Annotated in this window: 46 protein-coding genes and 3 tRNA genes (2 of these 49 running past the window's edge); 19 read left to right on the top strand and 30 right to left on the bottom strand. The window is 74.0% G+C overall.

Translation table 11 applies throughout. The features are described from left to right. On the bottom strand, positions 1–763 hold the 5' portion of the coding sequence (locus B086_RS0132880; protein ID WP_018570688.1) for an arylamine N-acetyltransferase family protein. It extends 173 nt beyond the left edge of the window; only the first 763 of its 936 coding nucleotides appear in the window; its start codon is at positions 761–763; its stop codon lies off the left edge, out of view. Between the two features lie 111 nt (positions 764–874). Next, positions 875–1570 (bottom strand): SanA/YdcF family protein, encoded by a 696-nt coding sequence (locus tag B086_RS0132875; RefSeq protein ID WP_078531258.1) that lies wholly within the window; start codon positions 1568–1570, stop codon positions 875–877. Between the two features lie 324 nt (positions 1571–1894). On the opposite strand from B086_RS0132875, the gene B086_RS0132870 reads away from it, so the two are divergent. From B086_RS0132870 to B086_RS41405, 4 genes are all read left to right on the top strand, one after another. Beyond that, positions 1895–3241 (top strand): deoxyguanosinetriphosphate triphosphohydrolase, encoded by a 1347-nt coding sequence (locus B086_RS0132870; RefSeq protein WP_018570686.1) that lies wholly within the window; start codon positions 1895–1897, stop codon positions 3239–3241. Positions 3242–3464: 223 nt separating this feature from the next. Next, entirely contained in the window at positions 3465–4730 is a 1266-nt protein-coding gene (locus B086_RS0132865) for an NAD(P)/FAD-dependent oxidoreductase (protein ID WP_018570685.1), read from the top strand. Between the two features lie 46 nt (positions 4731–4776). Next, on the top strand, positions 4777–6690 hold the full coding sequence (gene dnaG, locus B086_RS0132860) for a DNA primase (protein WP_018570684.1): 1914 nt from the start codon (positions 4777–4779) through the stop codon (positions 6688–6690). 171 nt (positions 6691–6861) lie between these two features. Next, on the top strand, positions 6862–8115 hold the full coding sequence (locus B086_RS41405) for an RNA polymerase sigma factor (protein WP_018570683.1): 1254 nt from the start codon (positions 6862–6864) through the stop codon (positions 8113–8115). Between the two features lie 72 nt (positions 8116–8187). On the opposite strand, the gene B086_RS0132850 is transcribed toward B086_RS41405, so the two are convergent. The 4 genes from B086_RS0132850 to B086_RS0132835 all read right to left on the bottom strand — a co-directional run bounded on the left by B086_RS0132850 (position 8188) and on the right by B086_RS0132835 (position 13839). Continuing rightward, positions 8188–10116, bottom strand: a complete 1929-nt coding sequence (locus B086_RS0132850; protein WP_018570682.1) for an ABC transporter ATP-binding protein — start codon at positions 10114–10116, stop codon at positions 8188–8190. Then, positions 10116–11849, bottom strand: a complete 1734-nt coding sequence (locus B086_RS0132845; RefSeq protein WP_026253005.1) for an ABC transporter ATP-binding protein — start codon at positions 11847–11849, stop codon at positions 10116–10118. Before B086_RS0132845 ends, B086_RS0132850 begins: the two co-directional genes overlap by 1 nt. Before the next feature lie 171 nt (positions 11850–12020). After that, positions 12021–13475, bottom strand: coding sequence for a xylulokinase (locus tag B086_RS0132840; protein ID WP_026253004.1), 1455 nt, complete (start codon positions 13473–13475; stop codon positions 12021–12023). Positions 13476–13536: 61 nt separating this feature from the next. Beyond that, positions 13537–13839 carry a hypothetical protein gene (locus B086_RS0132835; RefSeq protein WP_018570679.1) on the bottom strand — a complete coding sequence of 101 codons (303 nt, stop codon included), beginning with the start codon at positions 13837–13839 and terminating at the stop codon, positions 13537–13539. 146 nt (positions 13840–13985) lie between these two features. Here B086_RS0132835 and B086_RS0132830 point away from each other — a divergent pair. The 3 genes from B086_RS0132830 (at position 13986) to B086_RS0132820 (ending at position 14420) form a co-directional block, all read left to right on the top strand. Then, a tRNA-Asn gene (locus tag B086_RS0132830) sits at positions 13986–14058 on the top strand. Positions 14059–14063: 5 nt separating this feature from the next. Continuing rightward, positions 14064–14136, top strand: a tRNA-Asn gene (locus B086_RS0132825). Between the two features lie 210 nt (positions 14137–14346). Beyond that, positions 14347–14420, top strand: a tRNA-Ile gene (locus B086_RS0132820). Positions 14421–14637: 217 nt separating this feature from the next. On the opposite strand, the gene B086_RS0132815 is transcribed toward B086_RS0132820, so the two are convergent. Next, positions 14638–14892: a Txe/YoeB family addiction module toxin gene (locus tag B086_RS0132815; protein ID WP_018570678.1), complete on the bottom strand. Its 255-nt coding sequence runs from the start codon at positions 14890–14892 to the stop codon at positions 14638–14640. Beyond that, the gene (locus B086_RS0132810; RefSeq protein WP_018570677.1) at positions 14889–15152 is read right to left on the bottom strand and encodes a type II toxin-antitoxin system Phd/YefM family antitoxin; all 264 of its coding nucleotides are present in this window, start codon (positions 15150–15152) and stop codon (positions 14889–14891) included. The genes B086_RS0132815 and B086_RS0132810 overlap by 4 nt, the downstream gene beginning before the upstream one ends. Before the next feature lie 119 nt (positions 15153–15271). Between B086_RS0132810 and B086_RS0132805 the strand changes: the two genes are divergently transcribed. Next, positions 15272–15913 carry a hypothetical protein gene (locus B086_RS0132805; RefSeq protein WP_018570676.1) on the top strand — a complete coding sequence of 214 codons (642 nt, stop codon included), beginning with the start codon at positions 15272–15274 and terminating at the stop codon, positions 15911–15913. A gap of 291 nt (positions 15914–16204) precedes the next feature. Here the strand turns inward: B086_RS0132805 and B086_RS44840 are convergent, their stop codons facing one another. From B086_RS44840 to B086_RS0132790, 3 genes are all read right to left on the bottom strand, one after another. Then, the gene (locus B086_RS44840) at positions 16205–16369 is read right to left on the bottom strand and encodes a hypothetical protein (RefSeq protein WP_018570675.1); all 165 of its coding nucleotides are present in this window, start codon (positions 16367–16369) and stop codon (positions 16205–16207) included. A gap of 47 nt (positions 16370–16416) precedes the next feature. Next, positions 16417–17166: an ANTAR domain-containing response regulator gene (locus B086_RS0132795; RefSeq protein ID WP_018570674.1), complete on the bottom strand. Its 750-nt coding sequence runs from the start codon at positions 17164–17166 to the stop codon at positions 16417–16419. A gap of 247 nt (positions 17167–17413) precedes the next feature. Continuing rightward, positions 17414–18451, bottom strand: coding sequence for a rod shape-determining protein (locus B086_RS0132790; protein ID WP_018570673.1), 1038 nt, complete (start codon positions 18449–18451; stop codon positions 17414–17416). 342 nt (positions 18452–18793) lie between these two features. Here B086_RS0132790 and B086_RS0132785 point away from each other — a divergent pair, with 342 nt between their 5' ends. Further along, positions 18794–22510, top strand: coding sequence for a S8 family serine peptidase (locus B086_RS0132785; protein ID WP_026253003.1), 3717 nt, complete (start codon positions 18794–18796; stop codon positions 22508–22510). Between the two features lie 358 nt (positions 22511–22868). Here the strand turns inward: B086_RS0132785 and B086_RS0132780 are convergent, their stop codons facing one another. The 3 genes from B086_RS0132780 to B086_RS0132770 all read right to left on the bottom strand — a co-directional run bounded on the left by B086_RS0132780 (position 22869) and on the right by B086_RS0132770 (position 27186). Continuing rightward, positions 22869–24296, bottom strand: a complete 1428-nt coding sequence (locus tag B086_RS0132780; protein WP_018570671.1) for a carboxyl transferase domain-containing protein — start codon at positions 24294–24296, stop codon at positions 22869–22871. A gap of 2 nt (positions 24297–24298) precedes the next feature. Further along, a complete protein-coding gene (locus tag B086_RS0132775) occupies positions 24299–25774 on the bottom strand; it encodes an acyl-CoA synthetase (protein ID WP_018570670.1) in 1476 nt (491 codons plus the stop codon). Between the two features lie 299 nt (positions 25775–26073). Further along, a complete protein-coding gene (locus B086_RS0132770; protein ID WP_018570669.1) occupies positions 26074–27186 on the bottom strand; it encodes a MerR family transcriptional regulator in 1113 nt (370 codons plus the stop codon). A gap of 160 nt (positions 27187–27346) precedes the next feature. Here B086_RS0132770 and B086_RS0132765 point away from each other — a divergent pair, with 160 nt between their 5' ends. Beyond that, a complete protein-coding gene (locus B086_RS0132765) occupies positions 27347–28240 on the top strand; it encodes an ATP-grasp domain-containing protein (RefSeq protein ID WP_018570668.1) in 894 nt (297 codons plus the stop codon). Positions 28241–28298: 58 nt separating this feature from the next. Here the strand turns inward: B086_RS0132765 and B086_RS0132760 are convergent, their stop codons facing one another. After that, positions 28299–28892, bottom strand: coding sequence for a hypothetical protein (locus B086_RS0132760; RefSeq protein WP_018570667.1), 594 nt, complete (start codon positions 28890–28892; stop codon positions 28299–28301). A 217-nt stretch (positions 28893–29109) separates the two neighbouring features. Here B086_RS0132760 and B086_RS0132755 point away from each other — a divergent pair, with 217 nt between their 5' ends. Further along, positions 29110–29883, top strand: coding sequence for an IclR family transcriptional regulator (locus B086_RS0132755; RefSeq protein WP_018570666.1), 774 nt, complete (start codon positions 29110–29112; stop codon positions 29881–29883). Then, positions 29880–30752: an SMP-30/gluconolactonase/LRE family protein gene (locus B086_RS0132750; RefSeq protein ID WP_018570665.1), complete on the top strand. Its 873-nt coding sequence runs from the start codon at positions 29880–29882 to the stop codon at positions 30750–30752. The genes B086_RS0132755 and B086_RS0132750 overlap by 4 nt, the downstream gene beginning before the upstream one ends. A 435-nt stretch (positions 30753–31187) precedes the next feature. On the opposite strand, the gene B086_RS41400 is transcribed toward B086_RS0132750, so the two are convergent. The 5 genes from B086_RS41400 to B086_RS0132725 all read right to left on the bottom strand — a co-directional run bounded on the left by B086_RS41400 (position 31188) and on the right by B086_RS0132725 (position 38909). Then, complete coding sequence (locus tag B086_RS41400; protein WP_086024333.1) at positions 31188–32663, bottom strand: FAD-dependent monooxygenase; 1476 nt, start codon at positions 32661–32663, stop codon at positions 31188–31190. Between the two features lie 27 nt (positions 32664–32690). Continuing rightward, on the bottom strand, positions 32691–33866 hold the full coding sequence (locus B086_RS0132740) for an MAB_1171c family putative transporter (protein ID WP_026253002.1): 1176 nt from the start codon (positions 33864–33866) through the stop codon (positions 32691–32693). A gap of 64 nt (positions 33867–33930) precedes the next feature. Beyond that, a complete protein-coding gene (locus B086_RS41395; protein ID WP_234029417.1) occupies positions 33931–35319 on the bottom strand; it encodes an MAB_1171c family putative transporter in 1389 nt (462 codons plus the stop codon). Continuing rightward, positions 35316–35840 (bottom strand): hypothetical protein, encoded by a 525-nt coding sequence (locus B086_RS0132730; protein WP_018570661.1) that lies wholly within the window; start codon positions 35838–35840, stop codon positions 35316–35318. Before B086_RS0132730 ends, B086_RS41395 begins: the two co-directional genes overlap by 4 nt. A gap of 273 nt (positions 35841–36113) precedes the next feature. Further along, the gene (locus tag B086_RS0132725; protein ID WP_018570660.1) at positions 36114–38909 is read right to left on the bottom strand and encodes a glycoside hydrolase family 35 protein; all 2796 of its coding nucleotides are present in this window, start codon (positions 38907–38909) and stop codon (positions 36114–36116) included. A 77-nt stretch (positions 38910–38986) separates the two neighbouring features. On the opposite strand from B086_RS0132725, the gene B086_RS0132720 reads away from it, so the two are divergent. Continuing rightward, complete coding sequence (locus tag B086_RS0132720) at positions 38987–39454, top strand: RrF2 family transcriptional regulator (RefSeq protein WP_018570659.1); 468 nt, start codon at positions 38987–38989, stop codon at positions 39452–39454. A gap of 45 nt (positions 39455–39499) precedes the next feature. On the opposite strand, the gene mmsB is transcribed toward B086_RS0132720, so the two are convergent. The 6 genes from mmsB to B086_RS0132690 all read right to left on the bottom strand — a co-directional run bounded on the left by mmsB (position 39500) and on the right by B086_RS0132690 (position 47219). Further along, positions 39500–40750: a multiple monosaccharide ABC transporter permease gene (gene mmsB / locus B086_RS0132715; protein WP_018570658.1), complete on the bottom strand. Its 1251-nt coding sequence runs from the start codon at positions 40748–40750 to the stop codon at positions 39500–39502. After that, complete coding sequence (gene mmsA / locus B086_RS0132710) at positions 40747–42342, bottom strand: multiple monosaccharide ABC transporter ATP-binding protein (protein WP_026253001.1); 1596 nt, start codon at positions 42340–42342, stop codon at positions 40747–40749. The genes mmsB and mmsA overlap by 4 nt, the downstream gene beginning before the upstream one ends. Positions 42343–42415: 73 nt before the next feature. Beyond that, entirely contained in the window at positions 42416–43525 is a 1110-nt protein-coding gene (chvE, locus tag B086_RS0132705) for a multiple monosaccharide ABC transporter substrate-binding protein (RefSeq protein WP_018570656.1), read from the bottom strand. A gap of 332 nt (positions 43526–43857) precedes the next feature. After that, a complete protein-coding gene (locus B086_RS0132700) occupies positions 43858–44826 on the bottom strand; it encodes a hypothetical protein (RefSeq protein WP_018570655.1) in 969 nt (322 codons plus the stop codon). Positions 44827–45015: 189 nt separating this feature from the next. Continuing rightward, positions 45016–46023, bottom strand: a complete 1008-nt coding sequence (locus tag B086_RS0132695) for a zinc-dependent alcohol dehydrogenase (RefSeq protein WP_018570654.1) — start codon at positions 46021–46023, stop codon at positions 45016–45018. Beyond that, entirely contained in the window at positions 46020–47219 is a 1200-nt protein-coding gene (locus tag B086_RS0132690) for a mandelate racemase/muconate lactonizing enzyme family protein (RefSeq protein ID WP_018570653.1), read from the bottom strand. Before B086_RS0132690 ends, B086_RS0132695 begins: the two co-directional genes overlap by 4 nt. Positions 47220–47476: 257 nt before the next feature. Between B086_RS0132690 and B086_RS44830 the strand changes: the two genes are divergently transcribed. After that, the gene (locus B086_RS44830; protein WP_018570652.1) at positions 47477–48337 is read left to right on the top strand and encodes an SCO2400 family protein; all 861 of its coding nucleotides are present in this window, start codon (positions 47477–47479) and stop codon (positions 48335–48337) included. A gap of 49 nt (positions 48338–48386) precedes the next feature. On the opposite strand, the gene B086_RS42155 is transcribed toward B086_RS44830, so the two are convergent. Further along, the gene (locus B086_RS42155; RefSeq protein ID WP_018570651.1) at positions 48387–51167 is read right to left on the bottom strand and encodes a phosphoenolpyruvate synthase; all 2781 of its coding nucleotides are present in this window, start codon (positions 51165–51167) and stop codon (positions 48387–48389) included. Between the two features lie 200 nt (positions 51168–51367). Then, positions 51368–51820 (bottom strand): MarR family winged helix-turn-helix transcriptional regulator, encoded by a 453-nt coding sequence (locus tag B086_RS0132675; RefSeq protein ID WP_018570650.1) that lies wholly within the window; start codon positions 51818–51820, stop codon positions 51368–51370. A gap of 128 nt (positions 51821–51948) precedes the next feature. On the opposite strand from B086_RS0132675, the gene B086_RS0132670 reads away from it, so the two are divergent. The 3 genes from B086_RS0132670 (at position 51949) to B086_RS41385 (ending at position 54486) form a co-directional block, all read left to right on the top strand. Further along, positions 51949–52971, top strand: coding sequence for an NADP-dependent oxidoreductase (locus B086_RS0132670; RefSeq protein WP_018570649.1), 1023 nt, complete (start codon positions 51949–51951; stop codon positions 52969–52971). A gap of 120 nt (positions 52972–53091) precedes the next feature. Next, positions 53092–53511: an organic hydroperoxide resistance protein gene (locus B086_RS0132665; RefSeq protein ID WP_018570648.1), complete on the top strand. Its 420-nt coding sequence runs from the start codon at positions 53092–53094 to the stop codon at positions 53509–53511. Between the two features lie 78 nt (positions 53512–53589). Next, positions 53590–54486: an EI24 domain-containing protein gene (locus tag B086_RS41385; protein WP_078531270.1), complete on the top strand. Its 897-nt coding sequence runs from the start codon at positions 53590–53592 to the stop codon at positions 54484–54486. A gap of 43 nt (positions 54487–54529) precedes the next feature. Here the strand turns inward: B086_RS41385 and B086_RS41380 are convergent, their stop codons facing one another. Beyond that, positions 54530–55540: a LysR family transcriptional regulator gene (locus B086_RS41380; RefSeq protein WP_420712602.1), complete on the bottom strand. Its 1011-nt coding sequence runs from the start codon at positions 55538–55540 to the stop codon at positions 54530–54532. A gap of 49 nt (positions 55541–55589) precedes the next feature. Between B086_RS41380 and B086_RS0132650 the strand changes: the two genes are divergently transcribed. Both B086_RS0132650 and B086_RS0132645 read left to right on the top strand, forming a co-directional pair. Continuing rightward, positions 55590–56420 (top strand): NAD(P)-dependent oxidoreductase, encoded by an 831-nt coding sequence (locus B086_RS0132650; RefSeq protein ID WP_018570645.1) that lies wholly within the window; start codon positions 55590–55592, stop codon positions 56418–56420. An 11-nt stretch (positions 56421–56431) separates the two neighbouring features. Beyond that, on the top strand, positions 56432–56821 hold the full coding sequence (locus B086_RS0132645; RefSeq protein WP_018570644.1) for a RidA family protein: 390 nt from the start codon (positions 56432–56434) through the stop codon (positions 56819–56821). A gap of 266 nt (positions 56822–57087) precedes the next feature. On the opposite strand, the gene B086_RS0132640 is transcribed toward B086_RS0132645, so the two are convergent. Next, positions 57088–57671, bottom strand: the 3' portion of a protein-coding gene (locus B086_RS0132640) for an aldose epimerase family protein (RefSeq protein WP_018570643.1). It continues 400 nt past the right edge of the window; the window shows 584 of its 984 coding nt (coding positions 401–984); its start codon lies beyond the right edge, outside the window; it ends in the stop codon at positions 57088–57090.

Raw genomic sequence — 57671 nt, 5'->3', positions numbered from 1 at the left:
GGTAGGCGCGGCGGGTGAAGGGCGAGCGCGGATGGGTGGCGACGTACCAGTTGGCCACCTCGAAGTCGCTGGCGACGAACCGCTCCTGCGTGAAGGCGTACTGGGCGGTCCAGTCCGCCGCCCCGGGGTCGTACGCCTGGAGCGCCCACAGCTCCAGCGGGCCGCCGTGCGGCAGCCGTACGAGCCGGTGGCGCCGCCCGGCCCCCGCGGACTCGGGCCCCACGGCCAGCGGCACCGGCTCCAGCAGCGCGCCGGTCGCCCCGAAGCCCACGTCCGCCAGATACGGCCGCGCCTCGCCCGGCACGACCACCCGCAGCATCATGTGCGTACGCGGCCGGCTCTCCGGGTCCTCCGCGCCCAGCACCACGCGCCCCGCCAGCCCGGACACCTCGAAGCCGAGTGCCCGCAGGGCCAGCGCGAGCAGCGTGTTCTGCTCGTAGCAGTAACCCCCGCGCCGACCGCGCACCATCTTGGCCACCAGATCGGCGGGCGCCAGCGAGGGCGCCCGGCCCGCCAGCGCGTCCAGATTCTCGAACGGGACCGACAGGGCGTGCGCCAGGTGCACCTCGCACAGCGTCGCGAGCCCGGCGCGCCGCTCGCCCCGCAGGCCGATGCGCGCGAGATACGCGCCGAGGTCGAACGGCTCGCCCGCGGCGGCCGCCGCAGCGGCGTCGGTCTCGCTCGTCTTGTCGGTCCCGCTGCTCTTGTCGGTCTCGCTGGGCTCGCTGGGCTCGGAGGTGTCGCTGGTCTCGGCGTGGGACATGCCCCGAACCTACGCCGAGGCGCCCCGCCCACGCCCGGACCCCCGGTCCCGACCGGTCTACTCCGGTGGACCTAGGCCGTCACCGGCGTCCCGGCCGGGGAGGGGGGACGCTCAGCGTGCGTCGGCCAGCGCCCGCGCCACCCCGGGCTCCTTCGGTCCCAGGAAGGTCGGGTCCGGCCGGAAGACCGCGTCCAGCGCCGCCTTCCCGGCCGCGAACACCTCCCGGGCGCCGCCGTAGTACCAGGTGGCGTCGTGCACGGCGTCCACCCCGACGCCGTAGGAGTCGATGCCCGCCGCCTCGCACAGCGCCACCGCCCGCCGGATGTGGAAGCCCTGGCTGACCAGCACCGCCCGGTCCACACCGAAGATCTTCTTCGCCCGCGCACAGGAGTCCCAGGTGTCGAAACCCGCGTAATCCGTGACGATCCGGTCGGCCGGTACGCCGTGCCCGGTCAGGTACGCGCGCATGGCGTCCGGTTCGTCGTAGTCCTCCCGGCTGTTGTCGCCGGTCACCAGGACGACCTTGATCCTGCCGTCCCGGTAGAGCCGCGCCGCCGCGTCCAGGCGGTGCGCCAGGTACGGCGACGGCTCGCCGTGCCACAGGCCCGCGCCGAACACCACGGCGACGTCGGTGCGCGGCGCGTCGGCCGTGGTACGCAGCCGGTCCCCGGTCGTGACGTACAGCCAGGTCGCCGGGAGCAGCGCCAGCACGCACACCGCCACCACGGCCCGCACCAGCCGCCGCCGCCCGGCCCGCGTGCGCGGCAGCCGCGGCCGCGTCCATCCCGGTCGCCGTGTCCGGCGCATCGCCCGGCCCCCCTCTCGTACGGCCGTACACGCGCGCGTGCGGTACGGGCCCCGATCAGCAAGGACGAGCCAGGACCCGCCCCGGTTCGCCCGCCCGCCCACCACCCGCGCGACACCCCTCCCGCACCCCGCCCGCCCCCGCCCGGCGGGGCCGCCCCGACACACCCGGCACGGCCCCGCCCCGCCCCGCACTCGACACCCGGCCCGGCCTGCCCAGCCCCGTGACCCCGCCGCGGTCGGCCCCCGCGGGGTTCCCGCCGAGCGGCCCCGCCGGGAGCGGACCGTGGCGTCCCGGTTGTCGGTGGGTGCCCGTACTGTCGAGGCATGGAAGGGATCGCATCCGAGACGGCGGCGCCGTACGAGAACCAGCTTCCGCCCGAGGGCTACGACCCGGCGGCCATCGACCGCTGGGCCGGTGAGCCGGACAAGCGGCCGGGGCGTACGGCGTTCCAGCGCGACCGCGCGCGGGTGCTGCACTCCGCGGCCCTCAGACGGCTGGCCGGCAAGACCCAGGTGGTCACGCCGGACAAGGCGCCGCAGGGCGTCGGCGCGTGGGACGCCAGCCCCCGCACCCGGCTCACCCACTCGCTGGAGTGCGCGCAGGTGGGCCGCGAGCTGGGTGCCGCCCTGGGCTGCGACCCGGACCTGGTGGAGGCCGCCTGCCTCTCGCACGACCTGGGCCACCCGCCCTTCGGGCACAACGGCGAACAGGCGCTGAACGAGTTCGCGCACGACTGCGGCGGCTTCGAGGGCAACGCCCAGTCGCTGCGCCTGCTCACCCGGATCGAGCCCAAGCGGTTCGTCACCGGCCCCGGAGCGGAGGCACCCGTCAGCGTCGGGCTGAATCTCACCCGGGCCGCCCTGGACGCCGCCACCAAGTACCCCTGGCCGCGTGGCGCCCACCCCACCGACCCGGCCTCGCCCAAGTTCGGGGTCTACGAGGACGACCGGCCGGTCTTCGACTGGGTGCGCCACGGCGCCCCCGGCACCCGCACCTGCTTCGAGGCCCAGGTCATGGACTGGTCCGACGACGTGGCGTACTCGGTGCACGACGTGGAGGACGGCCTGCACGCCGGTCACCTCGACCCCGCCTGCCTGCGCTCCGCGCCCGAGCGGCAGGCCGTCTTCGCGGTCGCCGTCGGCCGCTACGTCCCGGCGGGCACCGAGCACGAGGAGCTGGCCGAGGCCCTGGACCGCCTCCTCGACCAGGAGTGGTGGCCGCACGGCTACGACGGCTCCGCCATGGCCCAGGCCCGCCTGAAGGACGCCACCAGCCAGCTCATCGGCCGCTTCTGCCTGGCCGCCGAGGGCGCCACCCGGCAGGCGTACGGCGGCGGCCGGCTGACCCGGTACGGCGCGGAGCTGGTCGTCCCCAGGAGCACCCGAATGGAGTGCGCCGTCCTCAAGGCCGTCGCCGACCGCTTCGTCATGCAGCGCGACGAGCAGGAGCGGCTCCGCGCCGACCAGCGGATCGTCGTCGCCGAGCTGGCCGCAGCGCTCACCGAGCGCGCGCCCGAGGGCCTGGACCCGCAGTTCCGCGCCCTGTTCACCCGGGCCGCCGACGACCGCGCCCGCAAGCGCGTGATCGTCGACCAGATCGCCTCCCTCACCGATGTCTCGGCCCGCTCGCTCCACGCACGGCTGACGGGGGCAGGTACGGGGCAGGGATGACGTCATGGAACTGACAGCGCGCTTACGGACCGCCGTGATACCGCTGTTACGCATGGGGCCAGGGTGACCCCAGTGCCGGGGCCCGGCGCCCCGAGGTGACCCTGCGTGGCCTGATCGGGCCACTCCCTCTTCCCGCATCACGCTCCGCGCGGGACGCTCGCACGTGGCGGCACCCGCAGTTTCTCCGGGGGACACCCCCCGGCCCCCCGGCAGGAGGCAACAAGTGGTCGACGCGGATCAGACATTCGTCATCGTCGGAGGAGGTCTGGCCGGTGCGAAGGCGGCCGAGACGCTGCGCGCGGAGGGCTTCAGCGGCCGGGTGATCCTCATCTGCGACGAGCGCGACCACCCCTACGAGCGCCCGCCGCTGTCCAAGGGCTATCTGCTCGGCAAGGAGGACCGCGACAGCGTCTTCGTGCAGGAACCGGCCTGGTACGCGCGCCATGACATCGAGCTGCACCTCGGCCAGACCGTCGTCGCCGTCGACCGCGCCGCCAGGACCGTGCACTACGGCGACGACGGCACCCACGTCCGCTACGACAAGCTGCTGCTGGCCACCGGCGCCGAGCCGCGCCGCCTGGACATCCCCGGCACCGATCTGGCCGGTGTCCACCACCTGCGCCGCCTGGCCCACGCCGAGCGCCTGAAGAACGTCCTCACCCACCTCGGCCGGGACAACGGTCACCTGGTGATCGCGGGCGCCGGCTGGATCGGCCTGGAGGTCGCCGCCGCGGCCCGCACCTACGGCGCCGAGGTCACCGTCGTCGAGCCCTCCGCCACCCCGCTGCACGGCGTGCTCGGCCCCGAGCTGGGCCAGCTCTTCACCGAGCTGCACCGCGAGCACGGCGTCCGCTTCCACTTCGGCGCCCGGCTGACCGAGATCGTCGGCCAGGACGGCATGGTGCTCGCCGCCCGCACCGACGACGGCGAGGAGCACCCCTGCCACGATGTGCTCGCCGCGATCGGCGCCGCCCCGCGCGTCTCGCTCGCCGAGGCGGCCGGCCTGGAGCTGGCCGACCGGGCGCACGGCGGCGGTGTGATCGTCGACGAGCGGCTGCGCACCGCCGACCCGGACATCTTCGCCGCCGGTGACGTGGCCGCCTTCCCGCACGCCCTGTTCGGGACCCGGCTGCGGGTGGAGCACTGGGCCAACGCGCTCAACGGCGGCCCGGCCGCGGCCCGCGCGATGCTCGGCCGGGACGTCGTGTACGACCGGGTGCCGTACTTCTTCTCCGACCAGTACGACCTCGGCATGGAGTACAGCGGCTGGGCGCCGCCCGGCTCGTACGACCAGGTGGTGATCCGCGGCGACGCCGGGAAGCGCGAGTTCATCGCGTTCTGGGTGAAGGAGGGCCGCGTCCTCGCGGGGATGAACGTCAATGTGTGGGACGTCACGGACCCGATCCAGGCCCTGATCCGCGCGAGGACCCCGGTGGACACCGACGCGCTGGCCGACCCGCACGTCCCGCTGGACACCCTCGTCCCGTAGGACCTGGCCGGACGGGAGTGTCACCGCGGCCCCGTAGAATTCACCCGTGGCCGGACGGATCAACGACGAGGACGTGAAGGCGGTACGGGACGCGGTCCCGATCGACGCCGTGGTGTCCGAGTACCTCCAGCTGCGGGGCGCGGGCGGCGGCAACCTCAAGGGCCTGTGCCCCTTCCACGACGAGAAGTCGCCGTCCTTCCAGGTCAGCCCGAGCAAGGGACTCTTCCACTGCTTCGGCTGCCAGGAGGGCGGCGACACCATCACGTTCGTGATGAAGGTCGACCACCTCACCTTCTCCGAGGCGGTCGAGCGCCTCGCCGCCCAGGCCGGCATCACCCTGCGCTACGAGGAGGGCGGGTACAACCCCTCCCACCAGCGCGGCGAGCGCATCCGCCTGATCGAGGCGCACAAACTGGCCGCCGACTGGTACGCGCAACAGCTCGCGGGCAGCGCCGAGGCCGAGACCGGCCGGGTCTTCCTCGCCGAGCGCGGCTTCGACCAGGGCGCCGCCGTCCACTTCGGCGTCGGCTACAGCCCGCAGGGCTGGGACCACCTGGTCCGCTTCCTGCGCGGCAAGGGCTTCACCGACAAGGAACTGCTCCTGTCCGGCCTCGCCCAGGAGGGCCGCCGCGGCCCCATCGACCGCTTCCGCGGCCGGCTGATGTGGCCGATCCGCGACATCGGCGGCGAGGTCGTCGGCTTCGGCGCCCGCAAGCTCCACGAATCCGACAACGGCCCCAAGTACCTCAACACCCCGGACACCCCGGTCTACAAGAAGTCCCAGGTCCTGTACGGCATCGACCTGGCCAAGAAGGAGATCGCCAAGGCGTCCCGCGCGGTCGTCGTCGAGGGCTACACCGACGTCATGGCCTGCCACCTGGCCGGGGTCACCACCGCCATCGCCACCTGCGGCACGGCCTTCGGCGGCGACCACATCAAGATCCTGCGCCGGCTGCTCATGGACAACGGCTCGGCCCGGGTGATCTTCACCTTCGACGGCGACGCGGCCGGCCAGAAGGCCGCGCTGCGCGCCTTCGAGGACGACCAGAAGTTCGCCGCCGAGACATACATCGCTGTCGCCCCCGACGGCATGGACCCCTGCGAGCTGCGTCTGGCCAAGGGCGACGACGCGGTCACCGACCTGGTGGAGCCGCGCACCCCGCTCTTCGAGTTCGCGCTGCGCCAGATCGTCGCCCGCTACGACCTGGACACCCCGGCGGGCCGCGCCGCCGCCCTGGACGAGGCCGCGCCGGTCGTCGCCCGGATCAAGAACAGCGGCGCCCAGCACGAGGTCGCCGTCCAGCTCGCCGGGCTGCTCGGCATCCTGGACACCCAGTTCGTGGTCAAGCGGGTCGCCCAGCTCGCCCGCTGGGCCCGCGAACGCGGCGGCCGTGGCGGGGGCCCCGAGCGCCGGCAGGGCCCCCCGCAGCAGCAGTACGCCGCTCCCGCGCAGCCCGCCGCGCCCGGCGGCCCCGCCCTGAACCTGCGCAACCCGGTGCACGCCACCGAGCGCGAACTGCTGAAACTGGCGCTGCAACGCCCCGAGCTGGTCTCCCCGGCCTTCGACGCGTACGGCACGGACGAGTTCACCGCCCCGCCCTACGCGGCCGTGCGCCAGGCGGTCCTGGACGCGGGCGGCGCCGAGTACGGCACGGCCGACCCGCAGGAGTACCTGGTCCGGGTCCGCGAGGCCGCCCCCGATGACACGGTCCGCGCCATGGTCACCGAGCTGGCCGTGGAGGCGATCATGCGCCGCGTGGTCGACGAGATGTACGCGGGCGAGGTCCTGGTCCGCGTCCGCCGCCGCGCCGTCGAACGCCGCATCCGCGACCTCAACAGCACCGTGGCCCGCCTCGGCACCGGCGGTGACCCCGCCGGTCTCGCCGCCGCGCAGAACGAGCTGTGGGTCCTCCAGCAGTACGACCAGGCCCTGGCGGTCAAGGGCGCGGCCGCTCTCTAGGGTTCTCCGGGGCCCGAGCGGGCCGGAATATCCGCCTCGTGACGGACCGGACGCAAAAAGTCACCGCACGCCCCTCGTGGCGGCGATGTGTCGTACTCCACACTGGGGTCCGGTGCCTGATCCCCGGAGCGCGGCCGGTCCGTCCCCCCACGGGTCTCTCCTCCCGCGGCCGTGCTCATCGCGTACAGGACGGACAGCGGCGAGGCCGTCGACCCCGTCCCCCGAGTACCGCTGCCGCACAGGTCAGCAGCGATCATCCTGGAGGTCGCCCGCGTGCAGACCCAGACCCTCATCACCCCTGCCGACAGCGCCACCGATCTCGTCCTGGCGGCGGCCGTGCCCCCGCAGGACCGGGTCGCGCACCACCCGGACGCGGCGGAGCCCGGCGAACCGGAGGAGCCGCCCGCCGCCGAGCCGGAGCCCGGCGCGTCCGAGGCCGCCGGGCCCGCCGAAGCCGGTGAGCCCGCCGAGGCGTCCGAGCCCGCCGCCGTCCCGGCCCGCGCCGACAGCGGCGGGCCCACCGCGGACCTGTTCCGGCAGTACCTGCGGGAGATCGGCCGCATCCCGCTGCTCAGCGCGGCCGAGGAGGTGGACCTCGCCCGCCGGGTCGAAGCTGGCCTCTTCGCCGAGGAGAAGCTCGGCGGCGCCCACGACCTCGACAGCGCGCTCGCGGGCGATCTGGACCGGCTGGTCGTCATGGGCCGCCTCGCCAAGCGCCGCCTCATCGAGGCCAACCTGCGGCTGGTGGTGTCGGTCGCCAAGCGCTACGTCGGCCGCGGGCTGACCATGCTCGACCTGGTCCAGGAGGGCAACCTCGGGCTGATCCGGGCGGTGGAGAAGTTCGACTACGCCCGCGGCTACAAGTTCTCCACGTACGCGACCTGGTGGATCCGCCAGGCGATGAGCCGGGCACTGGCCGACCAGGCCCGCACCATCCGCGTGCCGGTGCACGTCGTCGAACTGATCAACCGGGTGGTGCGGGTGCAGCGCCGGATGCTCCAGGAGCGCGGCTACGAGCCCACCGCGGCCGAGGTCGCCGCCCACCTCGAACTGCCGCCCGAGCGGGTCAGCGAGGTGCTCCGGCTGGCGCAGGAGCCGGTCTCGCTGCACGCCCCCGTCGGCGAGGAGGACGACGTGGCCCTCGGCGACCTCATCGAGGACGGCGACGCCGCCTCGCCCGTGGAGTCGGCCGCGTTCCTGCTGCTGCGCCAGCACCTGGACGCGGTGCTCTCCACGCTGGGGGAGCGCGAACGCAAGGTCGTCCAGCTCCGCTACGGCCTGGTGGACGGGCGCCCGCGCACCCTGGAGGAGATAGGGCGCCTGTTCGGCGTGACCCGGGAGCGGATCCGCCAGATAGAGTCCAAGACCCTCAACAAGCTGCGCGACCACACCTTCGCCGACCAACTGCGCGGCTACCTGGACTGAAGGGGGGCCGCCCCGCCGGGCGACCCCCTCGCGCGTACCCCCCTCGCGCGTACCGGCCGGGCCGGTCTCCGCTCAGTCGACCTCCACGACCGCCTGCGCGAACTGCGCCTTGTACAGGCGGGCGTAGGCGCCGTCGGCGGTCAGCAGCTCCTCGTGCGCGCCCTGTTCGACGATGGAGCCGTTCTCCATCACCAGGATGGTGTCCGCGTCCCGGATGGTGGAGAGCCGGTGCGCGATGACGAACGACGTCCTGCCGTGCTGGAGTTTGGCCATCGCCTTCTGGATCAGCACCTCGGTACGGGTGTCGACCGAGCTGGTCGCCTCGTCCAGCACGAGGATCACCGGGTCGGACAGGAACGCCCGCGCGATGGTGATGAGCTGCTTCTCACCGGCGCTGACCCCGCTGCCCTCGTCGTCGATCACGGTGTCGTAGCCGTCGGGCAGCGTCCGCACGAACCGGTCCGCGTGCGCGGCCCGCGCCGCCTCCTCGATCTCGCCGCGCGTCACCTCTCGCGAGGCGCCGTAGGCGATGTTCTCCGCGATGGTGCCGCCGAACAGCCAGGTGTCCTGGAGCACCATGCCGATGGCGGAGCGCAGTTCGTCGCGCGACATCCGGGCGATGTCCACCCCGTCCAGGGTGATCCGCCCGCCGGTGACGTCGTAGAACCGCATCAGCAGATTGACCAGGGTGGTCTTGCCCGCGCCGGTCGGGCCGACGATCGCGACCGTGTGGCCCGGCTCGACCGTCAGGGACAGGTCCTCGATCAGCGGCTTGTCCGGCGCGTAGCGGAAGGACACGTGCTCCAGCGCGACCCGCCCGCGCAGCTCCTCGGGCCGCACGCCCGGCACCGGGTCGGCCTCCTGCTCCTCGGCGTCCAGCAGTTCGAAGACCCGCTCGGCCGAGGCGACGCCCGACTGCACCAGGTTCGCCATCGACGCGACCTGGGTCAGCGGCATCGAGAACTGCCGCGAGTACTGGATGAACGCCTGCACATCACCGATGGACAGCGTGCCCGAGGCGACCCGCAGCCCGCCGACGACCGCGACCAGCACATAGTTCAGGTTGGACACGAACATCATCAGCGGCTGCATGACGCCGCTGTTGAACTGCGCCTTGAACCCGGCCTCGTACAGCGCCTCGTTCTGCTCGGCGAACTGCCGCGCCGACTCCTCCTGGCGGCCGAACACCTTCACCAGGGCGTGCCCGGTGTACATCTCCTCGATGTGCGCGTTCAGCTGGCCGGTGGAGCGCCACTGCTGCACGAAGTGCGGCTGGGAGCGCTTGCCCACGCGGGTGGCCACGACGAACGACAGCGGCACGGTCACCAGCGCGACCAGCGCCAGCAGCCAGGAGACCCAGAACATCACGATGAGCACGCCGACGATGGTCAGCAGCGAGTTGATGAGCTGGCCCATCGACTGGTTCAGGGTCTGCCCGATGTTGTCGATGTCGTTGGTGGCGCGGGAGAGCACCTCGCCGCGCTGGCGCTTGTCGAAGTAGGACAGCGGCAGCCGCGACAGCTTGGTCTGCACGTCCTCGCGCATCCGGAACATGGTCCGGTTGACCGACCGGTTCACCAGCCGGGTCGCCACCGCCATCAGCAGCCCGGCCACCAGGAACGTGCCCAGCGCGAACAGCAGCACCTCGCCGACGGCACCGAAGTCGATGCCCTGTCCGGGCGTGAAGTCCGTGCTCCGGAGCATGTCGGCGACCGAGCCCTGGCCGTGCGCGCGCAGCGAGGCCAGGGTCTCGTCCTTGGACATCCCGGCCGGGAACTGCCGGCCGATGATGCCCGCGAAGACCAGGTCGGTGGCCTTGCCGAGGATCTTCGGCCCGATCACGCTGAGGGTGACGCTCACCACCACGCACGCCAGCAGGAGGCAGATCGTGGCCCGTTCGGGCCGGAACTGGGCGATGAGCCGCTTGCCCGACCTCTTGAAGTCCATCGAGCGGCTGTCCGGGGAGCCCCCGGCCATCATCCGTCCCATCGGCCCCGCCATCAGGCAGCCTCCGCTTCCGTCAGCTGGGAGAGCACGATCTCCCGGTACGTCTCGTTGCCCGCCATCAGCTCGTGGTGGCGGCCGGTGCCGACGACCCGTCCCTCGTCCAGGACGATGATCCGGTCGGCGTCCCGGATGGTCGCCACCCGCTGGGCGACGATGACGACGGTCGCCTCGGCCGTCTCCCGGGTGAGCGCGGCGCGCAGGGCCGCGTCGGTGGCGTAGTCGAGGGCGGAGAAGGAGTCGTCGAAGAGGTAGATCTCCGGGCGCTGCACCAGGGTGCGGGCGATGGCCAGGCGCTGGCGCTGGCCGCCGGACACATTGGTGCCGCCCTGCGAGATCGGCGCGTCGAGGCCGCCCTCCAGCCTGCCGACGAACTCCTTGGCCTGCGCCACCTCCAGCGCGTGCCACAGCTCCTCGTCGGTGGCGTCCGGATTGCCGTAGCGAAGGTTGGTGGCGACCGTGCCCGCGAACAGGTACGGCTTCTGCGGCACCATGCCGACGGTCCGCGCCAGCAGCTTGGCGTCCAGGGTGCGCACATCGGCGCCGTCGACCAGGACCTCGCCGTCGGTCGCGTCGAACAGCCGCGCCACCAGACCCAGCAGGGTGGACTTGCCGCTGCCGGTCGAGCCGATCACGGCGGTCACCTCGCCGGGCCGGGCGGTCAGGTCGACGGCCTTCAGCACCGGCTCCTCGGCGCCCGGGTAGCGGAAGCCCGCCCCGCGCAGCTCCAGATGGCCGTGGCTGCGCAGCTCGCGCACGGGCGCCAGGGGCGCGACGACGCTGGACTCGGTGTCCATGACCTCCTGGATGCGCTCGGCGCAGACCTCCGCGCGCGGCACCATCATGAACATGAAGGTGGCCATCATCACGGACATCACGATCTGCATCAGATAGGCGAGGAACGCGGTGAGGTCGCCGATCATCATGCTGCCGCTGTCGATGCGGTGTGCGCCGAACCACACCACCGCGATGGACGACAGATTGACCACCGTCATCACGATCGGGAACATCAGCGAGAGCATCCGGCCGGTGGCCAGGGACATCTCGGTCAGCTCGCCGTTGGCCGCGCGGAAGCGGTCGTTCTCGTAGCCGTCGCGGACGAAGGCGCGGATGACGCGGTTGCCGCTGATCTGCTCGCGCAGCACCCGGTTCACCGTGTCCAGACGGGTCTGCATGGACCGGAACAGCGGGCGCAGCCGGCGCACGATCAGCGTCACGGAGAGGCCCAGCACCGGTACGACGGCGACCAGGACGCCCGACAGCGGCACGTCCAGGCCGAGGGCCAGCACGACACCGCCCACGCACATGATGGGCGCCGACACCATCAGGGTGAACGTCATCAGGGCCAGCATCTGTACCTGCTGGACGTCATTGGTCGTACGCGTGATGAGCGAGGGCGCGCCGAACTGGCCGACCTCGCGCGCCGAGAAGGACTGCACCCGGTCGAAGACGGCGGCCCGCACGTCTCGGCCGAGCGAGGAGGCGGTCTTGGCGCCGTAGTACACGGCACCGATGTTGCATCCCACCTGCACCAGCGAGATGGCGATCATCACGGCGCCGAACGTCAGGATGTAATCCGTGTCACCTTTCACCACGCCCTTGTCGATGATGTGGGCGTTCAGCGTGGGCAGGTAGAGGGTGGCGCAGGTCTGGAGGAACTGAAGCAGCACCAGAAGAGCGATGGGTTTCCTGTAGGGCCTGAGATAGGTCCGCAGAAGTCGTATGAGCACGCTGGGTCTCTCGGAGTCGGCGGTGGGGGCGGTCGATGTCCCCTGGCACCTATCGTCGGACACTCCGCCCGTGTTACCTCAACTGATTAACCCGATCGAAGCGCGGGCCGACCGGGCACCCCGGCCGGCCCGCGCCCGGACTCCGGTGTCCGGTACGCGGCGAACGGCGCACTACGCGCTGAACGCACCCGGATGGGTCTGTTCGCGTACCGCCGTGTACTGCTGGCGCACCGCCTGGCCCACCGCCAGGTCCTCGCCCGGCTCCAGCACCTGGGCCGCCGCGCCCTGCCAGGCCGGCGGGCTGTGCGGGTCGAGGGTGCCCCGCGAGACGCCGAGCGCCCACGCGGCCTGCCGGGCGGCGCCGATCGCCGCGTAGTCGGCGGGCTGCGGCACGACGACCTGCGCGCCGAACAGCGCGGGCGCGGCGGCCTGTACCGCGGGCAGTTCGGCGGCCGGCCCGAGCAGGAAGACGCGCCGCACCTCCACGCCCCGGCCGCGCAGCACGTCCAGCGCGTCCACGAGCCCGCACAGCATGCCCTCGAAGGCGGCCCGCGCCAGGTGCTCCGGCTTCATCGACTCCCGCCGCAGACCCGACAGCGTCCCGGCGGTGTGCGGCAGCGCGGGGGTCCGCTCGCCCTCCAGATAGGGCAGCAGCACCAGTCCGTGCGAGCCCGGCGTCGATGTCATCGCCAGCTCGGACAGGGCCTCCAGATCCGGCAGGCCCAGCAGCTCCGCGGTGCCGCGCAGCGTCCGTACGGCGTTCAGCGTGGTCACCACCGGCAGATGCATGCCGGTGGCGTCGGCGAGCGAGGTGATCATCCCGCTCTGGTCCACCAGCGCCTCGGGGTGCACGGCCATCACCGACCCGGAGGCGCCCAGCGACACCACCGCGTCCCCCAGCCCGATGCCCAGACCGAAGGCGGCGGCCATGGTCTCCCCGGTGCCGGCCGAGATCAGCAGCCCCTCCGGAGTCGTACCGGCCGCCTCGGCGGGGCCGATCACCTCGGGCAGCACCGCCTGGTGGCCGAGCGCCAGCTCGACCAGGTCGGGCCGGTAGGCGCCGGTGGCCGCCGACCAGTAGCCGGTGCCGGAGGCGCCGCCGCGGTCGGTGGTCCGCCGCGCCGGGCGGCCCAGCAACTGCCACACCAGCCAGTCGTGCGCCTGCATCAGCACGGCCGTGCGGCCGGCCGCCTCCGGCTCGTTCTTCGCGAGCCAGCGCAGCTTGGTGACCGGCTGGGCGGCCTGCGGCACGGAGCCGACCGCCTGCGCCCACGCCTCCCGGCCGCCGAAGGAGTCGACCAGGTCCGCGGCGGCGGCCTGGGCCCGCCGGTCGCCGCCGACCAGCGCCGGGCGCACGGTGGCACCCTGGCCGTCCAGTGGCACCAGCGCGTTCTGCTGGGCGGAGACGCCGATCGCCTGCACGCCCTCCAGCAGTCCGCCGCCCGCGGCCTCCCCGAGCGAGAGCAGCCAGGCCTGCGGATCCACGTCCGCCGGACGGCCGCCCCCCTCCGGGCTCTCCACCGGATGCGGTGCGTAGCCCTGCCGGAGCACGGCCCCCGTGTCCGTGTCGCAGACCACGATGCGAGTGAAATCAGGTGAGCTGTCCAACCCGGCGACTATCCCCATGCGGAAAATTCTGCCGCATCCCGGCACCCGCGTGGGGCCGGGGCCGGATGGTTCCCCCGGTTCAGGTGTTGCTGGTGCCCCAGTCGTCCGCGCCGTTGCCCCCGGCCCGCTCGCGCAGCGAGCGGACCCGCTGCGCCACCGAGTCCGGGACATGGTCGCCGACCCGGTCGCTCACCGCGTGGTACGCCTTGCCCGCGAACTGCCGCCCCTGCTGGGCCGCCGTCTCCGCGGTGTTGCGCACGGCGGGGTTCTGCGCCACCTGGCGGGCGGACTTGCGGAGCTGCTCGTAGCGCTCACGTCCCGCCTTGGTGCCCAGTACGTAACCCAGTGCCAGCCCTGCGATGAACACGAGCCGGTAGCGCATGGTGGCCACCCTTCCTTGCCTCGACGTCGGAGCCCGGGGGAACCGATTGGCGGAGCACCCCCCTGCTTGCGCTAATGTATGTGTCGCAGCGAGCGCGCGCTCACCGGGGGACTACCCCGGAAGACGCGTTCGATGCGACGAGGCATTCCTCCGTAGCTCAATTGGCAGAGCAGCCGGCTGTTAACCGGCAGGTTACTGGTTCGAGTCCAGTCGGGGGAGCTCGGTCCTCCGTAGCTCAATTGGCAGAGCAGCCGGCTGTTAACCGGCAGGTTACTGGTTCGAGTCCAGTCGGGGGAGCATGCTGAACGAGGACCCTCAGGGGTCCTTTTTCATGTCCGGCCCCACCCCGGGTACCTGTCGGACCCATGTTCGGGGGAACCGCCGTGACCTCGCAGGAGTCCTCAAGGTCAGGAAGACCGCGGCGAGCCGGCCATGGCGAAGCAGGAGATCGTATGAGCGGCTATGCTGCGGCAGACGGCGCGCACACGTGTACGCGACGCGCCGGACGGGGCGGTAGCTCAGCCGGTTAGAGCAGCGGACTCATAATCCGTCGGCCGTGGGTTCGAGTCCCACCCGCCCCACCGCAAGGTTCTCCCAGAGAACCGTTTCTATCTGCGGAAGCGTGAGAACGGGGGTCGCCACTCCAGGGTGGGGCCCCCGTTCATTCGTTCAGATCAAGATCCAGGGGACACCCGGGGGACACGGTCGGGCGACAGCGGCCGGCGTGTTCGCACGGGAGCGCCCGCACTCCGCTGCCGGCTCGGCCCATCGGTTCTTCGCCGGCGAGGGCTTTCGGTGTCAGTAGTGGTACCGAGCCTGGACGATCATCAACTCGTCGCCGGACGGCTTGTACACGAGCCGGTGCGTGTCGTCGATCCTCCGAGACCAGTAGCCCGACAGATCGCCCTTCAGGGGCTCCGGCTTGCCGATGCCCTTGAAGGGATCGCGCATGGTGTCGTCGATCAGCTTGTTGATGCGCTTGACCATCTTGCGGTCGTTCTCGGCCCAGTAGGTGTAGTCCTCCCAGGCGTGAGACGTGAACGAGATCTTCACGCATGCTCCGCGTCGGGGTCGATCAGCTCGCGGTGCTGGGCCTTGCCGGTCTCCGCCTCGGCGATGGAGTCGAGCAGGCGACGGGCGTTCTTGGGGGAGCGCAGGAGGTGCACGGTCTCGGTCCAAGAGCTGAAGTCCTCTTCGGACATGAGGACGGCGTTCCCCTTGCGGGAGGTGATGTGAACCGGAGCGTGGTCCTCGTTGACCTGCTCGATCAGCGGGAACAGGTTCTGGCGCGCTTCGCTGGCGGTGATGGACATGCTTGCTGCCTCCTCTCTCGACTTGTACAAGATATGGTACGAGTCCTGATCGTGTCCACAGTTCCCGGCGCGCATGCTGGAGTGCTGTGTCGCCCTGGTGGCTGCCGAATGAAGGGCGGATGGGGGACGATCTGGACCGCGTGCCGTGGGCCCTCGCACTGTCCTCTGACCTCAGGGAGCTGTCGGAGGCGGCGCACCGGAGGGCAGCCGCGCTTCCGGCTCAGTTCTTCCTGATCTTCTTCCGTTCCCCTTTGGGGTACGCGACTTTGTGGTTTCCGGTGGCTGTGATCATCTTGTGCGGGGGGACCGCGCATGCCCAGGCCGTCGCAGGGGTCATGATCTGCATCCTGCCTTTCGTGAGCTGGTCCTTCCTCGGCTACCGCATTCTTTTCTTGCGCGCCATTTTCCCGCTGGTCACCGTACTGGCTCTCTGGATCGTGTGGCTTTCTCTGCTGCCGATTCCGATGTTCGAAGGCTTTGTGCCGCGCGTCGCCGACGCGGCTCTGTCGCTTCTGTTCCTCGGGAGCCTTCCGGCAGTCCTGATCATGTACGTGCGGTGGCGCCGTGAGATCGCGGAGAGGGTGCACGCCTACGACAAGGAAGCGCTGGTGATGCTTCGCCTCGTCAAGGCCATGCATGACGGCCGGGAGCTCTGGTGGCAGCGGAGGACGGTACGCCAGTGGAGCAATTCCCTTGAGGTTGCGGCCGTCGAGACGGCCAGGGCAGGCTGCAACAAGCGGACGATGTCGACGTCGTCGTGAGCGAGCTTTTCGAGAAGATCGACGCGCTCGTGCGCAGTGACCGGCAGACTTTTCTCTCCGGTGCGCCAGAGGTGGCATCTGCGGCGAACCGGATGTGGCGGCGTGTGCTTCGAATATGGCCGGGATGCCTTCTGACCAATATGCCGGTCCAGGTAGGTGGATGCTGATCGCGGTGGGGATCAGTTCTCTTCTTTCCGCGAATCCCGAAGTGGCCGGGAACGTGCGAGATGTGATGTCGCGGGTGCTTCCTTTCCGCTGAGTTCCCGTACTCGGGCGGCGGCGGAACCGCTCTCAGATGCCGTCCGCCGGGTCCGACGTCTCGGGAAGGTCGTCGCGTTCGCCCTCGGCCTGGGAAGGGGTCGGGTAGGGCGGTTCCGGGGTGTCGGCCGTGCGGCGGGCGGGGGTGTCGTCGCGTTCGCCCTCGGCCTGGGAGGGGGTGTGCTCTCGCATGTTCATGGTGACTCCTGCGGACCTGGGGTGGTCACTCCGGGTCCGGGTACCCGTCATTCCCCGTCGTCCCCCTCTCCGCACGCGATCGTCCGGGCCAGCGCGGCGCCCAGAGCCGTGCGGATCTCCTCCGGGGGCGGGGGGCCGTCCGGCAGGGCGCCCGCGGTCAGGGCGGCGGCCACGGTGCGCAGCTTGGTGTTGGAGCGCTGGGACGCCTCGCGGAGGACGTCCCATGCCTGCTGCGGGGTGCAGGCGTGGGCGGCCATCAGGATGCCGCGGGCCTGGTCGATGACCGGGCGGGAGGCGATGGCCCGGCGCAGCTGCTCGACCTCTTGCTGGAGTTCGAGCAGCCGCTCCCCGCGCTCCGCGGCCACCGCCGAGGCGGGAGCGGGGGCGGGGGCGGGGGTGCCCGGTGCGGCGGGCGCCGGGTCCTCCGGAGGCGGGTTCAGCGGGTCGGCGGTGTCCAGGCCGGCCAGTTCCAGGACGCGGCGCGGCTGCCCCGTCCAGCCGGTGGCCGTGACGGGGACGAGACGGCAGCGGCCGTACGCGTCGAGCGCCTCCAGGAACCCGAGACCCGCCGAGTCCATGAACGTCACCCCGGCCATGTCCAGGTCGATCCGGCAGGTCCCCGGCGGCAGTTCGGCGAGCGCCTCGGCCAGCGTGTCCGCGCAGCCGTGCACCAGTTCCCCGCTCGGGGCGAGCCGGGCCCGGCCGTCCGGGAAGACGTGCGCGGCGACGGCCAGCGGAGCGGCCGGTGCGTCCAGCCGCCGCGCGAGAGGCGGACGTGGTGGTGCCCCTGAGGTCATGTCCCGCTCTGTCCCGCCTGTCATCCCGCTTGTGCCGTCCGGCTCGTCCCGCCGCCCGACGCCCTCCCGGATCCGCGGTTCTCCGTGGCTTCTCGGGAGCCCGGGGCCCGGTGGCCCTTGATGCGCCTGCCCTGTGCTCCGCCGCGTACACCTGGCGGGCGGTGCGCGGGCCGTGCGCGGGCCGGGCAGCGGGGCGGCGGGCAGCGGGGCGGCGGTATTGCCTTCGCCGGGGCGCCGTCGTCGGCGGCTACGCCCCGATCGGGTCCAGTACCAGCGGTTCGATCCGGCCCTCCAGCATCTCGCCCAGGCCCTGCACCGCGCACACGTCGGGGCGGTCGGCGATGTGCACCGGCATGCCCGTGGCCCGGCGCAGCATCTGGTCGAGGCCCGGCAGCAGCGCGGAGCCGCCGACCATCATGATGCCCCGGTCCACGAGGTCGGCCACCAGGTCGGGCGGGCACTCCCGCAGTACCGAGTAGATGCCGTCGAGCACGGCGGTCAGGGGGGCCTGGATGGCCTCCCGCACGGCGGCGGTGTCGACCAGGACGGAGCGGGCGAGCCCGGTGGCCACGTCCCGGCCGTGGATCTCGGTGGCCGCCGGGCCGTGCGCCGTGAGGCCGTTGTCGTGCAGGGCCAGTTGCAGCGGGCGCACCGACTGGCTGGGCAGCACCAACGCGTGTTCCTGGCGCAGGTGCTGGACGATCGCGTGGTCGACTGCCTCGCCGCCCACCGGCATCCGTACGGCGGCGACGATCGAGCCGAGGGAGAGGACGGCCACCTGGGTCGCCGCGGCGCCGCACACCATGATCATGGTGGCCTCGGCGCGTTCCACGGGCAGTCCGCAGCCCACGGCGGCGGCGATGAGCGTGTCGACGAGCTCCACCCGGCGGGCGCCGAGTCCGACCAGGGTCTCGACGGTGGCGCGCTGGGCCAGCGGATCGGCGTCGTGCGGGGTGCAGGCCGCCGCCCGCAGCCGGGCCTTGCGGCGCAGCGACCGGCGCATCTTGTCGCCGAGCAGATGCCGCAGCATGCGCTGGGCCATCTCGATGTCGATGACGGTGCCGCCGGATACCGGGCGGACCACGCGGATGTAGTCGGGGGTGCGGCCGGTCATCTTCTCCGCGAACTCGCCGACCGCGATCAGCGCGCCGGTACGGGTGTTGACGGCGGCGACCGAGGGCTGGTCGACGACGAGTCCCGCGCCCTTGACGTACACACGGGTCCGGGCCGCTCCCAGGTCGACGGCGAGATGGCAGCGGCGCAACTGCTCCAGACTGGCGGACATGACGGATCCTCCCGAGAGCGCGGACCGTGGCGGTCGCCGGGCGGCGGCCTCCTGTGCATCGTGTGCGGGACGGGGGAGCGGGCGCCTGTTCAAGGGGGCCGGGCGGGGGGCCGCTGGACGAGTGCTTTTCCTGGCCGTCTGCCGGACAAGTACCGGGAATGCGCACAGTGGACCGCCTTGTCCTGGCGGGAACCTGCCACGGCAGCCATCCGCCACCGCTCGTCAACTCCCTTGCCACACAAGTCTCCTGACACTCTTCCCAGCACCGACGCAGCACTCGACGCAGCATTCGACGCAGCACTCGACCAAGCGGTCCGCCGCTTGCGAGGAAGAGAGGCACGGATGAGCAGAGGACCAGGCAGACGGAGAGCGACCCTCCTGTCGGCCGGGCTCGTGATCGCCCTGCTGCCCGCCGGGCAGGCCGCCGCCGGACAGGCGGCCGCCCACGACACCGGATCCACCACCCCCACCACCCCCACGACCAGCGCGACCGGCGCGTCCCGGGCCGCCGCGGCGGCCGGGAAACCGGCGGACGGCCCCCGCACCGTCACCCTCGTCACCGGCGACCGGGTCACCGTCACCCCGCTCGGCGGCGGGAAGAGCACCGTCACGGTGCGGCGGCCCGCGGACGCCACCGGCGCCGTCCGCACCACCGTGGCCGACGGCACCGTCACCGTCGTACCGGACGAGGCCCGGCCGTATCTGCGCGCGGGGCGGCTCGACCCGCGGCTGTTCGACGTGAGCGAGCTGCTGCGGCAGGGACTCGCCGACACCCGCACCGGGGAACTGCCGCTGATCGTGACCTACGGCAAGGACCGCGCGGTGCGCACCCCGCGCGGCGCCGCCCGGACCCGGGACCTCGCCAGCGTGCACGGCGCCGCCGTCGAGGCGGGCAAGGGGCGTGCGTTCTGGCGGGAGTTCACCCGGCCCGGCGGCGCGCGCACCCTCTCGCCGGACGGCGTCGACAAGGTCTGGCTCGACGGCCGGGTCCGCGCCGACATGGCCGAGTCCAACGCCCAGATCGGCACCCCCAAGGCGTGGGAGGCCGGGCTGACCGGCAAGGGCGTCACCGTCGCCGTCCTGGACACCGGCGTCGACACCACCCACCCCGACCTGGCCGGCCGCGTCACGCAGACCAAGAGCTTCATCCCGGGCGAGGAGGTCGCCGACCGCAACGGCCACGGCACCCACGTCACCTCCACCGTGGGCGGCAGCGGCGCTGCCTCCGACGGCAAGGAGAAGGGCGTCGCCCCCGACGCCGTGCTCGCCGTCGGCAAGGTGCTCGACGACCAGGGCACGGGCAGCGAGTCGCAGATCATCGCAGGGATGGAGTGGGCCGCGCGGGACGTGCACGCGCGGATCGTGTCCATGTCGCTGGGCTCCACCGAGGCCAGCGACGGCACCGACCCCATGGCGCAGGCCGTAGACACCCTCTCGGCCGAGACCGGCGCGCTCTTCGTGATCGCCGCCGGGAACACCGGCGCGCCCTCCTCCATCGGCTCGCCCGGCGCCGCCGACGCGGCCCTGACCGTCTCCGCGGTCGACTCCGCCGACCAGGCCGCCTACTTCACCAGCGCGGGACCGCGCCTGGGCGACAACGCCCTCAAGCCCGACCTCGCGGCCCCCGGCGTCGACATCCTCGCCGCCCGCTCCCGGCTCACCGAGGGCAGCGGCGACTACACGACCATGAGCGGTACGTCCATGGCGACGCCCCATGTCGCCGGGGTCGCCGCCCTGCTCGCCCAGGAGCACCCGGACTGGGACGCGGCCCGGCTCAAGGACGCGCTGATGTCGACGTCGAAGCAGCTCGACGCCTCCGCCTACGAGCTGGGCGCGGGCCGGGTGAGCGTGCCGGACGCGGTGGCCGCCGAGATCACCGCCACCGGCAGCGCCGACCTCGGCTTCTACGGCTGGCCCTACGACGGGAACAAGCCGGTCACCCGCACCCTCACCTACACCAACTCCGGTGACCGGCCCGTCGACCTGACCCTGGCCGTGCAGGGCGCCCCCGAGGGCGTGGCCGCCCTCGCCGACCAGCGGCTCACCGTGCCCGCGCACGGTACCGCCTCCACCACGGTCACCGGCGACGGCGCCAAGGCGCCGGTGGGCAACACGAGCGGGCAGATCGTGGCCTCGGCGGCCGGCACAGCCGTCGCGCACACCGCGTTCGGGCTGGTCAAGGAAGGCGAGCGGTACACGCTCACCGTGCACGTCAAGGACCGCTCCGGCGCCGCCACCGCCGCCGACCTCGCCGTGCAGCAACTCGTCGCGGACGTCGACCCGTTCAGCGCCCACGTGGACGACTCGGGCACCCTGAGGCTGCGGCTGGACCCGGGCACGTACAGCGTGTCCTCCTTCCTCGACGTGCGCGGCAGCCACGGCGCCGACTCCCTCGGGCTCGGCTTCCTCGCCGCCCCCGAGATCACCCTCGACCGGGACCGCGAGATCACCCTGGACGGGCGGCGGCTGCGCGAGGTCCGCGCCGATGTGGGCCGCCGCACCGAGCGGCGCCAGCTCCTCATGGAGTACGACCGCAAGGCGGGCGGCGCCGACCTGTTCGGGGCCGTGCAGGTGCCGCTGATGTACGACAGCGTGTTCGCCGCGCCGACCGAAAAGGTCCGGCAGGGCTCCTTCGAGTACCGGACCGTGTGGCGGCTCGGCGCACCCCTGCTGGCGGTCAAGGGCGTCGGTGACGCGCTCGTCCAGGCGGGCAGCACCCTCACCGCGGGCCGCAGCAGGCTGCCGCTGGTCGACATCGGCACCGGCGGCCCGACCGGCAGGAACGTACGCGGCAAGGCGGTCCTGGCCCGCGTCACCGACACCACCGATCCCGGCGCGCTCGCCCAGGCCGTGCAGGACGCGGGCGCCGCCGCGCTGTTCGTCACGGACGACGCGCCCGGCCGGCTCAGCCTGTGGTGGGGCACCGACGACAACGCCGACCGGCCGTTCCTGATCGCCTCGGTGAACGCCGCCGACGCCGCCCGGCTGCGCGCCGCCCGCCGCGTCGACATGACCGGCACCCCGCACACCCCGTACGTCTACGACCTGTCGGACGGCCACCCGGGCGCGGTCCCCGACCGCGATCTGACGTACGCCCCCGGCAAGCGCCAACTGGCGGAGCTGGGCGTGAAGTTCCACTCCGGGCAGGCCGCGAGCGGCGGGGAGTTCCGGTACTCGATCACCGACACCTTCCCCATCGGCCTGGGCTTCGCCGAGAGCGCCGACTACCCGGCCACCCGCACCGACTACGTCTCCACCGGGCCCGGCCAGCTCTGGCACGAGTCGGTGACACTCGGCGAGGGCACCCTGGAGGAGCGCAGCGGCCTGGTCCGCTACACCGGCGGCTCGCACCGGGAGCTGGACTGGTTCAAGCCCGTCTGGCACCCGTGGCTGGGCACCGGGCTCGGCTGGGGCCAGCAGCGCGCCGGGAACACCCTCCAGTTCAACGCGCCCGGCTGGGGCGACTCCGGGCCCGACCACACCGGCTTCGGTGACGTGTGGAGCGCGGAGAGCGGCATGACCCAGACGACGGTGGCCTATCTGGACGGCAAGGAGGTGGACCGCGGCACCAGTTCGAGCGCGTACGTCTGGGACGCGCCCGCCGACGCGCACACGTACAAGCTCGTCACCGACACCGCGCTGGACCCGGCCCGCTGGAAGCTCGCCGGGCGGGGCCACGCCGAGTGGACGTTCCGCTCGGCGGCCACCCCCGAGGACCACTGGAGCTTCCTGCCTCTGATCAACCTCGCCTTCGACGTCGGCACCGACCTCGCGGGCACGGTGCGGGCGGGCAGCCGGATCCCGGTGAGCCTGAGCGCCGCGTACGTGGCGGGCGCGACCGGCACCGGCACCCTCTCCGGGGGCCGGCTGGAGGTCTCCTACGACGAGGGCGCGACCTGGCAGCAGGTGCGGCTCTCCGGCGGGCACGCCTCCTGGAAGGGCACGCTGAGCGTGCCCCGGGGCGCGGCGTCCGTCTCGCTGCGCGCCTCGGCGGGCGACGACCGGGGCGGCTCCGTGCACCAGGAGCTGGTCCGGGCCGTGGGGGTGCGGCAGCGGTGAGCTGAGCGCCGCGCGCACACGCGGGCGGCGCCGCCTCCCTGGGACGGGGAGGCGGCGCCGCCGTGCTGCTTCGCTGCCGTCAGATCAGCCAGCCGACGATGTGGATCAGGCCGGCGAGGACGTCAGTGAGGAAATTCATGATCGTGCTTCTCCTTGTGTTGCCACGTGTGGGACCTGCGCCGACCACGGTCTGCAGCCCGTCGCTTGCGCACCGTCAGTATCGTCCGCCTCACGGGCCCGGTACCGATCACTTCTGCGACGATCACCTGTTCCAGGGAACAACTGATCCCTTGTTCGGATGTTCGGATGTTCGGAACGGGTGCTGGACTGCTTCCCGTTCCTGGTTCTTCCCGGCCCGCTACGGCTCCACCACGCCCCGCACCACGCCCAGTCCGGCCAGGTCCTGCGGGCGCAGCCGCAACTGCTCGGCCGTGGCCGGTGCCTGCTCGGGCGGGCGCTTGAGGATGGCGGCGGCCAGTTCCGGGGCGATCACCGAGAAGTAACTGTCGGGCACGGCCCAGGTGTTGCCCGGCGCCGCCAGCGCGAGCGCGCCGCCCGAACCGCCCTCCCCGATCACCAGCGTGGTCACCGGCGTCCGGGCGGCGGCCACCGCGCCGAACAGGTCGGCGATGGCCGCGCCCGCGCCCTGCCGCTCCGCCTCGGCGTCGTTGGCGGCGCCCGGGGTGTCCACCAGCGTCAGCACCGGGATCCCGAGCCGGTCCGCGAGCCGGACCAGCCGGGCGGCGGTACGGTACCCGGCCGGCCGCGTGGCGGTGCCGTTCTGGGCGGCGTAGGCGACGGTACGGCCCTGGTGCGTGCCGAACCCGCAGAGCATGCCGCCCACTTCGCCCCGGCCGACGGTGCCGGTGCCGGTCTCGGGGGAGGGGCCGCCGCCGCAGCGGTCGCCGCGCAGGGCGACGCGGTCGGTGAAATAGGCGTCCAGATACCGTTCGGCGCGCGGGCGTTCGGGGGCGCGGGCCCGCCGGACGGCCTCCCAGCCGGTGGCGGGCAGCCCGGTCGCGGACGCACCTTGCGCCGTGCTCGGCAGCGCGCGCGGCGGGGGAGCGGGGGCCGCCGAGGGCGCGGTCAGCAGCCGCAGCCACCGGCCCAGCGTCGCGCGCAGCTCCCCGGGCGGTACGACGGCGTCCGCGGAGCCCGCCGCCACCTGCGCCTCGGCCGTGTACGCCGCCGGGTCGGCGTCCGGCGGCCGGACCCGGGAACCGGCGAAGCCCACCTGGGCCCCGGGCAGCGCCAGCACCACGTCGGCGCCCGCGCCCAGCGTGGCCCAGCCGCCGCCGGTCGTCGGATCGCGCAGCACCGCGAGCTGCGCCAGACCGGCCGCCCGGGTCAGCGCGGACTGCCGTGCCACGCGCTGGAGTTGGGTCAGCGCGAGCATGCCCTCCTGCATCCGGCTGCCGCCGGTGGCCACCAGCGGCACGACGGGCAGCCGGTGCGCGCGGGCGTAGGTGTACGCGGCCTCCAGGCGGTCGCCGGTGCGGGTGCCCAGCGAGCCGCCGAGGAAGCCGAACTCGAAGGAGACCAGCACCGCGGGCGTGCCCTCGATCCGCGCGGTGCCGCACACGACGGACTCCTGTTCGCCGGTGCGCGCCGTCGCGCGGGCGCGGGAGGCGTCGTAGCCCTCCCAGCCGAGCGGCCCGTCGGGGCCGTCCGGCGCGACGGCGTCCGGGGCGCCCAGGGAGCCGGACGGCGCCGGGGCGTCGGGCAGTTCGGTGAAGTCGTCGGTGACCAGGGCTATCGCCTGGCGGGCGGAGAGACGGCCGGCCATGGTCAGCGCCCGCCTTCCGCGGCCGGGTCGCCCTGCGGCAGCGCCCGTTTCATGATCTTGCCCATCTCGTTGCGGGGCAGCGCGTCGAGCAGCCGGACCACCCGGGGCCGCTTGTGCGGGGCCAGCCGCCCGGCCACGTGCCCGGCCAGCTCCTCGGTGCCGGGCGGGGCGGCCGGGTCCGCGGGGACGATCCAGGCGACGATCCGTTCACCGAGGTCGGCGTCCGGCTCCCCGGTGACGGCGGCCTCGCGGACACCGGGATGCTCCAGGAGCGCGTTCTCGATCTCGCCCGCGCCGATCTTGTAACCGCCGCTCTTGATCAGGTCGGTGGCCTTGCGGCCGACGATCCGGACCGAGCCGTCCGGGTCGCGCACCGCCATGTCCCCGGTGCGGAACCAGCCGTCGCCGGTGAAGGCGGCGGCCGTCGCGTCGGGCCGGTTCAGGTACCGCGTGAACAGGTTCGGGCCGCGCACCTGGATCTCGCCGACGCTCTCGCCGTCGTACGCGGTCAGGGGCGTCCCGTCCTCCTCCACCAGCCGCAGACCGACGCCCGGCAGCGGCGGCCCGACCGTGCCCGCGCGGGCCTCGCCGTCCGCCCGCACACTCGTGTTCATCAGCGTCTCGGTCATCCCGTACCGCTCGATCACCCGCCGCCCGGTCGCCGCCGCGATCCGCTCGTGGTCGTGCACCGGCAGCGCGGCCGAACCGGAGACCAGCAGCCGGGCACCCGCCAGCGCCCCGGCCAGCTCGGGGGAGTCGGGCAGCGCCTCCGCGATCCGGTGGTACATGGTCGGCACCCCGAACAGCATCGTCGCCCCGTCCGACAGCTCCCGGGCCACGCCCTCCGTCGTGAACCGCCCCAGGTGCCGCACCGAGCCGCCACGCCGCAGCGGGCCGAGCGTGCCGAGCACCAGACCGTGCACATGGAACAGCGGCAGCCCGTGCACCAGCACGTCCCCGGCGGTCCACGCCCAGGCGTCCGCCAGCGCGTCCAGGGTGTGGGCGACGGCCCGGCGCGGGATGACGGCGCCCTTGGGCGGTCCTGTGGTGCCGGAGGTGTAGACGATCAGCGCGGGGTCCTCGTCGCCCGCCCGGCCGTCCTCGGCCGGGACCGGCCCCCGCTCCCGTACGTCCACGTCGGCGCGGCGCGGTCCGGCGAGCGCGTCGGGCAGTTCGTCGCCGGGGACGGCCAGCACCAGCGAGGGGGCGCTGTCGGCGAGGATGTGCCCCAGCTCCTTCCCGCCGGACCTCGGGTTCAGCGGTACGACGCTCACCCCGGCGAGCAGCGCGCCCACCACGGCCACGGCCGTCTCCAGCGCGGGCGTCGCCCAGACGGCGACCCGCTCCTGGTCCCGCACCCGTGCGCCGACGGCACCGGCCGCCGCCGCCAGTTCCGCATAGGTCAGCGCCCGGTCGCCGAACCGCAGGGCGGGCCGGGGCCCCGGGGCATCCGTCAGGGCCGGGAAGAGGGAGGACACGCGGCGGACTCCTTCGTCGTGTTCGTCTGGGTCATTCGTCTGGGTCATTCGTCTGGGTCACCGGACGGGCCGGCCGGTCACCTGGTCAGTGTCCCGGCCGCCGGACCCGGTCACCCCTCGGGTGCCGGGGCGGCCGGACCGGTCGTGGGACCGACAGCACCGTCCTACCCCGGACGCCGTCGTCCCACGACCGCGCTCAGGCCGGCCGCGAGCCGGACTTCGGCGGCGCGCGGCGCGGGATGCTCCGGCGCCGGAGCGACGGTGTGCCGCGCACGCCGCAAGGCGGCCCCGTCCTCGCCTCAGCGGGACTCCACCACGTCCGCGACCACACAGCTCACGTTGTCCGGGCCGCCCGCCGCGTTCGCCGCGCCGATCAGGGACCGTACGGCCGCGTCCGGGTCCCCGGCGGCGGCGAGCAGGGACCTGATCCGGTCGTCGGGCACGACCGCGGTCAGGCCGTCCGAGCAGAGCAGATACCGGTCGCCGGGCAGGGCGTCGTGCAGACGCAGGTCCGGGACGGGCGGGGTGGCGGTGCCGTCCAGGGCCCTGAGCAGCAGCGCGCGCTGCGGGTGGCTCACCGCCTCCTCGGGCGTCAGCCGCCCCTCGTCCAGCATCGCCTGGACCACGGTGTGGTCGTGGGTGACCCGGAACAGCCCGGCCTCGCGCAGCAGATACGCCCTGCTGTCCCCGATGTGCACCAGGGCGAGCCGGGAACCGGTCCACAGCAGCGCGGTGAGCGTCGTACCGGCCTCCGCGCCGCCCGCCGCGTCCGCCACCGCCCGGGTCGCGCCCTGGACCGCGTCCTCCAGCAGGTTCAGCACGCTCCCGGCGGGCGGTTCGGCCGTGTCCAGCGCCTTCAGCGCCGTCACGGCCGCGCCGCCCGCCCGCGCCCCGGCGGGTCCGTACCCGTCGGCGACGGCGAGCAGCCGGGTCCCGGCGTAGGCGGTGTCCTGGTTGGCGGGGCGCACCCTGCCGCGGTCCGAGCGGGCGGCGTAGCGCAGTTCCAGCATGGTGATGTCCTTCCTCGGCGGTGCCGAAGAGCGGTCGGACAGGTGGTCAGCCATGTCCGAGAGGTGGTCGAGATGGTCGGCGAGGAACGCGGCGAGGTCCCGCCGTACGGCCGTCTCCGCCTCCACCCGGCCCCAGTGGGCGCGGATCTCGCGGGCGGCGGCGTCCGGCGCGAGCGCGCACACCCGGCGGATCCCGGCCAGCGGCATCCCCAGCCGCCGCAGCCACGCCACCAGCCGCGCCTGCTCCAACTGGTCCGGCGCGTAGTAGCGGTACCCGGTGTCCGGGTCGACCCGCGCCGGGCGCAGCAGCCCCAGTTCGTCGTACAGGCGCAGCGCCTTCGGCGAGAGCCGGGACGCCTTCGCGAAGGCGCCGATCGTCAGCATGGCCGTGCCCGTGTGCATGTGGACCTCGATTCCGTTCCCGCCACCGATGCTGGGGCTTCCCCGAAGGTGAAGGTCAACAGGGGTGTTCCGGTTGCGGCGGGGGTTGTTAGCGTGCGGGCGGTCCGCCGTCCGTTCCCACCCCTGCCGTGCCGTGCCGCGCCCGCCGAAGGAGCCCGCCGTGTCCCGTGTCGCCCTCGCCACCTACGACCCCGGCACCGCCCCGAGCCGGGACCGCGACCTCGGGCCGCTGGTCGCGGCGCTGCGCGCGGCCGGAGCGGACGCCGAGGCCGTGCACTGGGACGATCCGGACGCCGACTGGGCCGGGTACGACCTGGTCGTCATACGGTCCACGTGGGACTACAGCGGGCGCGCGGCGGAGTTCACCGCCTGGGCGGAGCGCTGCGCGAAGGCGACGCGGCTCGCCAACCCGGCCGCCGTCGTGCGCTGGAACACCGACAAGCGCTACCTCGGGGACCTCGCCGCCGCCGGGGTGCCGGTGGTGCCCACCCGGTACGTGCCGCCCGGGGAGCCCTGCGGGCCGCGGGACCTGCCCGGCGGCCACGACTTCGTCGTCAAGCCGGTCTTCGGCGCGGGCGCCCGGCTCGCCGCCCGCTACACGCCCGCCGAACGCGGGACGGCCGCCGCGCAGGTGGCCCGGCTGCACGCCGGGGGGCTGACCGCGATGGTGCAGCCCTATCTGGAGCGGATCGACGTCAGCGGGGAGCGGGCGCTCCAGTACGCCGGGGGCCGGCTGCTGCACGCCAGCCGCAAGCGGGCCGTGCTCTCGCCCGGCACCGCCTACGACGCTCAGAAGACGGCCCACCCGGGCCTTGAGCAGTGGACCCCGACCGCCGCCGAACTCGCGGTCGCCGAGAGCGCGCTGGCCGCCGTGCCGGGCGCGCCCGAGCTGCAGTACGCCCGGGTGGACCTGGTGGACGGACCGGACGGCGCCCCGTGCGTGATGGAACTCGAACTGGTCGAGCCGAACCTGTTCCTGTGGCTGCACCCGGGCTCGCTGGAGCGGGTCGTCGCGGAGATCCTGGCCGCCGCCGCGGCGCCTGCGCGTCCTTGACGTGCGGCGCCTACGCGTCCTTGACGTGCGGTGCCTACGCGTTCATGACGTGCGGTGCCTACGCGTTCATGACGCGCGTGCGCTGGAGCAGCCCCCAGGTGAACTCCGCGGCCACCCAGTGCGCCGCGCCCCGCGCGTCGGGCGCGGTGAGGGCGAGCCCCCAGCGGGTGGGCGCCGTGCCCTCCAGGGGGCGGGCCGGGGCAAAGGCGCGGGCGGCCTCGTCGACCGTGCAGGACCAGGGGGTGAGGTCGTCGAGGGTGCGCAGGACGGGCGCCGGGGCGCCCGGCGCCCGGACCAGCCAGGCGTTGAAGACCCGGCCGCGCGGCCCGCTCAGCACCTCCAGGCGCAGCGTGGGCCACAGCGGCAGCGGCCACTGCCGCGCCTCGCACTCCATGTCGCCGACGCTGCGGGCCGCCGTGGACTCGGGCGCGCCGAGCGCGCCGCGGAAGACGGCGTCCGAGTGACCGCGCGGGGTGTGCGCCATCGCCTGCCACCGCTTGTTCGCCTCCCGCATCTCCGCCGCCGTGGCGCCCAGCTCGCGGCGCGCGTCGGCCACCAGGTCCGGCTGGTGGTCGGCCATGCGGCGCAGCAGCACCAACTGGACGTCGCGCGCGGTGAACGGCGGCCGGGAACCGGCGGCGGAGGCGGTCATACGCTCCATGATCGCCCACCCGGCGGCAGACGTGCCACGGTCGCCGTCCCGGCGGCGGACGCCCCCCGATCGCCCACCCGGCGGCATGTGCCCCGCGCGCCACCGCCGCCCCATTGCCGCGCCCCACCCCCGTGGCTAGCCTGTGAACGTTCGTCGTTCGCCATGTCGGTCGCCTGTTGAAATCTCGAACAGGCCGGATTCAGGGAGGGGGCCGGCCGTGGGACGTCTCGTACCCGCCGTGACCCGGGCTCTGGACATACTGGAGCTCTTCCTCGACGGGGACGGCACGCTCTCCGCCCCCGACATCGTGCGCCGCCTCCAGCTGCCGCGCACCACGGTGCACGAGCTGGTCACCACGCTCGCCGCCCGCCAGTACCTCGTCCCGGTCACCGGGCAGCCCGGCCGCTACCGGCTCGGCGTCCGCCCGTACCAGCTGGGCAGCCGCTACGCCGAGCAGCTCGACCTGGCCGCCGAGGGCCAGCAGGTGGCCCGCTCGGTGGCCGAGACCTGCGACGAGACGGTGCACGTCGCGATACTGGAGGGCACCGACGTCATCTACATCGCGAAGGTCGACTCCACCCACGCGGTGCGCATGGTCTCCGCGGCCGGCCGCCGCCTGCCCGCCCACTGCACCTCGGTCGGCAAGATGCTGCTCGCCTCGCTGCCCGAGTCCGAACTCGCCGCGCGCGTCCCGGACGACGCGGTGCTGGCCGCGATGACGCCCGACAGCATCACCGACCCGGCCGTGCTGCGCGCGGCGCTGGCCGGGATAAGGCAGCGCGGGCTCGCCGTGGAGAACCGCGAGTCGAACCCGGACGTCAGCTGCGTGGCCGCCCCGGTGCGCGACCGCACCGGCGAGGTCGTCGCCGCCCTGTCCATCTCGGTGCCGATGGTCCGCTGGAGCGAGGAGCGCACCGGCGAACTGGAGCGGCTCGCCGTACGGGGCGCCGCCGAGCTCTCCGAGCGCCTCGGCCACCGGAGCGCGGCATGAGGCGGCCGGAGTACGAGGCGGCGGCGCCGGAGCGGGCCGAACTGGGCGAGGGGCCCACCTGGGACCCGGCGGCCGGGCACCTGATCTGGATCGACATCCTCTCCTGCCGGGTGCACACCTGGGACCCGGCCACCGGGCGGCGCACGGTCCGCGCCACCGGACAGCACGTGGGCGCGGCCAAGCCGCGCATCGACGGCGGCCTGGTGCTGAACCTGCGCGACGGGGTGGGCCTGGTCGACCCGGGCCCGGACGGCGCGTTCCGCTGGCTGCACCGCGACCCGGTGCCCGGCCGCCGGGGCAACGACGCCGCCGTGGCCCCGGACGGCTCCCTGTGGGCGGGCACCATGCGCTACGACGAGGCACCGGGCGGCGGCACGCTGACCCGCGTCACCGGCGACGGCGCGGCCGAACCCTTCCTGACCGACGTGACGGTGAGCAACGGCATCGGCTGGAGCCCGGACGGCCGCCGGATGTACTACGCCGACACGCCCACCGGCCGGATCGACGTCTTCGACGTCCCGGACGGAGCCGACGGCGCCCGGCAGCCGGTGAACCGCCGTCCGCTGGCCCGGGTGGAGGAGGGCGCGGGCTTCCCGGACGGCCTGACCGTCGACGCGGACGGCTGCGTGTGGGTGGCCCTGTGGGAGGGCGGGGCGGTACGCCGCTACACCCCGGACGGCACGCTGGACCGGGTCGTGGAACTCCCCGTCGCCCGGACCACGGCGTGCGCGTTCGGCGGCGCCGGGCTGACCGACCTGTACATCACCTCGGCCCGCACGGGCCCTTCCGCACCGCACCCCCTCGCGGGCGCCCTCCTGGTCGTCCCGGACGCGGGCCACGGCCTCCCCCAGCCCGCCTTCGCGGGCTGACCACGGCGCAGCGGTCGGCCCGGGACCGGCCCTCCGGCCGGTCCGGCGGTCGGCCCGTCGACCGCCCTGCCGGGCCCCGGGGCGGGGCCGGGGGCGGCGGCCCCGGCCGACCGCTGCGCCGTGCCGTGTCGTGCCGGTGGCGAGGGCCTTTCGCTGGCAGTCCCGGTGGGCTGCTCCCGGCCCGCGGACCGGACGGCGACAGCGGCCCAGGGCCCCGGCCCGAGGGCCCTCGGGCCGGTCCGCCGGTTGCTGTCCTGGGCCCGGCCGCCCGGCCTCGGCAATGCTTGGGGCGCGGGCCCTTCGCCGACAGCCCTGATGGGCTGTTCCCGGCTCGCAGGCCGGAGGGCGGCAGCGGCCCTGGGCCTCGGGCCCCCGGCCCCGGGCTCGCTGGCCGGTCCGCCCTCCCGGGACCGGGCCGTCCGTCCGGCCCCCGCCTCAACCCCGCCGCACCGGAGGCGCGGACGGTGTCCTCGGGCCGGGGTGGTCCAGGGTGTCCAGGATCTTGCGTTCGGACGGGGTCAGCGGGGGGCCGGAGAGCGGGGGGAGAAGGGGGCCGCAGGCGACGTCCAGGAGGGTGGTGGGGCGGAAGAGGCGTTCGGGGCCCGTGCGCATGCTGGTCACGTCCCACAGGGCCGCCGCCGCCCGGTAGGAGCCGGTGGCCGAGCGGGTGAGACGGCGGCTGTAGGCGGTGGTGAGGCGGTCCACCGGGGTCGGCCGGGCGCCGCGTGTCCGCGGGTACCAGACGTCCTGGCCGACCGCCGCCGCCCAGGCCGCGTCGACCGACCGGGCGGCCCCGCGCTGCACCCGCCGGGACAGGCCGGGCGCGTCCGGGCCGCCGTGCCGCAGCTCCCGGGCGAGCAGCCGCGCCCCCAGCGCGGCCACCGACATGCCCTGGCCGTAGGCCGGGTTGAAGGTGGCCAGCGCGTCGCCCAGCACGACGAAGCCCTCGGGCCAGCGCGCGGTCCGCTCCAGATAGCGCCGCTCGTTGCTGGTGCTGCGGCTGAGGTGCACCCCGGTCAGCGGTTCGGCCCCGGCGGCGAGCCGGCCCACGATCGGGCTGGCGAGGGCGAACGCGTAGGCCAGGAAGCCGTCCGGGTCGGCCGGCGGCTCACCGCCGCCGCGCGTCCCGGCGAGACTGACCATCCAGCGGTCCCGCTCGATCGGCAGCAGCATGCCGCTGCGGCCGGGCGCGGACCGGTAGGGGTCCGCCTGCACGACCGTCAGCGGGAACTGCTCGGCGCCCGCCGGGGTGCGGTAGACGCGGGTGGCGTTCACCAGCCCGCAGTCGACGCTCCTGGTCCGCACGTCCGTGATGCCCGTCTCCGCCAGCCAGGTGACGACCCGTGAGCCGCGCCCGCTCGCGTCGACGACCAGATCCGCGGCCAGTTCCGTCTCCTCGCCGCCACCGGCCGTCCCGCCACCGGCCGGTGCGATCCGCACCCCGCGCACCCGCCGCGCGTCGCCCGTGAGGCCCACCGCCCGCGCCCTGCGGATCTCGGTGCCGGTGCGGGTGAGGACCAGGTCGCGCACGGTCCAGTCCAGCAGTGCGCGGGTGCAGCTGAGCACCCGCGGGCCGTCGTGCCGCCAGCGCCGGAACCAGCCCTCGGAGGTCAGGGCCAGCATGCCCGAGCCGAGCGGGATCTCCCGGGCGCCCGCCGCGAGCAGCCGCTCGCGCACCCCGCCGCCCGGCACCAGTTCCTCCATCGCGGCCAGGCCCCCGGCCATCAGCAGATGGGCGTGGCGCCCCTGGGGCAGCCCCTTGCGGTGCTCGGGGCCGTCGGGCAGGTCGTCCCGGTCGAGGACGACCACGTCGTCCACGGCGGAGGACAGCGCCGCGGCGGCCAGCATGCCGGCCAGACCGGCACCGACGACCACGGCTCTGCGCGGACGGTGACTGGGGGAGGGGGACATACGGGCTCCTCGGAATGGATCGCGGGCTCAGCCGGGGGAGGTCCGTACCGCCCCTCCCCGCACGGGGGTTCCGGCGGGCGGCCTGACCAGTGCCTGCGCCAGTTCCACCAGACCCCCCGTCCCGGACACCTCCGTGGCGTGCAGACGGTAACCGCTCGGCGTGGGCAGCGGTTCCTCGCGTGCTGCGGCGCGGCGCGCGGCGTCGGCGAGCATCGCCGCCTCCGCCGCGATCCGCGCCTCGTGCCCGGTGCGGCCCGCGCGCCGGGCGGCGGCCAGGGCGCGTTCGCGGACCTCGTCGTCGAAGTACGGGGCGAGGCCGAGCAGCGCGTCGTGGATGGACACCTCCCGCCAGTGCAGCCGGGCCCGCGGCAACTGCCACCAGCCGCTGGGCGGTTTGGGCGCGGTGGACACGAACCGCACCCGCGTCCACAGCGGAGCCAGGCTGCGGTAGTCGTCCAGGCTGCGCACCTGCGCGAGGACCGAGGGCAGCAGCCGGGGCAGCGCGAAACCCGCGGAGCACAGCAGCGCGGCCAGCGACGCCAGCGGCGGCGCCACCTGCGTGGACAGCACGTCCAGGTCGTGGCCCGACCAACGCGCCACCACCGCCGTGTACTTGGTGAGCTGGAACCCGGCCACGTCCAGCGCCGAACCGGCCAGGATCAGCCGCAGCCCGGCCCGCAGCAGCCCGGTCACCTCGCGGCTCCACTTCACGCACAGCGTGCACATCGCCAGGGTCGCCGCGCTGTGCCCGATCAGATAGAGCAGGATCATCTCGCACAGGTACGGCGTGTTGGCGTAGTACGTGTCGAGGTCGTTGAGCCGCTCGGTGCGCGCGTCGCCCAGCAGGAACAGCACGACGATCACGGCGATCAGCGCCACGTACGCGGCGACGCTGCGCAGCACCATCCGCCGCACCTGCCGCCGGGGCCCGCCGCGCCAGTGCACCAGCAGGATCAGCAGCGAGCAGCTGTACGCGCTGATCATGCCGTAGGTCAGCGGGGCGCCGAAGTTGGGGATGCCCGTGAGGCGGTTGACGGCCGCCAGCGTCAGCGGCGCCGAGCAGACGAACACCAGCGAGGCCAGCAGGATCGACACGCACGTCGACACGGTCAGCGGGTCCCACCCGGCGCGCGGCGGGCGGCGGCACAGCACGATCGCGGCCAGTCCCAGCAGCCCGGCCGCCAGGTACACGACGAGACTCACGGACACCACCCCCGCAGCGCCGGGGACACCGTGCGCGGGGGCGGCGGCGGTGCCGGGCGCCTGCTCACGCCGCCCCCGAGGGCCGGGTGCCGGGCGCCGGGGGCTCCGGGGCCCGCAGGGCGTCGGCGATCCGCAGGAGCAGCGCGGGGCCGGGGGTCCGCCCGCCCGGCCGGGCACCCTCGCCGGGCCCGGCGTCCAGCGGGGCCGGGGGGCGGCCGACACCGTCGAGCAGGACCGGCCACGGGCCGCCGATGCCCTCGGGGCCCGCCGTCGGGCCGATCCCGTCGAGCAGGACGAGATGCTGCCCGGCCGCGCTCCCGGCCTCCGCCGCCCGGCCGGTCTCGCCCGCCGGGGGCGAGGGCGCCGGACCGCGGACCGCCGCCTCCAGCGCCGTACCGCCGCCCTGCGGGTGCGGGGACCGCGGGCCGTCCCCGGACGGCTGCCGCAGGGCCGCGGTGATGACCGCCGCCCAGGCGGCGGCCTCCGCCCGCTCCTGGTCGCCGGTGGCCGCCAGGGTCCCGGCGCGGGTGCGCTCGTACAGGGCGCCGTCGAAGAACGCGTCCAGATAGCCGAGCGCGTTGTGGATGCTCGTCTGGCGCCACATCAGCCGGGTCGTCGGGGAGCACCAGCGCGGGCGGGGCAGCCGGAGGGCGTGGCGGGTGAGCAGGTCGTCCAGCAGCCGTTCCAGCGGCGCCAGCCGGGTGTACGTCCGCCAGGACCGCCGCCACCGCGTCAGCCGCGGCCCCGCCAGCGGTACGAGGATGCCGACCGTGGTCACCAGCGCGCCCAGGCCCGCGGCGGCCGGTGACACGTCGGTGCCGAGCGAGGACCAGTCGCGCCCGCACCAACGGGCCGCCACCGCGACGAACTTGGTCACCGCGTATCCGGCGCTGCACAGGGAGCCGAGACCCAGCATCACCAGCCCCGCGCGCAGCCAGCCGTGCACCGTGCGGGCCCAGCGCAGCGCCGAGACCGTGGTGACGCTCACCGCGACGAGGTGCCCGGCCAGGTACAGCACGATCATCTCGGCGATGAACGGCGTCGTCGCGTAGTACGTGTCCAGATCCGTACGCCGCTCCACCGGAGCCTCGCCCAGCGCGAACAGGGCGGCGATGCCGACGATCACGCAGGCGTAGGCCGCCACCCAGCGGCGGGCCACCCGGCGCACCCGCCCTCCGCCCCGCCAGTGGACGACGAGGACCTGGGAGGCGGCGCTGTAGGCGGTGATCGACGCGTAGGTGAGGGGTGCGGCGATGTTCGGCACGCCGCTGAGCCGGTTGACGGCGCCGACCGTCGGCGCGGCGCCCAGGACGAAGCAGGTGCCCGCCAGGGCCAGCACCACGCAGAGCGTGCGCAGATACGGGTCGTGCCGGCGGCTGACCAGATCGGGGGTCTTCACCGCCAGGCCCAGCCACAGCGCGCCGCAGCTGACGTAGTTGATCATCCCGCTCATGTCCTGGGCGTTCCCCGGTAGTTGAGTGCCGAGCCGATGCGTCCGGCGATGTCCTCGTCGGCGCCGGGGGCGGCGGCGGACGCGCCGCCCGCCGGGGCCTCCTCCAGCCAGCCGCGCAGTCTGCCGCCCATGAGCATGCCGAACCGGTCGGCCTCCTGCTCGTCGGCCAGGCTGAAGTCGGTGCGGGCGGCGACCGGCCGGGGCGGACCGCCCGCCGGGACCGGGCCCGCGGCGGTGTCCGCGGTGTCCGCGGCCCGTCTGCTCATGTGCCACACCTCGTGGCAGAAGATCACGATCTGGTGCCACGCGGCGGCCCGCCGGTCGATGACCACCACGTCCTGTGTCTCGCCCTCCAGCCACAGCCCGCTCGCGGTGTGCGGCGGGAAGATCTCCCGGCGGACGACGACCGGACGGCCGCGCCAGGCGGCGACCGAGTCGACGAGGGCGGCGAACAATGTCTCCTGGTCCGCGGGGACCGGTACCCGGAGCGGCCCGATGAGAGTCTCGGCGAGGCGCCGCATCTCCCGTTTCCTACGCACTCATCTCCCTTTGTCGCCCCCCTCGGTCTGCCGGGACCCCCCATCATCTCCGGGCCGACCGCACCGGGGAAAGGTTCTTTCGCGGCGCTCTCGCCCGGATCGCGCTGCCCGGATCGCGGTCCCCGGGGCCCGGATCGCGGTCCCCCGGACCCGGAGTGCGGAGCCCGGCCGGGCCGGCGGCCCCGCCCGCCGGGGCTGCCCGCCGGTCCCGCTCGCCGGTGCCGTCCGCCGGTGCCGCTCGCCGGTGCCGCCGGTTCAGCGGCCGGGGGAGGACACCGGCGCCACCGGCACCCCGCCGGACGCGGATCCCAGCAGCGTCAGCCGCACCCGGCCGGGCCCCGCCTCGGTGTCCGCCCCGGACAGGACGGCCAGGGCCAAGGTGTTGGTGTCCCGGGTGCGCAGGATGCCGTCCGGCAGGACGAGCGGGCGCCGCCCGGCCGCGCCGTTGACGTACTCGCCCAGGTTCCAGCCGTTCAGGAAGACCTGCGCCCGCCACTCGCGGTGCGGGTCGTCGTCGAGCACCAGCCCCACCGAGGCGTCCGTGCCCGCCGCGACCGACGGCTTGAACGTGGTCCGGTACCAGACGACTCCCTGGCGCCGCACGGCACGCGGGAAGGACACCCTGTCCCAGCCGCCGTCCGGGAAGCCGGGCAGGTGCCAGCCCTCCCGCTCCCCGTACAGGCCGCCGTTGTTCAGCGGCCCGCGCACCGGGTCGGCCGGGCCCGCGCCCTGGATCCGCCAGCGCACCCGCGGGGCGCCGCCGGTGAAGTCCACCGCCGCCAGTCCGCGCACCGTCCCGGCGGCCGTACCGGGCGCCGCGTCGTCCTGCGCCCGCGCCGCCGGACGCACCAGTACGGCCAGCACATGCCGCCCGCCGGTCCGCAGCCGCGGCGGCACGGCGAGAACGGCGGTGCCCGCGTCGGTGCCGCCCGCGTGCCCAGGGTCCGGCACTCGGTGCGTGCCCAGCGGCTCCCCGTCCAGCCACGCCATCAGCAGTCCCCCGGGGCCCGTGCCGTGCTCCAGCGAGACCGACCCGATGCCCGAGGCGTCCGTGAAGGCACCCCGGTACCAGACGTCGCCGTAGTGGAAGCCGTAGGCGTCGGCGGACAGCACCGGCCGCGTCCGCGCACCGGCCGTGCCGCCGTTCGCCGTGCCGCCGTCCGCCGGGGCCAGGCCGGCGGTCCGCCACGCCGAGTCGTCGAAGCCGGGCGCGGACTCGGGATTCTCCGCCCGCGCCCGCCAGCCGCCCGGCGCGGGCAGCTCCACCTCGGCCACCCCCGGCAGCGGCGCGATCGAGCGCAGGCTGCCCGAGCCGGTGCGGGCGGTGCGCACCGGGCGCCCGTTCCACGTCACCGTCGTGACGCCGCGCGGGGGCCAGACCTCCAGCCGTGTCGCCTCGACGGTGTCGCCGGTGAGGTGGAGCGTGGCCCCCTGGACGGCGGCGGTGCGCAGCAGGCGCGGCCCGCAGACCAGCAGCGAGCCCGACGGGGTCTCGTACGGCCACAGGCGCGACGACGTCCTGTCGTCGGCGAACAGCATCAGCACCGGCCGGTCGACGGTCTCGCCCGCCTCCACCCGGGCCCCGGCGAGGCCGGTGCCGAAGGGCACCGTGATCCGTACCAGGCGGCGCTCGTACACATAGGCGACCTGCTGGCTGAGCCGGGTGACCATCGGCTCTCCGGCCGCCTCCAGCGCCAGCCGGGCCGTGTCGCCGCGCCGCCCGCAGAACACGACGATGTCCAGCGGCCCGGCCGAGAGGTACAGCATCGGGTGCGCGGTGGAGTACCGCACCCTGAGCAGTCCCAGCCGCATCCGGGAGACCGCCAGCCGGGCGTCCCGGGCCGGGACCGTCACCGGCAGGTTCTCACCGGCGGCGGGCAGCAGCGAGGAGACGTCCTTGTCGCTGTCGTTGCGCAGGATGTGGACCCGGCCGCCGGTGTCCGGGTTGCGCAGGTGGTACGTGGTGAGTCCGCGCGCGCTCGCGCCCCCGGCCCGCTCCAGCTTGGCGAAGTCGGGCAGATGCCGCAGCATGTGCCCGATCTGGTGCGCGGGCACCATCTCCGCGGTCACCTGGCGTCCCTCGTCGATGGCGGCGCCGTGGTCGTAGGACGCGGGCATGCCCGGTCCGGGCAGCCAGCCCCAGGAGGTGCCGCCGAAGGCCGGGTACACGTTGTGCAGGGCGATGCCGCCGGCCAGGTCCGTGAGCTGGGCGTGCCGCACGGCGGCCGCGTCCCGCGCGCGCGGTGCCCCGGTGCCCGGCCGGTCGCCGGTGTCCGTCAGGAACCCGGCGGGGCGCGGGAAGGACGGCGGCATCCACCGGCCGCCGCCGTCGCCGCGGAAGAGGGGGACGTCGATGCCGTCGGCGCGGACCTTGTCGAGCAGCCGGGACACCAGGGCGCCGCCGGGGTCCGCCGCCGCCCCGCTGTCCACCTGGTAGAGCAGCACCGTGCCGTCGCCCCGGGTGTACAGGTGCCGGGCGGCGATCGCGTCGACCCGGCCCAGCCACTCCTCGGCGTGCCGCGCGTACCCGGGATCGGCGGCCGGCGAGGCGCCCGCGGAGGCGGGCAGCCAGCCGGGCAGGCCGCCGCCGTCCACGTCGGCGCCGATGTGCGGGCCCGGCCGCAGGACGACGTAGAGCCCGGTCTCGGCGGCGGTGCGCAGGAACAGCCCGAGGTCCCGCACCCCCGTGAAGTCGTACGCGCCCGGGGCGGCGGAGTGGTAGTTCCACGCCACCCGCGCGGTGACCGCGTTGTAGCCGTGCGCCCGCATCTTCTGGAGGACGTCCCGCCACAGGCCGGGGCTGGGCAGCCGGAACGGGTGCATCTCGCCGGACCACAGCACCAGCCGCCTGCCGTCCACCAGCAGCGAGTAGCGGTCGTAGGACACCGTGTGGCGCCGCCCGTCGGCGGCCGGGGGAGGCGGCGGCGGGCCCGTCGGCACCCCACGCGCGGCGAACGCCGCGGGCGCCCCCGGCCCGCCGCTGCCGCCCAGCGCGAGACCGAGCGCGGCGGAGCCCGCGAGGGCGCTGAATGTACGTCTGCTGAGCGCCAAGGTGAGTGCCTCCCGGGCGGATGGTACGGGGCGCGGGTCCCGCCATTCTCCACTGTCCCGGGCCCCACAATGGACCCATGAGGATCTCGGCACGGGCGGACTACGCGGTACGGGCGGTTCTGGAACTGGCCGTACGAGGGGGACAGGACCAGGCCGGCCCGGTGAAGGCCGAGACGGTCGCCGCCGAGCAGGGCATCCCGCACAAGTTCCTGGAGGGCATCCTCGGCGACCTGCGCCGCGCGGGTCTGGTCACCAGCCGGCGCGGCGGGGGCGGCGGCTACACCCTGGCCCGGGACGCGGCGCAGATCACGGTGGCCGATGTCATCCGTGCGGTGGACGGTCCCATCGTGTCCGTACGCGGCGAACGCCCCACCGGCCTGACCTACACGGGCTCGGCCGAGCCGCTGCTGCCCCTGTGGATCGCGCTGCGCGCCAATGTCCGCCGCATCCTGGAGGGCGTCACCGTCGCCGACATCGCCTCGGGCGCCCTGCCGGAGACGGTACGGACCCTGGCGGCGGAACCGGCGGCGTGGGAGAACCCGTGACCGCGCGGGCGGCCCGTGCGCGGGGCACGGGCCGCCCGCCCGGCCTCAGGAGCCGGACCGGCGCTTGTTCCACACGTCGAAGCCGACCGCCGCGAGCAGGGCGAGGCCCTTGATGACCTGCTGCCAGTCGGTGCCGACGCTGAGCAGGTTCATGCCGTTGTTGAGCACGCCGAGGACGAGACCGCCGATGATCGCGCCGAGCACGGTGCCGACACCGCCGCTCATGGAGGCGCCGCCGATGAAGGAGGACGCGATGGCCTCCAGCTCGTAGTTGACGCCCGCCTTCGGGGAGGCCGCGTTGAGCCGGGCGGCGACGACCAGGCCGGCCAGGGCGGCGAGCACGCCCATGTTCAGGAACACCTGGAAGGTGACCCGCCGGTCCTTGACGCCGGACAGCTTCGCGGCCGGCAGATTGCCGCCGATCGCGTAGATGTGGCGGCCGAAGACCGCGTTGCGCATCACATAGCCGTAGCAGACGACCAGCGCGCCCAGGACGATCAGCACGATCGGCGCGCCCTTGTAGCTGGCCAGCAGCAGCGTGACGACCAGCACCGCGGCGACCAGCGCGACGAGCTTGAGCGCGAACAGCCGCGCGGGCGGCACGTCCAGCGAGAACTCCCGCTGGCGGCGCCGGTCGCGCACCTCCTGCCAGACCACGGAGGCGACGAGGACGAGCCCCAGGAGCAGCGTCAGGTTGTGGTAGTTGGTGTGCGGGCCCACCTCGGGCAGGAAGCCGTTGCCGAACTTCTGCACGCCGTCCGGGAACGGGCCGAGGGTCTGCCCCTTGAGCAGGATCTCGGTCAGCCCGCGGAAGAGCAGCATCCCGGCGAGGGTGACGATGAACGACGGTATCCCCAGATACGCGATCAGGAACCCTTGCAGCGAGCCCGCCGCCGCGCCCACCAGCAGGCACAGCACCACCGCGACGGGCCACGCGAGATGGTGGCTGACGGTGAGCACGGCCGCCACGGCGCCCACGAACGCCGTCAGCGAGCCGACCGACAGGTCGATGTGCCCGGCGATGATCACCAGCATCATGCCGATGGCCAGGATCAGGATGTGGCTGTTCTGGAGGACCAGGTTGGAGACGTTGCGCGGCAGCAGCAGATCGCCGTCGGTCCAGATCTCGAAGAGGACGACGATCAGGCCGAGCGCGATCAGCATGCCGTACTGGCGCATGTTGCGGCGCAGGCCGCCCAGCATCAGCTGGAGCAGTCCGCCGCCGGACTCCGCCCCGGCCCGGCCCGGCGGCGCCGGGGCCGGGGCCGGGCTCTCGGCGCTCACATCCGTGCTCATCGCGACACCTCTTCGTCCTGGGAGTCCTGCGTGTCCTGCGTGCCCTGAGAGTCCTGCGTGTCCTTGGTCATACGGCGCATCAGCACCTCCTGGGTGGCCTCGGCGCGCGGCACCTCGCCGGTCAGGCGGCCGGCCGCCATCGTGTAGATCCGGTCGCACATGCCGAGCAGCTCCGGCAGTTCGGAGGAGATGAAGACGACCGCCTTGCCCTGCGCGGCCAGCCGGTCGATCACCGTGTAGATCTCGTACTTGGCGCCCACGTCGATGCCCCGGGTGGGCTCGTCCAGGATCAGCACGTCCGGCCCGGAGAAGATCCACTTGCTGAGGACGACCTTCTGCTGGTTGCCGCCGGACAGCTTGCCCACCGGCTCGAACACGGTCGGCGCCTTGATGTTCATGGAGGTGCGGAACCCCTCGGCGACCTGCCGCTCCTGGTGCTCGTCGACCACGCCCCGCCGGGTGACCTTCCGCAGCGCGGTCAGCGAGATGTTGCGGTTGATGGTGTCGATGAGGTTCAGGCCGTAGTGCTTGCGGTCCTCGGTGACGTACGCGATGCCGTGCCCGACCGCCTCCGCGACGGACTTCGTACGGATCTCGGTGCCGTCCTTGAGGACCGTGCCGGACGCGTAGCGCCCGTAGGAGCGGCCGAAGACGCTCATGGCCAGCTCGGTGCGGCCGGCGCCCATCAGGCCCGCGATGCCGACGATCTCCCCGCGCCGCACCTGGACCGACACGTCGTCGACGACCTTGCGCTGCTGGTCGATCGGGTGGAACACGGTCCAGCCGCGGATCTCCAGGGCGGGCGCCGCGCCCTCCTCGGGCCGGTGCGGGGTCCGTTCGGGGAAGCGGTGGTCGAGGTCGCGGCCGACCATCCCGGAGATGATGCGTTCCTCGGTGGTGGCGGCGGCCCGCACGTCGAGCGTCTCGATGGTGCGGCCGTCGCGCAGGATCGTCACCGAGTCGGCGACCTTGCGGATCTCGTTCAGCTTGTGGGAGATGATGATCGAGGTGATGCCCTGGTTCTTCAGCTCCAGGATGAGATCGAGGAGTTTGCCGCTGTCCTCGTCGTTGAGCGCGGCCGTCGGCTCGTCCAGGATGAGCAGCTTCACCGACTTCGACAGCGCCTTGGCGATCTCCACGAGCTGCTGTCTGCCGACCCCGATGTCGCAGACCCGGGTCTCCGGGTGGTCGTCGAGGCCGACGCGGCGCAGCAGTTCCGCGGCGTGCCTGAGCGTGTCGTTCCAGTCGATGAACCCGCGCCTGGCGTGTTCGTTGCCGAGGAAGATGTTCTCCGCGAGGGAGAGATAGGGCACCAGCGCCAGTTCCTGGTGGATGATGACGATGCCGCGCTGTTCGCTGGCCCGGATGTCCCGGAACCGGCAGGTCTCCCCCTCGAAGAGGATCTCGCCCTCGTAACTCCCGTGCGGATGCACGCCGGAGAGCACCTTCATCAGGGTGGACTTGCCGGCGCCGTTCTCCCCGCAGATGGCGTGGACCTCGCCCCGGCGGACGGTCAGGGTGACGTCCGACAGCGCTTTGACACCGGGAAAGGTCTTGACGATCGAGCGCATTTCCAGGACGGGTCCCGCCATGGTCGTGCCTTCCGGTCGGTGGTCGGTCGGTGGTCGGTTCGGTGGTCGTCGTTCCGGTGGGTGCGGGAGGGCGCTACTTGCCCAGTTGCGCGTCGGTGTAGTAGCCGCCCTTGACCAGGACGTCCTCGTAGTTCGACTTGTCGACACTGACCGGCTGGAGCAGGTAGGACGGCACCACCTTGGCGCCGTTGTCGTACGACTTCGTGTCGTTGACCTCGGGCTTCTTGCCGTTGAGGACGTCGTCGACCATCGTCGAGGCGACCTCGGCGAGCTTGCGGGTGTCCTTGTAGACGGTCTGCGTCTGCTGCCCGGCGATGATCGACTTCACCGAGGCCAGCTCGGCGTCCTGGCCGGTGATGACGGGCAGCGGCTTGCTTCCGGAGCCGTAGCCGTCCGACTTCAGCGCGGACAGCACACCGATGGAGATGCCGTCGTAGGGGGAGAGGACCGCGTCGACCCGGGCGCTCTTGTAGGCCGAGGTGAGGATGTCGTCCATGCGCCGCTGGGCGGTGGCGCCGTCCCAGCGCAGCGTGGTCACCTGGTTCAGCTTCGTCTGGCCGGACCTGACGACCAGCTTCTTGCTGTCGATGTACGGCTTGAGGACGCTCAGCGCGCCGTCGAAGAAGTACTTGGTGTTGTTGTCGTCGTTGGAACCGGCGAACAGCTCGATGTTGAAGGGGCCCTTGCCGCTCTTCAGGCCGAGCCGCTCGGCGATGTAACCGGCCTGGAGCTGCCCGACCTTCTCGTTGTCGAAGGACGCGTAGTAGTCGACGTTCTTGGTCCCGAGGATCAGCCGGTCGTAGGAGATCACCGGGATCTTGGCGTCGGCGGCCTGCTGGAGCACGTTGTTCAGGGACTTGTTGTCGATGGCGGCGACGATCAGGCCCTTGACGCCCTGGGTGATCAGGTTCTCGATCTGCGAGACCTGGGTGTCCGGGTCGTCCTCGCCGAAGACCAGCTTCGCCTTGTACCCCTTGGACTCCAGGTTCTTGACAACGTTATTGCCGTCGGCGATCCACCGCTCGGACGACTTGGTCGGCATCGCGACACCGATGGTGCCGCCCTTGGCGCTGCCCTTGTCCTCCTTGCTGCCGCCCTCGCTGTTCTGCCCGCAGGCGGACAGGGCCAGACAGAGGCAGGCGGCGGTGGCGGTGGCGGCGAGTGCGGCGCTGCGGTTGCGCATGGTCATCATCCTCGATGTGAGTGCGGGTGGTCCGGCGGTGCGGGCGGTGCACGGCGGTACATGGCGGTGCATGGCGGTGCGGCGACGCTGTGGGGGTGGTGCCGGTGGAGCCGGGAGTGCCGGTGGTGCCGGTCGTGCACGTCTGGTGCGGTGGTGCTGTGCCGGTCGTGCTGTGCCGTGGTGCCGTGGTGCTGCCGGGCGGTGCGCGGCGGGCGGTGCGACTGCGGGCGTGCGACTGCGGGGCACTGCGGGGGCCCGGATCGGCCCCAGAAACAGATGTGTGGGATTGTGCGCGGCTGTGTCGCCTTCTGTGAAGCTCAGTTTCCGGAACGTTATGCCGGTGTGTCGAAGCGGGTGAGCGGGCCCGGCAGCCGCGAGCCGAGCGGCGCCATGTCACCGGCCGCCCCGTGCCGCTCCAGCAGGTCCAGCGCCAGCCGGCCGCGCCGCACCCGCTCCCGCGCGCTCGCCAGGGCGACGTCGCGGACATGGTGCCCGTACGGGTAGATGCCGGGCGCCCTGGACAGGCCGAACTTCAGGTACAGCGGCGCCCCGCGCCGGATCAGCTCGGCGACCTCGTACATCCGCACATAGCCGCCGAGGTCGTCCGGTGCCTCGATGTACATGTCCATCGGTGCCGCCGACACCCGCCGTATCTCGGTGAGATGAGCGGGCGTCAGATCGCTCGGCACATTCACGGAGTCGGCGCCCAGCCGCTCGTGGACGGCGTACGCGGCCGGATTCACCGGACCGATCAGCGCGGACACCTTCAGGGTGGTGTCGGCCGGGAGGAGGCCCGCCGTCCGCGCCCGGTGCAGCGTCCACAGCACGCCCTCGTCGGCCACCAGCAGGCATCTCACCCCCAGTGCGGTGGCGCGCAGGGCGTCCTCGACGCACCCGGCGACCGCGTCGTGGCCGCGGGCGCGCGGCCCCGCGCCGCCCGAGTCGGTGCGCACCGAGCCGCCGGTGTCCCAGGTGCCGCGCGGACCGGTGAACAGGCAGAGTTCGACGCCCCGTTCGGCACTCGCCCCGGCCATCTCGGTGATCTCGGCGTCGGTCAGCATCCACACCCCGCTGCCCTGGCTGATCCGGTGCACCGGGACGTCGAGCCGCGCGGACTCCTCCAGGACCACCGCCAGCGCCTCCGGGCCCTCGCAGGAGGGGATCTCGGTGCGCCAGCGGCCGCCGCCGGGGAAGGAGTGCGGGGAGGAGTCGGCGGGGTCGGGGTCGGGGGCGGCCAGGTCGAGCGCGGTGAGCGCCGGTTCACCGGGCCTGCGGGCCGCCGTGGCGGAAGCGTCGGTCACGGGCTGTCCTCCGGGTTCGTGCGAACCGTGCGTCCGGTATGCCGGACGGCGTTCGCGGTTCGGGGCGTGCAGAGCGACGGAAAGGGAGAGCGAAGGAGCGGGGCGGTGCGCGCCCCGCGTACGGCCGGGGCGGAGGCCAGGGCCAGGCGGGGGCCGAGGTCAGAGGCAGGGCCAGGGCCAGGAGCGGGCTCAGGGGCGGAGCAGCACCTTGCCCACCCGGGGGTCGCCGGACCCGGCCAGGCCGACGGCGCGCGCGAACTCGGTGAGCGGGAGTTCATGGGTGACCAGCGGCAGCGGGTCGAGCAGGCGGGCGGTGAACATCCGCACGGCGTGCGCCCAGGCTCCCGGCGGTGCCCCGAAGACGGTGCGCACCTCCAGTTGCCGTACCACCAGGCCGGCCGGGTCGAGGCCGGCCGCGCCCGGTGCCGGGAGGCCGGTCAGCACCAGCCGGCCGCCGCGCCGCAGGAGCGAGGCGGAGAGCCGGGCCGCGTCCGCCGATCCGGCCGCCTCCACGACCACGTCGAAGCCGTCCGGGAGCGCCGGATCGTCCGCGGTACGGAAGCCGGTGGCGCCGAACGCCTCCGCCAGTTCGGCCCGTTCGGTGTGCAGGCCCACCGTCACCAGCTCGGCCGGGGAGACCGCCCGCAGGAACTGCACGGCGAGCAGGCCGAGCGTGCCGGTGCCCACCACGGCGACCCGTTCGCCCGGCCGCACGTCCGCCTTCAGCGCGGCGGCGGCCACGCACGCGGCGGGCTCCAGCAGGGCGGCGGCGGTGAGGTCGGCGCCGTCCGGCAGGACGTGCAGCAGCCGGGCCGGCAGGGTGAGCGTGGCCGCCATCGCGCCGGGCAGCGTGAAGCCGGTCTCCTCGTACCCGGCGGCGCACAGCGTGGTCTCGCCCGCGTGGCAGCGGTCGCAGACCTGGCAGTTGCGGAACCCCTCGCCGACCACCTTGCGCCCGGTCAGCGCCGCGGGCACTCCGGCGCCCACCGCGCGCACCGTGCCCGACCACTCGTGGCCGGGTGTCAGCGGGTAACGGACGTACGCGGCGGGGCGGTTGCCCCGGTACACCTCCAGGTCGCTGCCGCACAGGCCGACCGCGTGCACCGCGACCAGGGCCTCGCCGGGCCCCGGCGGGCGGGGCGTGTGCCGCACGACTCGGTGCTCGCCCGGCGCCTCGACGACGACGGCGCCGCTCACGCGCCGCCCCCGGAACCGGCCCGGCCGGTGTCCCCGCCCGTGCCCTTGGGCCTGCGCGTCTCCCAGCCCTCGGCCCACAGGTCGAACCGCGCCTGCTGCTGCGGGAATTCGGCCGCCGCCTCGATGTCGAGCTCCACGCCGAGGCCGGGCGCGTGGGAGAGGTGGAAGCAGCCGTCCTCCGGGTCCACCTGCGGGGCGCCCCTGACCACCTTCTTGATCTCCGCGTCCGCGAAGTCGTTGAAGTGTTCGAGGATCTTGAAGTTGGGTGTGGTGAAACCGACTTGGAGGGAGGCGGCGGTCAGCACGGAGCCGCCGACGTTGTGCGGGGCCACCAGCGTGTAGTGCGTCTCGGCGGTCGCCGCCAGCTTGCGGGTCTCCCAGATGCCGCCCAGATGGCCGACGTCCGGCTGGAGGATGTCGGCGGCCTGGCTCTCCAGCAGTTCGCGGAACTCGATCCGGTCGTGGATGCGTTCGCCGGTGGCGACCGGCACGTCCACCTTCGCGGCGACCTTCGCCAGCGCCTTCAGGTTCTCCGGCGGCACCGGTTCCTCCAGCCAGGCCGGCCGGAACGGCGCCATCTCCCGGGCCAGCCGGACGGCCGTGGCGGGCGAGAAGCGGCCGTGCATCTCCAGCATCAGCTCGGCGTCCGGGCCGATGGCGTCCCGTACGGCCTCGATCAGCGAGACGGCGTAACAGGTCTGCTCGTGGTCCAGTTCGAGGTGCCCGGTGCCGAACGGGTCGATCTTCAGCGCCCGGTACCCGCGCGCCATGACCCCCTGCGCGGCCTTGTGGTACGCCTCTGGGGTCCGCTCGGTCGTGTACCACCCGTTGGCGTACGCCTTGACCCGGTCCGTCACCCTGCCGCCGAGCAACTGCCACACCGGCACGCCCAGCGCCTTGCCCTTGATGTCCCAGCAGGCCATCTCCACGACGGCGATGCCGGACATGACGATCTCACCGGCGCGGCCGTAGTCGCCGTACTTCATCCGGCGGACGAGGTCCTCGGCCGCGAACGGGTCGGAGCCGAGGATGTGGTTGGCCTCGGCCTCGCGCAGATAGCCGGTCAGCGCGTCGGTGCGGCCCAGCATGCGGGTCTCGCCGACCCCCGTGATCCCCTCGTCGGTGTGCACCTGGACATAGGTCAGGTTGCGCCACGGCGTCCCGACCACGTGTGTGCTGATTCCGGTGATGCGCACGGCGGTTGCCCCTCAGCTGATCGCGACGGCTCGACCGTCTCCGGCGGTGGCGCGCGTGCCGGTGCGGTCCTGTTGTTCGATATTTCGACACACGTTCGAAATGCTGGCGTGACAGTAAGGACGCGGCGCGGGCAGTGTCAATGGGGCGGACGGGGATCGGTTCCGGCGTGCCGTCCGGGAGTTCTCTCGATCCCCCACGGAACCTTCACAGACGCCCCTAGGAACGCGCCCCGCCCGGAACTTAGTCTTCCCGCGTCATGAACTACTGCCACCCGTGCCGACGGCATCTCAACGGCGCCCTCGCCTGTCCGGGGTGCGGCACCCCGGCCGAAACCGCCCCGGTGTACGCACGGGAACCCGAACCCCCGGCCCGGCCGCACGAGTTCGCGTACGGGCACCGGTACGAGCCTGCGGCGGATGCCGGGAGCGCCGGAAGTGCCGGGAACGCCGGAAGCACGGAACGCGCGGGCGACGCCGCCCACGGCGATGACATCGTTGCCGCCGCCGACCGCAACGGCGCCCGCACCGGCGGGCGCGGCTCCTCCGCCGACCACGACCCCTCCGCCGGCCGGCGCGCCCGCAAGGCGGCGGCGCACCGCAGGCGCCGCCGGAGGGTCCTGCTGGTCACCGCGGGCTTCGTCCTGGCGGCCGGCGGGCTGAGCCTGGCCGAGCTGGGCTCGGACGCGCCCGGCCTGCCGGGGCTGTCCGGCTCGGGCCCGGAAGCGGCGGGCGACCCGGCGGCCGACAGCGCCCACACCGGTCCGGCCGACGACGGCACGGCCCGGCCGTCCGGCGCGGCGACCGCCGACGCGGCCGGTGCGCACACCACGACGGCCTCGGCGACGGCCTCGGCCTCCCACCGGGCCGACCCGTCCGCCTCCGCGCCGGACCGCTCCCCGGGAGCGGACCCGAGCGCGTCGCGCTCGGCGGGCGTGCCGACCTCCCCGGCGGGCGCGGTGACCGGCCCCGGCGGCTCCACCGGTGACGGATCGTCACCCCGGGCGACCCCGCAGGACCCGCAGTCCCCGCCCGCCCCGGCGTCCTCCGCCCCGGCCCCGCCGCCGCCCAGCCCGTCCCCGACCCACACCTGCAACCGCTTCCTGTGGTGGTGCACATAGGGGTGGTGCACATAGGGGACGGCGGCCCCGCGACCGGTGCGGCGGCCGGTCAGCCGAGGATCTCCACGTACCCCCCGCTCCCGTGCACCCGGATCCGCTGCCCGTCCCGGATCAGCCGGGTGGCGCCGTCCACCCCCACCACGGCGGGCAGACCGTACTCCCGGGCGATCACGGCGCCATGGGTCATCAGACCGCCCACCTCCGTCACCAGGCCCGCGACACCGACGAACAGCGGCGACCAGCTGGGGTCCGTGTACGCGGTGACCAGGATGTCGCCCGCCTCCAGTGCGGCCCCGGCGAGGTCCGTGACCACCCGGGCCCGCCCCTCCACGGTCCCGGCGGAGACCGGCAGACCGGTCAGCGCACCGTCCGGCACGTCCCCGCGCCGGTACTCCCCGGTGACGCACTCGCCGTCCGAGGTCAGCACCCGCGGCGGCGTCAGCGCGCCGTACGAGCGGAACTCCTCCTCGCGCCGCCGCACGAGCCCCGGCTCCACCCGGCGCGTGCGCACCGCGTCGGCGAACTCCTGGAACGTCAGGTGGTACACGTCCTCCCGCGCGGTGAGCACCCCGTCCCGGACCAGGCGCCCGGCCTCCTCCAGCAGGGCCTGCTTGTAGAGGAAGTAGCGGCTGATGATCCCGTACTTCGGGTACTCCCGGTACCCGATGAAGGTCCGGACCCGGTCGATCATCCGCTTGGTCTCGGCGGCCTTGCGCTCACCGTCCGGCAGCGCCCGCAGCCGCGCCAGCACGTCCTGCTCCTTCTCCCGCGCGGCCCGGCGCCCCTCCTCGAAACGCCGCGCGGCGGCCCCCGGCCCGAAGTTCCGTACGTGGTCCAGGAGTACGGGGACGAGCGCGGTGGGGCGCTCGCTCCAGCGCGGCCTGGTGAGGTCGATCTCGCCGACGCAGCGCATGCCGTACCGGTCGAGATAGCCCTCGACGGCCGCGCGCGCCTCGGCGCCGCCCGCGACCTCGTCCAGCCCGTCCGGGAAGTCCTCGTCCCGGGCGTCCCGCAGCCAGGCGACCACCTCCGGATACGGCCGGATCACGTCCGCGACGTCGAGCAGGGCCAGACCCATCTCCGAGGTGATGTTGCCGGGTGCGGACAGGGTGAGCGTGTCGGCGGCGTTCGTCTCACCGAGCCACTCCGCCAGCTTGTCGTTGAGCCACCAGGTGGCCTCCATCCCCGCCATGATCACCCGGATGCTCAGCGGATCGCTGAGGACCCGCTTGTGCTCCTCGAAGGCCGTGAGCAGGAAGTCGAACAGCTCCGGTCCGCTCTTCGTCCGGATCTCGCGCCGCAGGGCGGCGACGGACGCCTCGCTGCGCGCGATCAGCCCGGCGACGACGGCCGGATCGGTCTCCAGCGGCGGCGGGGCGGTCCCGGCGCGCGCCGGAGCGGTCCCGGCGGAGCCCGGCGCCGGGGACGGCGCGGCCAGGGCGACGCGCTCGCCCTCGCGTGCCAGGACGGTCTCCAGCGCGTCCCTGACCAGCGGATCGCCCCGGCCCATCAGGTCCAGGAGGGCGCCGCGGCTCGCGGGCGAGGCCAGCCGCGGCGTCACATCGACGAACAGCCTGCCGCCCGCGACCCGCATCGGCACCATGGCCGTCAGCCGCCACACGGAGAGCCCCAGCGCCTTCATGGGGTCGGTCATCATCTGCTGGTGGCCGACCGAGACGTAGACGCGGTAGTCCGTCCCGTCCGTCCCGTCCGTCCCGTCCGTCCCGTCCGTCCCGTCCGTCCCGTCCGTTCCGTCCGTCCCGTCCGTCCCGTCCGTTCCGTCCGTCCCGTCCGTCCGCTGTTCCTCGTGCCCCGTGTCCCCGGGTACGGGGAACAGCGTCGTGACCGGCCGGCTCTGCACGATCTGGAACTCCCCGTCGGCCAGGCACCATTCGATGTCCTGCGGGCAGCCGAAGCGCTCCTCGATCCGCCGCCCCAGCCGGACGAGCCGGACGGCCTCGGCCCGCGTCAGCGCGGGCCGCTCCCGCAGCTCCGCGGCGACCGCCTCCTCGCGCACACCGCCGCCCGGCAGGGCATGCACGGCACGCTCCTTGGCGCCGGTCGTCTCGCTGACGACCTCGTTGTCCCGTACGCGGAACACATCCGGGTTCACCGCCCCGGAGACCAGCGCCTCACCGAGGCCGAACGCCGCCTCCACGGTGGCGACCCGCCGGTCGCCCGTCACGGGGTCGGCGGTGAACAGGACGCCCGCCGCCCGCGGGAAGACCATCCGCTGCACCACCACGGCCATGCGCACCCCGCAGTGGTCGATGCCGTGCCGACGGCGGTAGACGACGGCCCGCTCGGTGAAGAGCGAGGCCCAGCACCGGCTGATGTGCGCGAGCACCGCCTCGGTCCCCACGACGTTCAGATACGTGTCCTGCTGGCCCGCGAAGGACGCCGTGGGCAGGTCCTCCGCCGTCGCGCTGGAGCGGACCGCGTAGGCGGTGCCCTCGCCGTCGCGGGCGAGCGCGCGGATGATCGGCTCCGCGATGTCGTCCGGGACGGCGGTCCCCTCGACGGTCCGGCGGATCTCCGCGCCGAGCGCGCGGACCGCCTCTCCGTCGTCCGGGCCGAGGCGCGCCAGCCGGTCGAGCAGGCCGCCGAGCGAGGGCGCCGCCGCCAGGACGCGCCGGAAGGCGTGCGTCGTCACACAGAATCCGCCCGGTACGCGGACGCCCTCGATCCCGGCCAGCCGGCCCAGGCCCGCGGCCTTGCCCCCGACGAGGGCGGCCGTCCTGTCGAACTCGGCGCCTCCCGCCCCTCCTGTCCGCTGCCCTGCCTCTCCTGCGTGGATCTCCTGGAGATCCAGGACGTACTGCTCGGTCATGGCGACACCTCCCGGGCGGCGTGGCCCGCCGCACGCACCGGCCCACATCGCCCTCGTTTCCGCAGGTCGTGGGCTCGGCCGTCGATTGTGCGGCATGACGGGGGCCTTGCCGCAAGCCCCCCGGTGCGCTATAAATTGAGCATGGCGAGGAGAATGTTCTCCTCGCCTTCGTGTTTCTCCCGGCCACCGGCCGGACCGGCTCAGTCCGTCGAGCCGCCGCCCAGCATCCTGCGCAGCAGATCCCGCAGCGCCCGGCGCTCCGCGTCGCTCAGGCCCTCCAGCGGCTCGCGCGCGAAGCGCAGCCCCTCCCGCAGGTCCCGGGCCACCCGGCGGCCCTGCTCGGTGGCCGCCGCCACCTTCACCCGCCGGTCGTCCGGGTCGGGCCGCCGCTCCACCAGCCCGCGCGCCTCCAGCCGGTCCACGATCCCCGTCACGTTCGACGGCTCGCACTTCAGCCGCTGCGCGAGCTTGCGCATCGGCAGCGGCTCCAGGGACAGCAGGCTCAGCAGCCGCGCCTGCGGGCCGGTCAGCGCGTGCTCGCCCGCGGCCTCCTCGTAGTCCTCGTAGAACCGCGCCACCACGTCACCGATCAGCTCGACGACCTCCATGGTCAGGGCGTCGGGGCGGCGGGCGGGCGGGGGAGTCGGTGCCATGGGGTCCAGGGTACCGCGTTACTTGACAACCTGAAATATTCAGGCGCATGGTTGTTTCAGAACCTGAAAGATCTCGCTTCCGCGCCCGGCCGCACCGGGCGGAGCCCCCCACCGAGGAGAGGCGCACCGTGACCGACACCCCCGCACTGCCCGCCGTCAACCGCGCATGGCACCTGCTCAGCCGCCCCGTCGGCTGGCCGGAGCCCGAGGACTTCGCCCTGGTGGAGTCCCCGATGCCGGAACCCCGCGAGGGCCAGGTCCTCGTACGGAACGAGTACCTCTCCGTGGACCCGTACATGCGCGGCCGGATGAGTGCCGCGAAGTCGTACGTGGCGCCGTACGAGCTGGACAAGCCGCTCCAGGGCGGCGCCGTCGGCGAGGTCGTCGTCTCGCGCGCCGAGGGGATCAGCCCCGGTGACCACGTCCTGCACTTCGCCGGGTGGCGGGAGTACGCGGCTGTGGACGCCGCCCAGGCCGTCAGGGTCGACCCGCAGGCCGCGCCGCTGTCGACGTACCTCGGTGTGCTCGGCATGACCGGTCTGACCGCCTACGCCGGACTGCTGCGCACCGCGTCCTTCAAGGAGGGCGACATCGTCTTCGTGTCCGGCGCGGCCGGTGCCGTGGGCAGCCAGGTCGGGCAGATCGCCCGGCTGAAGGGCGCCGCGCGGGTCATCGGCTCGGCCGGGTCGGACGAGAAGGTCGCGCTGCTCGTCGACGAGTACGGCTTCGACGCGGCCTTCAACTACAAGAACGGCCCCGTGGCCGAGCAGTTGCGCGCCGCCGCCCCCGACGGCATCGACGTCTACTTCGACAACGTCGGCGGCGACCACCTGGAGGCCGCCATCGGCTCCCTGAACCGGGACGGCCGTATCGCCGTCTGCGGGGCCATCTCGGTCTACAACAACACCGAGCCCGCCCCCGGCCCGCGGAACATGGCCCGGCTGATCCAGACCCGCGGCCGTATCGAGGGCTTCCTCGTGGGCGACCACTACGACCTCCAGCCGCGGTTCGTCGAGGAGGTCGGCCCGTGGGTGCGCTCGGGCGAGCTGAAGTACCGCGAGACGGTCGTCGAAGGGGTGGAGAACACCCTGGAGGCGTTCCTCGGCGTGCTGCGCGGCGACAACACCGGGAAGATGATCGTCAAGCTCTGAACCGCGCGGGCGGCCCGCGCCCGGCCGGCATTCCCTCGGTTTCCGACATGCGGTAACTTCTTTCCGAAACCGTGGGCGATCGTGGGCGCGAGTCGCCGCGGACCGAGGAGGAACGCAGCCATGGCCATCCAGCAGTCCGACGTCCTGTACACCGCCGTCGCCACCGCCGAGGGCGGACGCGACGGCCGGGTCGCCACCGACGACGGCAGGCTCGACATCGTCGTCAACCCGCCCAAGGAGATGGGCGGCAGCGGCGCCGGCACCAACCCCGAGCAGCTGTTCGCCGCCGGGTACAGCGCCTGCTTCCAGGGCGCTCTCGGTGTCGTCGCCCGCCAGGAGGGCGCCGACATCTCCGGTTCGACCGTCACCGCGAAGGTCGGCATCGGCAAGAACGACGACGGCTTCGGGATCATCGTCGAGATCTCGGCCGCCATCCCGAACGTCGACGCGGCCACCGCGAAGAGCCTGGTGGAGAAGGCGCACCAGGTGTGCCCGTACTCGAAGGCCACCCGCGGCGACGTGACCGTGACGCTGGCCTGAACCGGCTCGTTGCCCAGGGCGGCGGCGGTCGTACCTCTGGACGTGGGGTGCGGCCGCCGCCGTCGCTACAGTGTGCGCATGCGTGATCTTGGGGTGGGCTTCGGGTATCTCCTGAAGGGCCAGCGATGGGTGGCCCGGCACGGGCGGTCGTACGGCTTCGGCCTGCTCCCCGGCCTGATCACCCTCGTCCTGTACGCCGCCGCGCTCACCGCGCTCGCCCTGTGGGGCGCGGACGCGGTCGGCTGGGCCACCCCCTTCGCCGACGGCTGGCCCGGCCCCTGGCTCGGGCTCTTCCGCGGCTTCCTGACGGCCGTGCTGTTCGCTCTCGGCCTGCTGCTGGCCGTCGTCACCTTCACCGCCGTCACCCTGCTCATCGGCCAGCCCTTCTACGACAGCCTCTCCGAGCAGGTCGACCGGGACGTCTCCCCGGACGGCACGGCGCCCGAGTCCGGCCTGCCGCTCTGGCGCGAGCTGTGGATCTCGGCCCGCGACAGCCTGCGGGTCCTGATCCGGGCGGCGCTGTGGGCCGTGCTGCTCTTCGCCCTGGGCTTCCTGCCGTTCGTCGGGCAGACGGCGGTCCCGGTGATCGGCTTCTTCGTCACCGGCTTCTTCCTCACCGAGGAACTGGCCGCCGTCGCCCTCCAGCGCCGGGACGTCGGACTCCGCGCCCGGCTCGGGCTCCTGCGCTCCCGCAAGACCCTCGTCTGGGGCTTCGGCACCCCGCTCGGCCTCGCCTTCCTCGTCCCCTTCGTCGCCGTCCTCCTGATGCCGGGCGCGGTCGCCGGTGCGACCCTGCTCGCCCGCGACCTCCTGGGGGAGGAGACGGAGCCGGACGGGAGCACCGGCGACCCCGGCACCGGCGACGACGGCAACGCCGCTCCCGTGGACGGCCGCCCCGCCCCCGCCCACGGTCACACCACCGGCACCCCGGACACCGAACCGGCCCCGGGCGCCCGCAGCCACCCCCGCCCCTGACCCGGCCCCGGCGCCCGGCCCCCGTACCGGCCGGACAGCACACCTAGGCTCCCGCGGCCCCGGTCGCCCCCGGCGCCTCCAGCACCGTCGCGGCCGCCTCCCGCAGGGCCCCCAGGAAGGCGCGGGCGGCCGGGGACAGCGAGTGGCCGGGGGCGGTCGCGGCGTAGACCGCCCTGGCGGGGGTGTCCCGCGCGCACAGCGGGAGCAGGGCGACGTCCGGGCGTACGGAGGCGGCGGCGAGGGCCGGGACCAGGGCCACGCCCAGACCGGCGGCCACATACCCCTGCTTGGCGGTCCACTCGGCGACCACATGGGCCACCCGGGGGCGGAAGCCCGCGCGCAGCGCCGCGTCGAGCAGGGTGCCCTCCGGGCGGGGGCCGCCCGACACCCAGTCGGCGTCCGCGAAGCGGCGCAGCCGCACCGGTCCCGGGCGCCCCGCCAGCGGATGCCCGGCCGGTACGGCGACGTACAGCGGCTCGTCGAGCAGATGGTGCAGCGTGTACGCCTCCAGCGGGGCTTCACCGGTGGTCGAGACCACCGCGAGGTCCAGGTGCCCGGCGCCCAGCCGGTCCAGCAGGCCGGGGGTCAGGCCCTCCTCCCGGGAGATCCGCACACCGGGATGGCGGGCCCGGAAGGCGGCCAGCGCCCACGGCACCAGCGCCACGTCGGCCGAGGCGAACGCGCCGAACCGCAGCCGCCCGCCCGCCACTTCGCGCAGCGCCGTCAGTTCGCGCACGGCGCCGCGCAGCGACTCGGCGACGGCCCGCGCGTACGGCACGAGCACCTGTCCCGCCTCGGTGAGCCGCACCCCGCGCGGCAGCCGGTCGAACAGCGGCCCGCCGCCGAGGGCCGACTCCAGCGCGGAGATCTGCCGGGACACCGCCGACTGGGTCCAGCCCAGGTCCCGCGCCGCCACCGTGAACGAGCCGTGCCGGGCCACCTCCAGGAACACCCGCAGCCAGAGCGTGGACAGATCGGGGACGGCACCCTCGGGGCCAGGGCCGGGGCCCGGACCGGGCGCGGCAGAATCATGCGGGTTCGGCATGGCAGTCATGCTAGACATTCGCTTGTCGCATCCCCCGGGCCGCCCTAGCGTCGGCGTCATGGAGCAGAACGAGAAGATCGCCTTCCTGGGGCTCGGCAGCATGGGCACGCCCATGGCCCGCCGGCTCCTGGCGGCCGGGCACCCGTTGACCGTCTGGAACCGCACGGCGGCCAGGGCGGCCCCGCTGGCCGCCGAGGGCGCCCGCGCCGCCGAGGGCCCCGCCGACGCGGTCCGGGACGCCGATGTGGTGATCACGATGCTCACCGGTCCGGACGCGCTCGCCGAGGTCGCCGACGCGGTGCTGCCTGCGCTGCCCGCCGGTGCCCACTGGGTGGAGATGTCGACGGTCGGACCGGACGCGGTGCACGCGCTCGCCGCCCGTCTGGACGGCCGGGCCCGCCTCGTGGACGCCCCGGTCATGGGCAGCACCGACCGGGCGGCCGAGGGCCGTCTCGGCATCCTCGCGGGCGGCGACAGCACCGGAGTCGAACGCGTCCTGTCGCACCTCGGCACCGTCACCCGCACCGGCCCCTCCGGCACGGGCGCCGCCCTGAAACTCGTCCTCAACACCGCCGCGGTCGGCGGTGTCGCGCTGGTCGCCGAGGCGCTGCGGCTCGCCGACGCCCTCGGCCTCGACGAGGACACCGCCCGGCGCGCGCTGGCCGCAGGACCGCTCGCCGGAGCCGTCGCCCGCGCCTTCTCCGCCGACGCCCGCTTCACCACCGCCCTGGCCGTCAAGGACCTGGCGCTCGCCACCGCCCGCGCCGAACTCCCCGTCGTCCGGGCGGCGTCGGACGCCTACCGGCGGGCCGCCGAGGACGAACCCGCCCTCGCCGCCGCCGACCTCTCCCGGGCCGCCGCCCGGATCCGTACCCGCATCCCCGCTTGAGGAGCACCACCGTGCAGATCACCCTGGACAGCCCCGCCGGCGCCCCGCAGCCGCTGAGCCCCTACTACTCCCAGGTCGCCCGGGTCGAACAGGCCGGCGGCGGGGCCCTGTTGTTCGTCTCCGGCCAGATCGCCGAGGGCGCCACGCTCGCCGAGCAGAGCCAGGGGATCTTCGAGACCCTCGCCGCGCTGCTGGAGCCGCACGGCGCGGCTCTGGCGGACGTCATCAGCATCCGCACCTATCTGACCGACATCGGCGGCATCGCCGAGTACGCCGCCGTGCGCGGGCGCCACCTCACCGGGACCCCGCCCACCAGCATGACCGTCGAGGTGCCCCGGCTGTTCCGGCCCGAGGCGCTGATCGAGGTGGAGGTCGTGGCGGCGGTGCCCGGCCGCGCATGACCGGCGCGGAGGTGAAGACCGCGTAGATGTGAAGGGTTCGTACGAGGTTGCGGCCGGGCGCCGGGGTGCCGGACGGCGCGGGGGCCGGCGCGACTAGGGTCGGGGCCGGGACGGGTTCCCCCGCGTACCGCCCCGGCCCGGGACCTGACCCCTGGACCGGGGCCCGTGGCTCGTGGCCCGACGCCCGTGGCCCCGCGCCCGGACGCGCGGCGGCCCGCCCGGTCGGCGCACCAGGACCGGCGTACCGCGATTCAGCGCACCGGGACTCAGCGCACCGAGAAGCCGTACACCGTCTCCGAGCGGAACACCTCACCCGGGCGCAGCACGGTGCTGGGGAAGCCGGGGCGGTTGGGGGAGTCGGGGAAGTGCTGGGTCTCCAGGGCGATCCCGGCGCCGGACGCGAACGGCCCCGCGGCCAGGTGGTCGGCGGTGTAGACCTGGAGACCCGGCTCGGTGGTGGCCACCGTCAGCACCCGCCCGGACTCAGCGTCGTACAGCTCGGCGGCCTCCTCGGGGCCCGCGGTGACGCCCTTGTCCAGGACGAAGTTGTGGTCGTAGCCGGGGCCCGCCGTGCGCGGCGCGCGGAAGTCGAAGCGGGTGCCGGTGACGTCCGCCGCGTCGCCCGCCGGGATCAGCCGCGCGTCGACCGGGGTGTACCGGGAGGCGGCCAGGCGCAGTGTGTGCTTGGTCGCGGGCGTCCCGGAGGCGGCCCCGGACAGGTTCCAGTAGGAGTGATTGGTCGGGTTGAGCACGGTCGGCGCGTCCGTGACGGCCTCGTAGGCCAGGTGCAGGGCGCCCGACGCGTCCAGGGTGCAGGTGACCGAGGTCTCCAGCCGCCCCGGGAAGCCCT

This window comes from Streptomyces sp. PsTaAH-124 (assembly GCF_000373685.1).
In the GTDB taxonomy this organism is placed as follows: Bacteria; Actinomycetota; Actinomycetes; order Streptomycetales; family Streptomycetaceae; genus Streptomyces; species Streptomyces andamanensis.
The sequence above is the reverse complement of the archived record's forward strand: the minus strand, read 5'-3'. Positions and strand labels throughout refer to the sequence as shown.

Bases quoted from the DNA above. Each gene is read 5' to 3' on its own strand.
- B086_RS0132875 (WP_078531258.1), bottom strand. From the start codon at position 1,570: ATGCGCCGGACACGGCGACCGGGATGGACGCGGCCGCGGCTGCCGCGC.
- B086_RS0132870 (WP_018570686.1), top strand. From the start codon at position 1,895: ATGGAAGGGATCGCATCCGAGACGGCGGCGCCGTACGAGAACCAGCTT.
- B086_RS0132850 (WP_018570682.1), bottom strand. From the start codon at position 10,116: ATGGCGGGGCCGATGGGACGGATGATGGCCGGGGGCTCCCCGGACAGC.
- B086_RS0132840 (WP_026253004.1), bottom strand. From the start codon at position 13,475: ATGGGGATAGTCGCCGGGTTGGACAGCTCACCTGATTTCACTCGCATC.
- B086_RS0132835 (WP_018570679.1), bottom strand. From the start codon at position 13,839: ATGCGCTACCGGCTCGTGTTCATCGCAGGGCTGGCACTGGGTTACGTA.
- B086_RS0132810 (WP_018570677.1), bottom strand. From the start codon at position 15,152: ATGTCCATCACCGCCAGCGAAGCGCGCCAGAACCTGTTCCCGCTGATC.
- B086_RS0132805 (WP_018570676.1), top strand. From the start codon at position 15,272: ATGGGGGACGATCTGGACCGCGTGCCGTGGGCCCTCGCACTGTCCTCT.
- B086_RS44840 (WP_018570675.1), bottom strand. From the start codon at position 16,369: ATGAACATGCGAGAGCACACCCCCTCCCAGGCCGAGGGCGAACGCGAC.
- B086_RS0132795 (WP_018570674.1), bottom strand. From the start codon at position 17,166: ATGACCTCAGGGGCACCACCACGTCCGCCTCTCGCGCGGCGGCTGGAC.
- B086_RS0132790 (WP_018570673.1), bottom strand. From the start codon at position 18,451: ATGTCCGCCAGTCTGGAGCAGTTGCGCCGCTGCCATCTCGCCGTCGAC.
- B086_RS0132785 (WP_026253003.1), top strand. From the start codon at position 18,794: ATGAGCAGAGGACCAGGCAGACGGAGAGCGACCCTCCTGTCGGCCGGG.
- B086_RS0132780 (WP_018570671.1), bottom strand. From the start codon at position 24,296: ATGGCCGGCCGTCTCTCCGCCCGCCAGGCGATAGCCCTGGTCACCGAC.
- B086_RS0132770 (WP_018570669.1), bottom strand. From the start codon at position 27,186: ATGCACACGGGCACGGCCATGCTGACGATCGGCGCCTTCGCGAAGGCG.
- B086_RS0132760 (WP_018570667.1), bottom strand. From the start codon at position 28,892: ATGACCGCCTCCGCCGCCGGTTCCCGGCCGCCGTTCACCGCGCGCGAC.
- B086_RS0132750 (WP_018570665.1), top strand. From the start codon at position 29,880: ATGAGGCGGCCGGAGTACGAGGCGGCGGCGCCGGAGCGGGCCGAACTG.
- B086_RS41400 (WP_086024333.1), bottom strand. From the start codon at position 32,663: ATGTCCCCCTCCCCCAGTCACCGTCCGCGCAGAGCCGTGGTCGTCGGT.
- B086_RS41395 (WP_234029417.1), bottom strand. From the start codon at position 35,319: ATGAGCGGGATGATCAACTACGTCAGCTGCGGCGCGCTGTGGCTGGGC.
- B086_RS0132730 (WP_018570661.1), bottom strand. From the start codon at position 35,840: ATGCGGCGCCTCGCCGAGACTCTCATCGGGCCGCTCCGGGTACCGGTC.
- B086_RS0132720 (WP_018570659.1), top strand. From the start codon at position 38,987: ATGAGGATCTCGGCACGGGCGGACTACGCGGTACGGGCGGTTCTGGAA.
- mmsB (WP_018570658.1), bottom strand. From the start codon at position 40,750: ATGAGCACGGATGTGAGCGCCGAGAGCCCGGCCCCGGCCCCGGCGCCG.
- mmsA (WP_026253001.1), bottom strand. From the start codon at position 42,342: ATGGCGGGACCCGTCCTGGAAATGCGCTCGATCGTCAAGACCTTTCCC.
- chvE (WP_018570656.1), bottom strand. From the start codon at position 43,525: ATGCGCAACCGCAGCGCCGCACTCGCCGCCACCGCCACCGCCGCCTGC.
- B086_RS44830 (WP_018570652.1), top strand. From the start codon at position 47,477: ATGAACTACTGCCACCCGTGCCGACGGCATCTCAACGGCGCCCTCGCC.
- B086_RS42155 (WP_018570651.1), bottom strand. From the start codon at position 51,167: ATGACCGAGCAGTACGTCCTGGATCTCCAGGAGATCCACGCAGGAGAG.
- B086_RS0132675 (WP_018570650.1), bottom strand. From the start codon at position 51,820: ATGGCACCGACTCCCCCGCCCGCCCGCCGCCCCGACGCCCTGACCATG.
- B086_RS0132665 (WP_018570648.1), top strand. From the start codon at position 53,092: ATGGCCATCCAGCAGTCCGACGTCCTGTACACCGCCGTCGCCACCGCC.
- B086_RS41385 (WP_078531270.1), top strand. From the start codon at position 53,590: ATGCGTGATCTTGGGGTGGGCTTCGGGTATCTCCTGAAGGGCCAGCGA.
- B086_RS41380 (WP_420712602.1), bottom strand. From the start codon at position 55,540: ATGACTGCCATGCCGAACCCGCATGATTCTGCCGCGCCCGGTCCGGGC.
- B086_RS0132650 (WP_018570645.1), top strand. From the start codon at position 55,590: ATGGAGCAGAACGAGAAGATCGCCTTCCTGGGGCTCGGCAGCATGGGC.